At 55.4% G+C, this 54,483-nt stretch carries 49 protein-coding genes; 36 read left to right on the forward strand and 13 right to left on the reverse strand.

Translation table 11 applies throughout. The features are described 5' to 3' along the window. The 12 genes from HMCN_RS17350 to HMCN_RS18570 all read left to right on the forward strand — a co-directional run. Window positions 1–669: DUF4115 domain-containing protein (locus HMCN_RS17350; RefSeq protein WP_035625972.1), on the forward strand; the 669-nt coding region annotated here is incomplete at its 5' end. Window positions 670–675: 6 nt separating this feature from the next. Further along, a complete protein-coding gene (gene ispG, locus HMCN_RS0105500) occupies window positions 676–1,944 on the forward strand; it encodes a flavodoxin-dependent (E)-4-hydroxy-3-methylbut-2-enyl-diphosphate synthase (RefSeq protein ID WP_025916434.1) in 1,269 nt (422 codons plus the stop codon). A 48-nt stretch (window positions 1,945–1,992) separates the two neighbouring features. Then, complete coding sequence (gene hisS / locus HMCN_RS0105505; RefSeq protein ID WP_025916435.1) at window positions 1,993–3,333, forward strand: histidine--tRNA ligase; 1,341 nt, start codon at window positions 1,993–1,995, stop codon at window positions 3,331–3,333. 9 nt (window positions 3,334–3,342) lie between these two features. Then, window positions 3,343–3,993, forward strand: coding sequence for a tetratricopeptide repeat protein (locus tag HMCN_RS0105510; protein WP_025916436.1), 651 nt, complete (start codon window positions 3,343–3,345; stop codon window positions 3,991–3,993). A gap of 16 nt (window positions 3,994–4,009) precedes the next feature. Continuing rightward, the gene (bamB, locus tag HMCN_RS18565; protein ID WP_369792137.1) at window positions 4,010–5,161 is read left to right on the forward strand and encodes an outer membrane protein assembly factor BamB; all 1,152 of its coding nucleotides are present in this window, start codon (window positions 4,010–4,012) and stop codon (window positions 5,159–5,161) included. A gap of 7 nt (window positions 5,162–5,168) precedes the next feature. Next, a complete protein-coding gene (der, locus tag HMCN_RS0105515) occupies window positions 5,169–6,506 on the forward strand; it encodes a ribosome biogenesis GTPase Der (protein ID WP_025916437.1) in 1,338 nt (445 codons plus the stop codon). Between the two features lie 125 nt (window positions 6,507–6,631). Then, a complete protein-coding gene (gene hfq / locus HMCN_RS0105520; RefSeq protein ID WP_025916438.1) occupies window positions 6,632–6,868 on the forward strand; it encodes an RNA chaperone Hfq in 237 nt (78 codons plus the stop codon). A 38-nt stretch (window positions 6,869–6,906) separates the two neighbouring features. Further along, window positions 6,907–8,007 carry a GTPase HflX gene (gene hflX, locus HMCN_RS17355; RefSeq protein WP_035625976.1) on the forward strand — a complete coding sequence of 367 codons (1,101 nt, stop codon included), beginning with the start codon at window positions 6,907–6,909 and terminating at the stop codon, window positions 8,005–8,007. Window positions 8,008–8,077: 70 nt separating this feature from the next. Then, complete coding sequence (hflK, locus tag HMCN_RS0105530; RefSeq protein WP_025916439.1) at window positions 8,078–9,379, forward strand: FtsH protease activity modulator HflK; 1,302 nt, start codon at window positions 8,078–8,080, stop codon at window positions 9,377–9,379. After that, complete coding sequence (hflC, locus tag HMCN_RS0105535; RefSeq protein WP_025916440.1) at window positions 9,379–10,269, forward strand: protease modulator HflC; 891 nt, start codon at window positions 9,379–9,381, stop codon at window positions 10,267–10,269. Before hflK ends, hflC begins: the two co-directional genes overlap by 1 nt. Before the next feature lie 145 nt (window positions 10,270–10,414). Continuing rightward, entirely contained in the window at window positions 10,415–11,566 is a 1,152-nt protein-coding gene (locus HMCN_RS0105540; protein WP_025916441.1) for an ATP phosphoribosyltransferase regulatory subunit, read from the forward strand. Between the two features lie 3 nt (window positions 11,567–11,569). Then, window positions 11,570–12,886 (forward strand): adenylosuccinate synthase, encoded by a 1,317-nt coding sequence (locus HMCN_RS18570; protein ID WP_081801421.1) that lies wholly within the window; start codon window positions 11,570–11,572, stop codon window positions 12,884–12,886. A gap of 323 nt (window positions 12,887–13,209) precedes the next feature. Here the strand turns inward: HMCN_RS18570 and HMCN_RS0105560 are convergent, their stop codons facing one another. Then, window positions 13,210–14,103: a helix-turn-helix domain-containing protein gene (locus HMCN_RS0105560; protein WP_025916443.1), complete on the reverse strand. Its 894-nt coding sequence runs from the start codon at window positions 14,101–14,103 to the stop codon at window positions 13,210–13,212. Window positions 14,104–14,236: 133 nt separating this feature from the next. Between HMCN_RS0105560 and HMCN_RS0105565 the strand changes: the two genes are divergently transcribed. Both HMCN_RS0105565 and HMCN_RS19150 read left to right on the forward strand, forming a co-directional pair. Then, window positions 14,237–15,154, forward strand: a complete 918-nt coding sequence (locus HMCN_RS0105565) for a DMT family transporter (protein WP_025916444.1) — start codon at window positions 14,237–14,239, stop codon at window positions 15,152–15,154. A gap of 73 nt (window positions 15,155–15,227) precedes the next feature. Then, a complete protein-coding gene (locus HMCN_RS19150) occupies window positions 15,228–15,392 on the forward strand; it encodes a hypothetical protein (protein ID WP_155837419.1) in 165 nt (54 codons plus the stop codon). Window positions 15,393–15,416: 24 nt separating this feature from the next. Here the strand turns inward: HMCN_RS19150 and HMCN_RS0105570 are convergent, their stop codons facing one another. After that, entirely contained in the window at window positions 15,417–16,073 is a 657-nt protein-coding gene (locus HMCN_RS0105570) for a hypothetical protein (protein WP_025916445.1), read from the reverse strand. Between the two features lie 161 nt (window positions 16,074–16,234). On the opposite strand from HMCN_RS0105570, the gene HMCN_RS0105575 reads away from it, so the two are divergent. From HMCN_RS0105575 to HMCN_RS0105600, 6 genes are all read left to right on the forward strand, one after another. Then, window positions 16,235–16,873: a metalloregulator ArsR/SmtB family transcription factor gene (locus tag HMCN_RS0105575; protein WP_025916446.1), complete on the forward strand. Its 639-nt coding sequence runs from the start codon at window positions 16,235–16,237 to the stop codon at window positions 16,871–16,873. A 650-nt stretch (window positions 16,874–17,523) separates the two neighbouring features. Then, window positions 17,524–17,937, forward strand: a complete 414-nt coding sequence (rnk, locus tag HMCN_RS0105580; RefSeq protein WP_025916447.1) for a nucleoside diphosphate kinase regulator — start codon at window positions 17,524–17,526, stop codon at window positions 17,935–17,937. 134 nt (window positions 17,938–18,071) lie between these two features. Continuing rightward, window positions 18,072–18,860: an ABC transporter substrate-binding protein gene (locus tag HMCN_RS0105585; protein WP_025916448.1), complete on the forward strand. Its 789-nt coding sequence runs from the start codon at window positions 18,072–18,074 to the stop codon at window positions 18,858–18,860. A gap of 5 nt (window positions 18,861–18,865) precedes the next feature. After that, window positions 18,866–20,455 carry a CHASE domain-containing protein gene (locus HMCN_RS18225; RefSeq protein ID WP_081801422.1) on the forward strand — a complete coding sequence of 530 codons (1,590 nt, stop codon included), beginning with the start codon at window positions 18,866–18,868 and terminating at the stop codon, window positions 20,453–20,455. 142 nt (window positions 20,456–20,597) lie between these two features. After that, window positions 20,598–21,404, forward strand: a complete 807-nt coding sequence (locus HMCN_RS0105595) for a transporter substrate-binding domain-containing protein (protein WP_025916450.1) — start codon at window positions 20,598–20,600, stop codon at window positions 21,402–21,404. A gap of 60 nt (window positions 21,405–21,464) precedes the next feature. Further along, complete coding sequence (locus HMCN_RS0105600; protein WP_025916451.1) at window positions 21,465–22,127, forward strand: amino acid ABC transporter permease; 663 nt, start codon at window positions 21,465–21,467, stop codon at window positions 22,125–22,127. Between the two features lie 264 nt (window positions 22,128–22,391). Here the strand turns inward: HMCN_RS0105600 and HMCN_RS0105605 are convergent, their stop codons facing one another. Next, window positions 22,392–22,952, reverse strand: a complete 561-nt coding sequence (locus HMCN_RS0105605; RefSeq protein ID WP_025916452.1) for an NADPH-dependent FMN reductase — start codon at window positions 22,950–22,952, stop codon at window positions 22,392–22,394. Window positions 22,953–22,981: 29 nt separating this feature from the next. Here HMCN_RS0105605 and HMCN_RS19155 point away from each other — a divergent pair, with 29 nt between their 5' ends. Together HMCN_RS19155 and HMCN_RS0105610 are read left to right on the forward strand one after the other, a co-directional pair. Further along, a complete protein-coding gene (locus tag HMCN_RS19155) occupies window positions 22,982–23,239 on the forward strand; it encodes a hypothetical protein (protein ID WP_155837421.1) in 258 nt (85 codons plus the stop codon). 79 nt (window positions 23,240–23,318) lie between these two features. Continuing rightward, complete coding sequence (locus HMCN_RS0105610; protein ID WP_025916453.1) at window positions 23,319–23,693, forward strand: VOC family protein; 375 nt, start codon at window positions 23,319–23,321, stop codon at window positions 23,691–23,693. Window positions 23,694–23,700: 7 nt separating this feature from the next. Here HMCN_RS0105610 and HMCN_RS0105615 read toward each other — a convergent pair whose 3' ends face one another. The 7 genes from HMCN_RS0105615 to dapC form a co-directional block, all read right to left on the reverse strand. Continuing rightward, window positions 23,701–25,683 (reverse strand): ATP-binding cassette domain-containing protein, encoded by a 1,983-nt coding sequence (locus HMCN_RS0105615; protein WP_035625980.1) that lies wholly within the window; start codon window positions 25,681–25,683, stop codon window positions 23,701–23,703. A 131-nt stretch (window positions 25,684–25,814) separates the two neighbouring features. Next, window positions 25,815–26,726 (reverse strand): 50S ribosomal protein L3 N(5)-glutamine methyltransferase, encoded by a 912-nt coding sequence (gene prmB, locus HMCN_RS0105620; protein WP_025916455.1) that lies wholly within the window; start codon window positions 26,724–26,726, stop codon window positions 25,815–25,817. 13 nt (window positions 26,727–26,739) lie between these two features. After that, entirely contained in the window at window positions 26,740–27,867 is a 1,128-nt protein-coding gene (gene dapE / locus HMCN_RS0105625) for a succinyl-diaminopimelate desuccinylase (RefSeq protein WP_025916456.1), read from the reverse strand. Next, on the reverse strand, window positions 27,864–28,250 hold the full coding sequence (locus HMCN_RS0105630) for an ArsC family reductase (RefSeq protein ID WP_035625983.1): 387 nt from the start codon (window positions 28,248–28,250) through the stop codon (window positions 27,864–27,866). The genes dapE and HMCN_RS0105630 overlap by 4 nt, the downstream gene beginning before the upstream one ends. After that, the gene (locus HMCN_RS0105635; protein WP_025916458.1) at window positions 28,247–29,386 is read right to left on the reverse strand and encodes a PilT/PilU family type 4a pilus ATPase; all 1,140 of its coding nucleotides are present in this window, start codon (window positions 29,384–29,386) and stop codon (window positions 28,247–28,249) included. The genes HMCN_RS0105630 and HMCN_RS0105635 overlap by 4 nt, the downstream gene beginning before the upstream one ends. Before the next feature lie 269 nt (window positions 29,387–29,655). Further along, entirely contained in the window at window positions 29,656–30,483 is an 828-nt protein-coding gene (gene dapD, locus HMCN_RS0105640) for a 2,3,4,5-tetrahydropyridine-2,6-dicarboxylate N-succinyltransferase (RefSeq protein ID WP_025916459.1), read from the reverse strand. Window positions 30,484–30,500: 17 nt separating this feature from the next. Beyond that, on the reverse strand, window positions 30,501–31,733 hold the full coding sequence (gene dapC / locus HMCN_RS0105645; protein ID WP_025916460.1) for a succinyldiaminopimelate transaminase: 1,233 nt from the start codon (window positions 31,731–31,733) through the stop codon (window positions 30,501–30,503). Window positions 31,734–31,954: 221 nt separating this feature from the next. On the opposite strand from dapC, the gene smc reads away from it, so the two are divergent. Genes smc through def form a run of 5 tightly spaced genes read left to right on the forward strand, consistent with a single transcriptional unit; the run spans window position 31,955 to window position 40,063 of the window. Further along, window positions 31,955–35,485: a chromosome segregation protein SMC gene (gene smc, locus HMCN_RS0105650; protein ID WP_025916461.1), complete on the forward strand. Its 3,531-nt coding sequence runs from the start codon at window positions 31,955–31,957 to the stop codon at window positions 35,483–35,485. Beyond that, window positions 35,482–36,576: a cell division protein ZipA C-terminal FtsZ-binding domain-containing protein gene (locus HMCN_RS0105655; protein ID WP_025916462.1), complete on the forward strand. Its 1,095-nt coding sequence runs from the start codon at window positions 35,482–35,484 to the stop codon at window positions 36,574–36,576. The genes smc and HMCN_RS0105655 overlap by 4 nt, the downstream gene beginning before the upstream one ends. Further along, window positions 36,576–38,624: an NAD-dependent DNA ligase LigA gene (gene ligA / locus HMCN_RS0105660; RefSeq protein WP_025916463.1), complete on the forward strand. Its 2,049-nt coding sequence runs from the start codon at window positions 36,576–36,578 to the stop codon at window positions 38,622–38,624. The genes HMCN_RS0105655 and ligA overlap by 1 nt, the downstream gene beginning before the upstream one ends. Window positions 38,625–38,634: 10 nt before the next feature. Next, window positions 38,635–39,513 (forward strand): UTP--glucose-1-phosphate uridylyltransferase GalU, encoded by an 879-nt coding sequence (galU, locus tag HMCN_RS0105665; RefSeq protein WP_035625986.1) that lies wholly within the window; start codon window positions 38,635–38,637, stop codon window positions 39,511–39,513. Between the two features lie 16 nt (window positions 39,514–39,529). Further along, entirely contained in the window at window positions 39,530–40,063 is a 534-nt protein-coding gene (def, locus tag HMCN_RS0105670; RefSeq protein ID WP_025916465.1) for a peptide deformylase, read from the forward strand. A 166-nt stretch (window positions 40,064–40,229) separates the two neighbouring features. On the opposite strand, the gene HMCN_RS0105675 is transcribed toward def, so the two are convergent. The 3 genes from HMCN_RS0105675 to map form a co-directional block, all read right to left on the reverse strand. Then, window positions 40,230–40,976 carry a pseudouridine synthase gene (locus tag HMCN_RS0105675; RefSeq protein WP_025916466.1) on the reverse strand — a complete coding sequence of 249 codons (747 nt, stop codon included), beginning with the start codon at window positions 40,974–40,976 and terminating at the stop codon, window positions 40,230–40,232. A 72-nt stretch (window positions 40,977–41,048) separates the two neighbouring features. Then, window positions 41,049–43,601: a [protein-PII] uridylyltransferase gene (locus HMCN_RS0105680; RefSeq protein ID WP_025916467.1), complete on the reverse strand. Its 2,553-nt coding sequence runs from the start codon at window positions 43,599–43,601 to the stop codon at window positions 41,049–41,051. Between the two features lie 2 nt (window positions 43,602–43,603). Next, on the reverse strand, window positions 43,604–44,434 hold the full coding sequence (gene map, locus HMCN_RS0105685; RefSeq protein WP_025916468.1) for a type I methionyl aminopeptidase: 831 nt from the start codon (window positions 44,432–44,434) through the stop codon (window positions 43,604–43,606). 242 nt (window positions 44,435–44,676) lie between these two features. Between map and rpsB the strand changes: the two genes are divergently transcribed. The 9 genes from rpsB to bamA all read left to right on the forward strand — a co-directional run. Then, the gene (rpsB, locus tag HMCN_RS0105690; RefSeq protein ID WP_035625989.1) at window positions 44,677–45,429 is read left to right on the forward strand and encodes a 30S ribosomal protein S2; all 753 of its coding nucleotides are present in this window, start codon (window positions 44,677–44,679) and stop codon (window positions 45,427–45,429) included. A gap of 128 nt (window positions 45,430–45,557) precedes the next feature. Continuing rightward, a complete protein-coding gene (gene tsf / locus HMCN_RS0105695) occupies window positions 45,558–46,439 on the forward strand; it encodes a translation elongation factor Ts (RefSeq protein ID WP_025916470.1) in 882 nt (293 codons plus the stop codon). Between the two features lie 164 nt (window positions 46,440–46,603). After that, window positions 46,604–47,320: a UMP kinase gene (pyrH, locus tag HMCN_RS0105705; RefSeq protein ID WP_025916471.1), complete on the forward strand. Its 717-nt coding sequence runs from the start codon at window positions 46,604–46,606 to the stop codon at window positions 47,318–47,320. Between the two features lie 121 nt (window positions 47,321–47,441). Next, window positions 47,442–48,002, forward strand: coding sequence for a ribosome recycling factor (frr, locus tag HMCN_RS0105710; protein ID WP_025916472.1), 561 nt, complete (start codon window positions 47,442–47,444; stop codon window positions 48,000–48,002). A 52-nt stretch (window positions 48,003–48,054) separates the two neighbouring features. Next, a complete protein-coding gene (gene uppS / locus HMCN_RS0105715; RefSeq protein ID WP_025916473.1) occupies window positions 48,055–48,813 on the forward strand; it encodes a polyprenyl diphosphate synthase in 759 nt (252 codons plus the stop codon). A gap of 12 nt (window positions 48,814–48,825) precedes the next feature. Further along, the gene (locus HMCN_RS0105720; protein ID WP_025916474.1) at window positions 48,826–49,644 is read left to right on the forward strand and encodes a phosphatidate cytidylyltransferase; all 819 of its coding nucleotides are present in this window, start codon (window positions 48,826–48,828) and stop codon (window positions 49,642–49,644) included. 22 nt (window positions 49,645–49,666) lie between these two features. Beyond that, on the forward strand, window positions 49,667–50,839 hold the full coding sequence (gene ispC / locus HMCN_RS0105725) for a 1-deoxy-D-xylulose-5-phosphate reductoisomerase (protein ID WP_025916475.1): 1,173 nt from the start codon (window positions 49,667–49,669) through the stop codon (window positions 50,837–50,839). Further along, complete coding sequence (rseP, locus tag HMCN_RS0105730; RefSeq protein ID WP_025916476.1) at window positions 50,836–52,203, forward strand: RIP metalloprotease RseP; 1,368 nt, start codon at window positions 50,836–50,838, stop codon at window positions 52,201–52,203. The genes ispC and rseP overlap by 4 nt, the downstream gene beginning before the upstream one ends. Window positions 52,204–52,264: 61 nt before the next feature. Further along, the coding region (gene bamA, locus HMCN_RS0105735; protein ID WP_025916477.1) for an outer membrane protein assembly factor BamA at window positions 52,265–54,483 on the forward strand (2,219 nt) is incomplete at its 3' end.

A 54,483-nucleotide genomic window follows, 5' to 3' on the forward strand; every position in this document is an offset into this window, starting at 1 on the left:
GTTGCTGGCAATGCTCAGGTCAGAAGCTGCCCCCAAAAAATAAATGCCCTTCCTTTGCGTCGTGCTATTCCGGTGAATTTTTCCGAGGGCCGGTTCCCTTTGATGGGAAATAGAAATAGCGTTTTTTCCAAATGGAGCGTAGGTGTCATTTTTTTGATTCTGCTACTTTTTTCAGCTTTGTTGTCGCAAAGAATGGGATGGCTTCCGGATTTGTCTAAAGTGACAGTTGCTTCATCAATGAATAATCGGGATAAAACGATTCCGGGAGAGATTGCATTAGCCCCAGAGAAGGAGGTGAAGGCGCCGCGCCCGGAGGTTCGCAAAGAAGATGTCGCGATTCCACCTGTGGTGATGCCGGCATCAGCATCAGCACCTGAATCTGGGGATGCGCCAGTTGTTGCGGTTTCGGCGGCGCCTAACGATGTCGCAGAAAAAGATCAGCTAGTGCTGCAGGCGCATCAAGATTCCTGGATTGAGTTAAAGAGGGCTAATAAGAGCATTGCTTTCTCGCGTATTTTGAAGGCTGGCGAGGTTGAAAAATTTGAAATGAATGAGCCAGTCTTGTTGACAATCGGTAATGTCGCAGGAGTGAAGGTCACTTTGCGCGGCGAGTCATTAAATGCTAAGGCGGGCGTCAATGGCAATGTTGCCAGAATCAATTTGAAATAATCAGGCATGGTAAACAATACGCCCATAGCATCAGGCTCCGCTGCCCGACGTAACACTAGAACGACTGTCATCCGTCATGGCGTGCGTGAGGTTTTAGTCGGGGGAGGTGCTCCTGTAGTTGTCCAGTCGATGACTAATACTGATACGGCAGATGTAATCGGCACGGTAATTCAGATCAAGGATTTGGCTCGCGCGGGCTCCGAGATAGTACGCATTACCGTGAATAATCCAGAGGCAGCTGCTGCTGTGCCTGCGATTCGCGATCAGCTGGATAAGATGGGTATCGACGTGCCTTTGGTCGGCGATTTTCACTATAACGGTCATACGCTGTTAAACGATTACCCGGACTGCGCACGGGCACTTTCGAAATACCGTATCAATCCCGGAAACGTAGGGCAGGGCGCCAAGCGAGACACCCAGTTTGCGCAAATGATTGAAGTTGCCTGCAAATATGGCAAGCCGGTACGCATCGGGGTAAATTGGGGAAGTCTCGATCAGTCATTGTTGGCGCGGATCATGGATGAGAATGCCAAAAGATTAGCCCCTTGGCCTGCTAGCGCTGTCATGTATGAGGCTTTGGTTACTTCTGCCATAGAGAATGCGCAACGGGCAGAAACGTTGGGTATGCCGGGCAACCAGATTATCCTGTCGTGTAAAGTTTCAGGCGTGCAGGATTTGATTGCCGTTTATCGCGAACTTGCCCGCCGCTGCGATTACCCGCTGCATTTAGGTCTTACTGAAGCAGGTATGGGAAGTAAGGGTATTGTCGCTTCTACAGCGGCGTTATCTGTATTGCTGCAAGAGGGGATCGGCGACACTATTCGCATCTCTCTCACTCCTGAACCGGGTGGAGATCGCGCAAGAGAAGTAATTGTGGCGCAGGAGATTTTGCAGACAATGGGTATGCGAAAATTTGCCCCAATGGTAATTGCATGTCCCGGATGTGGTCGCACAACTTCAACTGTATTTCAGGATTTGGCCAACAGGATTCAAACGTATTTGCGCGATCAGATGCCGGTATGGAAGAAGGCGTATCCAGGGGTTGAAGGAATGAATGTCGCTGTTATGGGATGTATCGTAAATGGCCCTGGTGAATCCAGGCATGCAAATATCGGCATCAGCCTGCCGGGAACGGGGGAATCATCCGCCGCTCCTGTATTCGTAGATGGCGAAAAGAGTGTCACTCTGCGCGGTGATCGCATTGCAGAGGAATTTCAGGCAATCGTACTGGATTATGTCAAGACTCATTACGGCAACGCCACTATTGCCGTTTGAGTGTGTTCATTCAAATGCCTGTTCATCGTTGATAAGTGTGTAAATAGAATGTCGGAAAATAAAAAAATCGAAAAAATTGTTGGTGTGAAAGGAATGAATGACATTCTTCCGACTGACGCTCCGCTCTGGGAATTATTTGAAAATACCGTGCAGTCCGTATTGAAAAGCTATGGCTTCCAGCAGATTCGCACGCCAATCGTTGAGCCTACCGCCTTGTTTTCTCGAGGATTGGGCGATGTGACCGATATCGTCGAAAAAGAAATGTATTCCTTTACCGACTCGATGAATGGCGACCAACTGACGCTTCGCCCCGAATGTACGGCAAGTGTAGTTCGCGCGGCATTGGAGCATAACCTGACGTACGATGGCCCGAAACGACTATGGTATGCAGGTCCGATGTTCCGTCATGAGAAGCCGCAGCGCGGACGCTATCGCCAGTTTCATCAGATTGGCGCAGAAGCTCTCGGATTCGTCGGCCCCGATATCGATGCGGAACTGATTATGCTGTGTCAGCGTCTTTGGGACGATCTTGGACTGCAAGATGTAAGGCTGGAATTGAATTCGATCGGAAATGCGGATGAACGGAATAAGCATCGAGCCGACCTCGTAGCTTATTTCGAGAAGCATGCAGATTTGCTCGATGCCGATGCCCAACGACGCCTGTACTCAAATCCGCTAAGAATACTGGATACAAAAAATCCGGCGATGCAGACAATGGTGAATGCAGCCCCAAGATTGCTAGATTACTTGGGAGATGACTCGCGCGCGCACTTCGAAGGAGTGCAAAAGATACTGCGTCACAACAGTATTCCGTTCACTATTAACACGCGGTTAGTACGCGGCATGGACTATTACAATCGCACCGTGTTTGAGTGGGTCACCGATCAGCTTGGTGCGCAGGGCACTGTCTGTGGTGGCGGAAGGTATGATCCATTGGTTGAAATATTTGGCGGTAAACCAACGCCAGCCTGCGGCTTTGCCATAGGTGTAGAACGCATTCTGGAGCTTATGAAAGTAAGTGGAGATCTTTCGCCACCGAACCAGTGCGATGTCTATATCCTCCACCAAGGTGAAGATGCACAGTTACAGGCATTTGTTCTATCCGAGCGAATCCGCGATGCCGGCCTGGATGTTGTGCTACATTGCGCTTCCGCCAATTCCGCGAGCAGTTTTAAATCACAAATGAAGCGAGCTGATGCGAGCGGAGCGGCTTTCGCTGTCATTATTGGTAAAGATGAGATTGATGGCGGGGTTGCTGCCATTAAGGCTCTGCGTATCACTCAAACTGATCAGCAACAAGTTAGCATTGCGTTCGATGCTGTAGTGGATTATCTGGTTGACCAAGTAGTCGGCGAAGATGAGCACGAGCATATTCACTATCACCATTAACATTACAACATGGCATACGATCACGAAGAACAAGAGCAGTTAGCCTCAATCAAGGCTTGGTGGAATCAATATGGTAACCTGCTGACCTGGTTGCTCATTATTGTTATGGCAATTTATGCCGGCTGGTCGGGCTGGAATTATTATCAGCGCAAGCAGTCGGCACAAGCATCTTTACTCTATGAGGAGTTGGAGAAGTCGATTGTAGCCAAGGATAATGTAAAGACTCTGCGTGCTGCGACGGATTTGCAGACGAAATTCAGTAAGACTTCTTATGCGCAGATGAGTGCGCTTGTCGCGGCTAAAAGCGCATTTGACGCGAATGACCTGAAAGTTGCAACAAACCAGCTTTCATGGGCTATTGATCATGGCTCTGATGAGGAATACAAAGCTATCGCCAAACTTCGCCTTTCCGGTCTTCTGCTGGATGCCAAATCGTATGACGAGGCGTTGAAGCTGTTAGAAACAAAATTTCCTGCGCAGTTTGCCGGCTTGGTCGCTGACCGCAAGGGAGATATTTTCGTTTTGCAAAACAAAAACGATGTGGCGCGCTCTTCCTATGCATTAGCACTGGAGAAAATAGAGAAAAATAGTCCGATACGTCAGTTGATTCAAATGAAACTGGATGCATTGGGTAGTTCGCCAGTTAAGTCTGTAGGTTAACGAAAAATTAGGGGAAATGATGCGAATTGCAGTTAAGCTCGCGTATATAAGCGTAGTTGCGGTTTTGTCCGGATGCTCTTCGTTAAATCCGTTTGCCAGCAAGATGGAGCCTAAAAATCAACCTGCAATGTTAGTGGATTTTCAGCCAACGCTAGCGATTCATCAGGCATGGTCTACATCAATTGGCAATGCAGGGGCGTTCTCGTTCTCTCCGGCGGCTATCGGAGGTGATGTTTTTGTAGCGGCAAAAGATGGATCAATTGCGCGTTTGGATGCTATCTCAGGTAATCCTGTTTGGCGTATTAATGCCGGCATACCATTGACGGCCGGTGTGGGTAGCGACGGCAATACAGTCGTGGTAGCCGGCGAAAAAGGAACAATCCTGGCATTCGATGTCAATGGGAAGATGCTTTGGAAGGCACAAACTTCCAGTGAAGTACTGTCCGTTCCTGCGGTAGGCCAAGGAGTTGTAGTTGTTCGTAGTCACGATAATCGTATTATCGCGCTGGATGCAGGCACTGGATTGCGTCGTTGGGTTGCGCAACGAGCGGTTCCTTCTTTGACGTTACGCACAGTGCCGGGAATGACGATTGCAGGATCTAGTGTATTTGTTGGCTTGCCTGGTGGTAGGCTGTTGGCTCTGGCCTTGAATAACGGGGGAGCGCGTTGGGAGGCTGCAGTCGGAGATCCGCGCGGTACGACAGAGCTTGAGCGCATAGCCGATATTTCTGGTGCACCAGTGATTGCCGGCGAGGATATCTGCACAGTTGCGTATCAGGGTAAAGTGGCATGCTTTAATATGTCGACAGGTTCCGCGCGTTGGGCCAGGTCGTTATCTAGTGATGTTGGGATAGGAGTAGATGAGCGCTATGTTTTTGCTGCCGACGAACGTGGTGCGGTAACAGCGTTTACACGTGATGCAGGAATGAATGTGTGGCGTAACGATAAACTGATGAACCGCCGTCTATCCACCCCGACATCATTTGGGCGTGCCGTAGTTGTAGGAGATGGGCAAGGTTATATACATTTTCTTTCTCGTGAGACCGGCGCGTTTCTAGGTCGTACCAGCACAGGTGGGGGGGCGATACTGTCCGCTCCAGTTGTTGCGGGTACGAATTTGATTTTTCAAACCCAATCAGGGGCAGTGGTCGCTTTGACGACCGAGTAACAATTTGATGAAGCCGGTAATTGCATTAGTAGGCCGACCTAACGTCGGTAAGTCCACGTTGTTCAACCGCCTTACGCGATCGCGTGATGCACTGGTAGCTGATCTGCCTGGCCTTACCCGAGATCGTCATTATGGGGAAGGGCGCTTGGGAGAGCGACCCTTTCTAGTGATTGATACCGGAGGGTTCGAGCCTGTGGCCAAAGAGGGCATCATGCATCAGATGGCCAAACAGACGAAACAGGCAGTAGCGGAAGCCGATATCATCATTTTCATTGTTGATGGACGCCAGGGGTTGACTCCGCATGACAAGACAATAACGGATTTCTTGCGCAAATCTGGCAGGTCAGTCATGTTGGTTGTCAATAAATCCGAAGGCATGAAGTACACTTCAGTTGCCGCTGATTTTTACGAACTTGGGCTGGGCGATCCATATGTGATTTCAGCTGCGCACGGTGATGGCGTGATGGATCTGGTTGATGAGTCCTTGAACTTGGCATTTGCGCAGCGCCCTGACGAAACGGGAGAGCAGGACACATCTCATCAGGGAGTGAAAATTGCTATTGTCGGCCGCCCGAACGTGGGCAAGTCAACTTTGGTCAATACCGTGTTGGGTGAGGATCGTGTTATAGCTTTTGATATGCCCGGTACTACCCGGGATTCCATCGAAATTCCATTTGAGCGAGAGGGTAAACATTACACATTGATTGATACCGCTGGAATACGACGACGCGGAAAAGTTTTCGAGGCAATCGAAAAGTTTTCAGTTGTTAAAACATTGCAGTCAATTTCAGAGGCTAATGTGGTTCTGCTGTTGCTTGATGCTCAGCAGGATATATCCGAACAAGATGCACACATAGCTGGATTTGTATTGGAATCAGGTCGTGCGCTAGTTGTCGGTGTGAATAAATGGGACGGTTTGACATCGGAGAAACGCGATGAAATCAAGATGGATTTAGAGCGCAAATTGAGTTTTTTGTCTTTTGCGAAATTTCATTTTATCTCTGCTTTGAAATCAACCGGTATTGGCCCATTAATGAAGTCAATTGATGCGGCATATGTAGCAGCAATGGCTGATTTGACTACTCCTAAATTGACGCGAGCATTGATAGAGGCGGTAGAGCACCAGCAACCTCGTCGTAAAGGATCAATTCGCCCAAAATTGAGATATGCCCACCAAGGAGGACAAAACCCTCCCATAGTCATTATCCATGGAAACGCGCTCAATTCTATTGATGATAATTATAAACGTTATCTAGAAAAACATTTTAGAGAAACATTTTCACTCATCGGAACACCTTTACGCATTGAATTTCGCTCAAGTAAAAATCCGTTTGCCGGAAATTAAAATTTATGCTTCTGTAATACAGATATAAATATTAATGGATTTAAATTAATCATTTTTTACGAGTGTCGCTTGATAATTTTTAAGTCGCCACCAACTCTTAATTACAACAACAGAATGGAGCTGTCATGAGCAACAAAGGGCAACTGTTACAAGACCCCTTCCTCAATGCATTGCGAAAAGAGCATGTGCCCGTTTCGATATATCTCGTCAATGGCATTAAGTTGCAGGGGCACATTGAGTCTTTTGATCAATACGTTGTTTTGCTGCGTAATACTGTGACGCAAATGGTATATAAACACGCAATCTCTACTGTTGTGCCGGCGCGCGCAGTTAATTTAAATATAGAGCAAGAAGAGCAATGATTGATTCGTTCTTCGTAATCTAGTACGAGACGACCTTAATGCGTGCAGCCCTAGTTGGGATCGATTTCGGCAAAAATGATTTTGCTGCGAGTCTAGAAGAATTATCTTTGCTCTGCTCTTCGGCGGGAGCGGACCCTTTTGTTGTTATTACGGGCAGGCGTTCGCGCCCGGATGCGTCCCTATTCATAGGGTCAGGCAAAGCAGAGGAAATTGCATTTGCGGTGACTGAAAATCAGATTGATATCGTTATTTTCAATCATATTTTGACGCCGGCTCAGCAACGTAATCTTGAAAAATTATTAAAAGTTCGCGTGGTTGACAGAACCACTCTGATCCTTGATATTTTTGCGCAACGTGCCAAAAGTCATGAGGGAAAAGTGCAGGTTGAGCTTGCACAGTTGCAACATCTCTCTACTCGCTTAATTCGTGGCTGGACTCACCTGGAACGACAAAAAGGTGGCATAGGGTTGCGTGGACCAGGTGAGACACAGTTGGAAACTGATCGTCGTTTGTTGGGAGTGAGAGTTAAGGCTCTTGGCGTGCGGCTGGAAAAATTGCAGCGCCAACGCGAAACGCAACGTCGCGCCAGAGATAAAGGGAATGCATTCACAGTATCATTGGTCGGATATACAAATGCGGGGAAATCTACTTTATTCAACGCGCTGACAAATGCAGGCACCTATGCGGCAGATCAACTTTTCGCAACCTTAGACACGACATCGCGTCGTGTCTATCTTGGTGATGCGGGCAATGCGGTTCTTTCTGATACCGTTGGTTTCATTCGAGAATTACCCCACCAATTGGTTGCTGCGTTCAAGGCAACCTTGGAAGAGACCGTTAATGCAGATTTATTATTGCACGTCGTTGATGCGGCAAGTCCGGCGCGAATGGAGCAAATCGAGCAAGTCAACATGGTTCTGGCAGAAATCGGTGCGGATCATATTCCGCAGATGTTGGTCTGGAACAAGATTGATGTCATGGGCTTGCAGCAATCTGCGGAGTTGGATGAGTATGGTAGAATCCAAAGGGTTTTTGCTAGCGCTAAAACAGGCATTGGCCTTGATCTTTTGCGGCATGCGCTCGGTGAGTTTGCCAAGTCGCGTATGACCGTTTTGTCGGAATGTTCACCAGTAAATTGATCAAGCGGTATTCAACTCAAATAGAGTCGAATAAGCGTTTTCACTTATATTTAAGCTGGATTTGGAAACAATGCCTGTATCGATACTGAAAAAAATTAGGTTAATGTTCTCTCTCAATGATCCTCGGTGGGGCCGGGATTCTCGTGGCGATGAAAATAAAAATCATATGCAGAATGACAAAAATCCCAACAATGGACCGCCTGACTTGGATCAGTTGTGGCGTGATTTTAATCAACGGCTAAATCGTTTTTTTGGTGGGAAAAGTGGTGGAAGCAGTTCTGGTTCTAATGGCGACAGCTTTAAGCCTGATGCCAAAGGAGCAGGAATTGGAGTTGGGGTAATTGCAGCTATTGCAATTTCTTTGTGGCTGGTGAGTGGGTTTTTTATTGTTCAAGAGGGGCAAACCGGCATTGTAATGACTTTTGGTAAATACAAGAGCATGGCTCCTGCTGGCTTCAACTGGCGTTGGCCATCTCCGATTCAAAGCCATGAAATAGTGAACGTTTCTCAAGTGCGCACAGTTGAGGTGGGCTACAGATCGAGTGTTAAAAATAAACAGCCAAAAGAAGCTCTGATGTTGACTGACGATGAAAATATTATCGATATCCAGTTTGCAGTGCAGTATAAACTCAAGAATGCTTCCGATTGGATATTCAATAACCGCGATCAGGAAGAGTTAATCAGGCAAGTTGCTGAAACTTCTATTCGGGAGATTGTCGGTAAAAATAAGATGGACTTCGTACTTTACGAGGGGCGGGAAAAAGTTGCATTTGATGTTGCTCAATTAATGCAAAATATCGTTGATCGTTATAAGTCTGGTGCTCAAATTACCAATGTGACAATGCAGGGTGTGCAACCGCCAGAGCAAGTGCAGGCTTCATTTGATGATGCTGTTAAGGCAGGTCAGGACCTGGTACGTCAAAAGAATGAAGGACAAGCCTATGCAAATGATGTTATTCCAAAAGCACGCGGTGCTGTTTCACGTTTAATGCAAGAGGCTGAGGCATATCGATCAAGGGTAGAGGCAAATGCATTGGGTGATGCATCCCGTTTTAATCAGATTTATGCAGAATATCAAAAAGCACCAGCTGTTACGCGCGATCGTATTTATTTGGACACGATGCAGTATATTTTTACCAACACAACCAAGTTAATGGTGGATGTGAAAAATGGTAATTCCTTGCTTTATTTGCCATTGGATAAGCTAATGGCACAAACGAGTGCGAGTGGCATTCCTGCTGCCAATCAAAATAGTGCGTCTAATGCAGTGCCAGGTTCTGCACTGGATTCTTTGCCATCCAGTGGCAGTCTGCAACAGAAAGATTCCCGCAGTAGGGAGTCGCGTGATTCCCGTGGTCAGGAGACTCGATAATGAATCGCGTAATTTCTTATGTTTTTGTCGGCTTGATTGCTCTTTGGGTTTTTTCATCGACTCTGTTTGTCGTTGATCAGAGGCAGTTTGCAATTGTGTTTGCTCTGGGAGAGGTTAAGCAGGTTATTAAGGATCCGGGGTTGCATTTCAAATTGCCGCCGCCATTTCAAAATGTTTTATTTCTTGATAAAAGAATCCTAACACTTGATACACCTGATGCAGATCGTTTTATAACAGCAGAGAAAAAAAATATCTTGGTGGATGCATTCGTGAAGTGGCGAATTATAGATCCGAGACTATATTTTATTAGCTTTGGAGGCGATGAGCGCCGTTTGCAGGACCGGATGTCCCAGATTGTAAAAGCCGCACTAAATGAAGAAATCACCAAGCGTACTGTGCGTGAAGTCATATCTGGTGAGCGCGGCAAAGTAATGGAAGCTATTCAGAAAAAAGTTGGCAACGAAGCTAAAGAAATTGGAATCGAAGTTGTTGATGTGCGATTAAAAAGAGTCGATTATGTAGAGCAGATCAATAACTCAGTTTATGATCGAATGAAATCCGAGCGTGCGCGGGTAGCTAATCAGTTACGATCAACGGGTGCTGCTGAGTCGGAGAAAATTCGTGCCGATGCGGATAGGCAACGTACGGTTCTTTTGGCTGAGGCTTATCGTGATGCCGAAAATATCAAAGGGGCAGGTGATGCGAAGGCTTCACAAATTTATGCTCAGGCATTTGGTAAAAGCCCTGAATTTTATAAGTTCTATCGCAGCTTGGAGGCATATCGTGCCAGTTTTAAAAACCGTAGTGATGTGATGATTGTCGATCCTGGCTCCGAGTTTTTTAAGTATTTCAAAAATTCTGGCAACGCAAATTTTATCGGGAAAAAATAGAATCGCAATTACGATGCAGTTAATTTGATTGAATTGCACCGTGCTAATGTCGTTTCAAGCATACGATCCCATATATTATTAGTTGGTTATTTTTGTGCGAGATTTAAATGATCTCGCGCATTTTCTTTTTTAAGTATCCTTTTTTATGCCTAGTTGGCTTCTTCCCGAACACATTGCTGATGTTTTGCCATCAGAAGCACGCAAACTCGAAGAGTTAAGGCGTTCGCTGCTTGATAATTTTCGTCTATATGGTTACGAGCTCGTCATGCCGCCTTTATTGGAGTATCTCGAATCTCTTCTGACGGGAACTGGCCAGGCGATGAATTTGCGCACATTTAAGTTGGTCGATCAGTTATCTGGCCGAACAATGGGGCTGCGTGCCGATATGACCACACAGGTTGCACGAATAGATGCGCATTTGTTGAATCGTGTTTCTGTCACGCGGCTGTGTTATGCAGGAAGCGTCTTGCATACCCGCCCCTCTGGCTTGCATGCCACGCGTGAACCTCTGCAAATTGGCGCTGAAATATACGGGCATGCCGGACTTGAAGCCGATGCTGAAATCCAAAAATTAGTTTTGACATCTCTTAAGCTGGCGGGGATTACGCAAGTACGTCTGGATTTATGTCATGCGAACGTATTGCGAGCTCTTTTGAGAAATGATGAACGCGCGACCCAATATGAAGCGGAGCTGTTCGCGCTATTGGAGGCAAAGGATATACCCGGGTTGATGTCAATCTCGACAGAATTTTCTGCGGTGACACGAAATGCTTTGTTGGCACTGCCGGCTTTGTATGGAGATATTTCAGTAATTGAGCGTGCGCGTGCCGTTCTGCCTAACCTGCCGAATATATTGCAAGCGCTGGATGAACTTGATGCGTTAGCGACGCTTGTTGGTGCTGCAAATATTACAATTGATTTGGCGGACTTGCGTGGGTACCACTATCATAGCGGCGTGATGTTTGCTGCTTATGTTCCAGGGCTGCCGAATGCTGTAGCTAGGGGGGGGCGCTATGATCATGTTGGCGAAGCGTTCGGAAGAGCGCGGCCTGCCACGGGATTCTCAATGGATTTACGTGAATTGGCGCGGTTGTCGCCGATGGCTAAGCGAAAACAGGCAATCCTTGCACCTTGGAGCGGTGATTGTTTATTGCAGGAAAAAATTACTGAATTGCGAAAGGCGGGAGAAATTGTCATTCAGAGCTTGCCTGGCCATGAAAACGATCAAGACGAATTTGATTGCGATCAGGTGGTTGTATTCGAAAACGGAAACTGGATTCTCAAAAAATTAGGTTAAGTGATGTTACAAAATAACTGTGTTACCAAAAATGTGGTTGTGGTCGGCACCCAATGGGGTGATGAGGGCAAGGGCAAAATTGTTGATTGGTTAACAGACCACGCACAAGGTGTTGTGCGGTTTCAAGGCGGACATAATGCGGGCCATACGCTCGTCATTAACGGGAAAAAAACAGCTTTACAGCTTATTCCCTCAGGAATAATGCGAGCTGGTGTCGCTTGTTATATCGGTAATGGTGTGGTGCTTTCCGTTCCGGATCTATTGCGTGAAATTGATAAATTACAAGCAGTTGGAGTGGAAGTTGCATCGCGATTGAAGGTGTCTGAAGCTTGCCCGATTATTCTGCCTTATCACACTGCATTAGATGCGGCCCGTGAAATTGCTCGCGGAAATTCCAAAATTGGTACAACAGGCAAAGGCATCGGCCCGGCTTATGAAGATAAAGTGGCGCGCAGAGCGATCCGCGTAGCTGATCTCATGAGCGAAAGTCGTTTTGCTGAAAAATTGCGTGAAAATCTTGATTATCACAATTTTGTATTAACGCAATATTTGAAGGCTGACTCAGTCGATTACCAGAAGACATTAGATGATGCGCTCTCAACTGTGCCGCGTTTAGCTCCTATGGTTGCGGATGTATCAAGCGCACTGTATGCGGCGTATAAAGCAGGTGGGAATTTATTGTTCGAGGGGGCTCAAGGTAGTTTATTGGATGTTGATCATGGAACCTATCCCTTCGTGACATCAAGTAATTGTGTGGCCGGAAATGCAGCTGCGGGGGCAGGAGTGGGCCCCAACATGCTGCACTATGTTCTTGGTATAACCAAGGCTTATACTACGCGAGTCGGCTCAGGACCATTTCCCTCGGAGTTGCCGACCGATCAAGGTGTCGGAGAGCATTTGTCTCGCATAGGGCATGAATTTGGAACCGTCACTGGGCGTGCGCGCCGGTGTGGCTGGTTTGATGCGGCATTACTGCGTCGTTCAATGCAAATCAATGGTGTCTCTGGTATGTGTTTGACCAAGCTTGATGTGTTGGATGGTCTGGAATCTCTTAAGTTGTGTACCGGATACCAACTTGATGGCAAGGTCGTCGACATTTTTCCGGTCGGTGCGGAAGATGCTGCCCGTTGTGTGCCAATCTATGAAGAAATTTCGGGCTGGAGCGAGTCGACTGTGGGCGCTAAGTCTATAGACGCCCTGCCTGCCAATGCTCGTCGTTACATTAAAAGAATAGAAGAACTGGTGGATGTACCGATTGATATGATATCTACTGGGCCAGATCGTGAAGAAACTATCGTACTTCGACATCCATTTAAATAAGTAAAAGACCACGTTCGTAGAACGTGGTCTTGCCTATAGACGTTGCCCAGTTCGGTTAACATTCAGGCATGGATTTGCTCACCGAACTGACCCTCGCCCAACGCGATCCCACCGTGATCGGGCAGGTGCGGGCTTTGCTCGATCAAGCCGAGAAATCCAAACAATTGCTGGCGCAAAGCGCTGCCAAGCTTGCAAAGGACTTCAAGATTGCGGTGCTGACGCTGGAACTGGCACACTACCGCAGTGTGCCGCTTTGGCAGTTTCTTGTGATCATATTTTCAAGTACAGACCCAATAAATTTTTTGCGTTATGAATCTGCGTGCCTACCATTCGAGGCGAGTTTGTCGTCGGTTCAGCTCACGGTAACGGGAAGGCGTGATGCCCAGCGCTGCGCGAAAACGGTTGCTGAAATGGCTGGGCGAACTATAGCCGCAGGCCATCGCCACCTCGGTTAGCGACAATCGCTCCTGTACCAGCAACTGGCGTGCCTTGGATAGTCGGCGTGTTTGCAACCAGACATGCGGCGGCATCCCGAATGAGATGCGAAACATGTGCGCAAAATGGGTTTCCGACAGTGCCGCTTCGGCGGCCATCGCACCTAGCGTGAGCGGCTGGTCGATACGGTTATCAAGCCATTCGATCATACGTCGGCGTAGCGCTGCCGAGAGCCCACCCTTCAAGCGCGGATATTGGCGCGGCTCCAGTTGGGACTGAATCAGTTGTGCCACAGCCTGATGCGCCAGCGCGTTACCTTGCAGGCGCTGGCCCGGATCGCTCCAGTCCAGTCGGGGCAGCGCATGGCACAGTCTGGCCAGTTGAGGATTATCAAAAAAAGTTTGTTGCGGCAGACACATTTCTCGAGGTTCGCGATCCAGCAGGGTCAGAGTTTGGCTGGCGAACTGTTCCGGCGAAAAATACAAGTGCAAAAAACGCAGATGACCATTGACTACCCAGTCGGTCTCTTGCCGGTCCGGTAATACACACAGTCGCCCTGGTGCGCCGCGCTGTTCCGGCCTGCCGCGCAGGAAAGTGTCATAGCCGCCATCCAGATAGCAAGACAGCGTGTGATGTCCCTGCGGCGCATAACTGACCGCATCCAGCTGATTGCGCCAGATCGCCAGCGCCATGCCGTCGCCCAGCGTGACCGCACCTTCCAGTTGCGCGCTGGAATGGCTAAGCCGGTTGAATACATGGAGGCGGTTGAGCGCGTCGTTCATCTTCACATGATAGCGGTGGCCGGACGCGTCGGTATACCTAAGCGTAAAGCAAGCGCAAAAAAACGCAAGAGCGTGCAAGACATACTGCTGCCGTGGCCCGATACTCGGGCATAACTTAACCGGAGCACGCATTGTGAATACCTCTCTATATTTTCTGGTGGTGGTGATCTGGGGCACGACCTGGATCGCGATCAAGATGCAGCTGGGCAGCGTCGCGATTCCGCTCTCGATCGCTTACCGTTTCGGGCTGGCGGCGCTGGTGCTGTTCGGCTTGCTGGCTGCGACCGGGCGCTTGAAACGCCCTCCGGCCGGGGCCGGTAAGCTGCTGCTGGCGCAGGGCGTGACCCTGTTCTGCGTGAATTTTCTGTGTTTTTACTATGCCAGCCAATGGATTGCGAGCGGGCTGGTGGCGGTGGTGTTTTCCAGCGCGCCGTTGTGGAATGCGCTCAACGGCCGCTTGTTCCTGGGGCGCAAGATCACTCCGCAAGTGATGGGCGGCGCGGCGCTGGGGATGAGCGGCATCCTGGCGCTGTTCTGGCCCGAGATGCGCCATCACACTGCCAGCGCCCATACCTGGCTGGGTCTGGGTCTGGCGCTGCTCGGCACCCTGAGCTTTTCCGCCGGCAACCTGCTGTCGAGCGCGCTGCAGGCACGCGGCCTGACGCCGCTGTCGACCAATGCCTGGGCGATGCTGGTCGGCACCGCGATCCTGCTAGCCGGGGTGGCGGTCAGCGGCACGCCGTTGTCCATGGATTGGAGACCGACCTATCTGGGCGCCTTGCTGTATCTGGCGATTCCCGGTTCGGTGGTGGGCTTTACCGCCTACCTGATGCTGGTCGGGCGCATTGGCCCCGACCGCGCCGCGTACTCGACGGTACTGTTCCCGGTGGTGTCGCTGAACATATCGGCCTGGCTGGAAGGCTATCACTGGACCGCCGTCGGGCTGGGCGGCTTGCTGCTGGTTATAGCCGGAAATGTGCTGGTATTTTGCCAGCCGCGTCTGGCTCCGGCATTGCCGGTGCCGGTTCGGGCCGAAGGCAGCGGCGGCTAGGAGTCTGCGCGGCAGAAGCGCAATCCTGTCATTCAATGACCGATGGTACGCACATCCTTGATTGGTAATCGGCATGTTTCTGGTGTCTGCCTGCGATTGGATATCGGGCAGAGAAAATTTTTCTGGTGCATTCATCATGATCCTTCCTGCGCTGCCGGCAGGTATTCAATTTGCATTAAAACCGGCAACCGCGCTGTCTACTGCTATGCGTTCAGTTCCCGCTTTCCATGCAAATTGAAACCGCCTTCCGTACCTTACCGGGTTACTGGAATTTGGCGGGAAACTGCTTGGCCAACGCGCCTGTCAGAGCATCGGCGATTACATACATGTGATTCTTCATCGCTTCCCAGGTTTTTGCTTCCTCTGCATATTGCTTATTGTGCCATTGCTGGATCTCCAGCACATGATGGCCGACGTGCGCCAGCAGCAGGCTGCGCAGGGTGTCGAGCGGCAGATACGGATTGGCTCCGCTTAGAAATATGGCGATTTCGCCGGCGTTGTCGGTCAGCGCTTTCATTGCAAGCTCCTGCTTGGGCTTGCTGTCGGCGAGCGCAGCTTCCAGGTATTGCTTGACCGCGCCATAATGGCCGGCCAGTAAGCTGAACAATTTTTCGGATGCCGGCTTGCCATAAAACGGCTCGATCGCCGCGGCTATCTGCTTGGCATTGGCGACCACTTCGTTTTCTGCGGCACTGGCTTCGGCAGCGTTTCCGACACTGGTTGCCAGCACCACGTTTCTGACCCAAAACACATGCCCAACCCACAGGTCGCGCAGCGCCGCACCGGTTTGCTCTGTCTTGGTGGAGGTCGCGCCGTTTTTGGCATCCTTGTATTGATGCTGCGCTTGTGCCTGCATACCGGTGCTTAAGAGGGCGACAGCGGCGATGGAAGCCAGCATATTGCGTTTCGATAGGTTCATAACGGTCTCCAAAAATGTCTTAGTGTTTAACTAGAATAAATCACAATAGTGAGTTTGTACAGTTTTTTATGTTTAAACTGTTTTTCCTATTTTTAGTGGTATACAATGTGTTCTGAAGCAGGGTGGCCAGAGAACCGCTTGCAGAAATTGAAGGAGAGTAGATGCTTGAAACATTGGGAATTAGGCAAAAGGAATTGCTGAAGTTATTGCTTAAGAAAAAAGCAGGCATGACGGCGGATGAGCTGTCAGAGCAACTGGCAATCACGCGCAATGCGGTGCGGCAACATCTGGCCGCATTGGAAAACGATCGGTTGGTCAGAAAAAGCGCAACCCGTCCGTCGGGCGGGCGGCCGCAACAACTCTACGCGCTCACCGATAAGGGACATGAACTCTTTCCGCGCCATTACTCGTGGCTGGCGCAGTTGCTGCTTGAATCGATGCAGGACGAGGCCGGTGCGGATGCCGTTGGCGAGCGCTTGAGCATTCTCGGCGAACGGGTTGCCGCACAATTGCGCAGCCAGCATCCTGCATTGCAGCAACCGCAAGAGGCGGTGCAGGAGCTCGCCGCCATCATGGAACAGATGGGTTATGCTGCGTGCGGCACAGTGGATGCCAGCAATACCCCGGTGATCGAGGCGGATAACTGCGTTTTTCACAATCTCGCGATGCAAAACCCGGACGTCTGCAAATTCGATCTTGCACTACTATCGTCTTTCACCGGTAGTACGGTCGAGCACCATGAATGCATGGCCAAGGGCGGGAACGTCTGCCGCTTCAAGTTTCATCCAAAAAAGGGTTGAACTGAGCAGAACAGATGAGGTTCTTAAAGGTATTTTTCGCATATGAATTGATGTCATGCACTTGCCCGCAAAAGACACAAAAAAAGCACGAACCGGCTCACCTCATCACCCGGTGAGTTTTGTGCAAGTATGGGGTATTGTAATTTTTATCGTATTTTCCGCATATATTCATTGCGCATACTAAATATACTCAAGCCATAAATTAATTTTATCAGGGCTCTCCTTTGCTCAGTAAAACTGCACTGGCGCCGCTCGACATTCTATTTTTTGCGCTTTTCGTGGATATTGTTCCCTTCCATAATGAACATGCGTAATATCAGATCGGAATAAGTTTTGGATGTTTTGCCCCAGTGAGTAGTGACTGCGAGGATATCGTTGCTGTCGCGATGTGGATGGATGGCTTCGGGCGGGATTGCGTCTTACACTATGTCTGTACGCATCGATATCGAACCGAACGGGGCGGTAATCGGTATTTCGTTCAAACCGGCGGCAAACCTTTTTGAGGCAGAGTGACCGATCCGGTCAGTTCACAATTTTACGTATCTGCACGGCGCAAGGCCCGGCTTTGTGCCGTGTATTTGCGTTGACGCCAGGTTACATGGCCTTAGCGACCCTGAACGACGCTATTTAATTGATAAAAGAGGAAAACCATGAGCACACAACCCAATATAATTTTGTCATCGCAAGATCTGGATCGGCTGGAGACTTTGCTCGCTGCATTGCCGATGAATGCTTTTCCCGGCAAGGCCGCGTTGCAGGCCGAACTGGACCGCGCCGAGGTGGTGGAGCCGCAACAAATACCGCCCACGGTAGTGACGATGAACTCCACCGTGCGTTTCGCCATTGAGCCGTCGGAAGATGAGTTTTGCCTGACGCTGGTCTACCCGAAGGATATCGACGGCGCTGCCGACCGGATTTCGATACTGGCCCCAATCGGCAGCGCCCTGCTGGGACTTGCCACCGGCGACCATATCGAATGGACCAAGCCGGGCGGCGGCGTTTTGAAGGTGCGCATTGTGGAAATCGTCTATCAGCCGGAACGCGCCGGGGAGTTCCATCGCTAGCAATCGCGCAGGCCATTGCCTCCGGTCGGCCGGTAAATATCCATATCGGCCGACCGCTATTCAATATTGCTGCACATCAAAAGTAATCTTGATTCATATCATTTTTTTATTTGTTGCGTGTAGTATGTGAGCTTATGAAAGCGTACTTTCGCTCCTTGCTGCTTGCGTTGCTGTTCTGCTCGATACATGCCGCGCAAGCGGCGGGCGGGCCCGATTGCACGCGGCTGTTGACGCTCGCCTTGCACGATCACGGTTTGTTGTATTCGTCGCAGACCGATGCCGGAATCGACAAGGATTTCGCGGATGAATTGATGCGCCGCAGCGGCTGCACGATTACCGTCACCGTCATGCCGCGCGCCAGAATCTGGCAATTGATCGAGTCGGGGGCGCTGGATTTCAGCCTGTCGGGGATCACGAACGAGGGGCGCGATACCTTTGCCGGTTTTGCCTGGTATTTTTCCAACAAGTATTATTTGCTGGTGCGCAAGGATGCCAGGGTGCAGCAACTGGATGATTTTGAAAACAATCCGAAACTGATGTTGGGCGTCATCCGCAGCTTCCGTTACAGCGAGAACGCGAACCGCCTGGTGGACAATCTCAAATTGGAACGGCGCGTCGATTATGCTGCGCGCTTGGAACCGCTGTATCAGATTCTGGCGCTCAACCGTATCCAGGGAATGATTATCGAGCCTTTCGATTATCCGCAGGTGGAGAGCGGTTCGATCAGATCGCTGACGACCATTATCGATCTCAATGACGCCGCCATGCCGCATGGCCTGATCATGTCCAAGAAGACCATTTCGCCTGCGGAGCAGGAAAAATGGCGGACGCTGGTCAATCGGATGCGCGCCGATGGCACTGTGCTGCGTATTTTTGAAAAATACTTCAATCCTGACCTTGCCAGGTCGCTGGTTACTTTCTAACAAACATGAAGAGTCGGCTTCGCTATCAAATTCCGGCCTTGCTTATTCTCGCCGCTTCACTTGGCATTACCTATCTGCTTTGGCGGCATGAGCAATACAATGCCGCCCTCGATCAGGCAAAGAGTTTCGACTTCAATTTGCGCGAAGCTACCAGCAGTATCGAGCAGCGCATGGCGGCCTACGAACAGATATTGCGCGGCGCGCAAGGCTTGTACGCCGCTTCCGGAGAGGTGGATCGCAGGGAGTTCCAGACCTACATCAACGCCCTGCAACTGGGAGCGAATTATTCCGGCATCGAGGGCGTCGGCGTCATGCCTATCGTGCCGCATGCGCAAAAAGACGCCCACATTGCGGCCATGCGGCAACAAGGTTTTCCCAACTACACCATAACGCCTGAAGGCCAGCGGGAAATATACACGCCGGTGATTCAGCTCGAACCATTCGTCAACCGCAATCTGCGGGCGCTGGGCCATGATCCTTACGCGCTTCCATCGCGCCGCAGCGCGATGGAGCAGGCGCGCGATTCGGGTGCGCCCGCCATCACCGGCAAAGTCAGGCTGATACTGGAGACCGAAACCGACGTTCAGCCCGGTTTTGTGATGTTTCTGCCAATATACAAAAAGGGCGTGCGCAGCGACACCGTTGCCGCGCGCCGCGCCAATATCATCGGCTGGGTGGTCGCGCCTTTTCGCATGAACAACCTGATGGCAGGCCTGTACGGCAAGCGCGCCTCGATGGCCGACATCAAGATCTACGATGGTGTTGAAATGACGCCGCAGACCTTGCTGTACGACTCGCAGGCGGGTAGCGGCAAATCGCCCAATACCCGCAATACGCTGATCGAGGCGATCGAATACATCGAGGTTGGCGGCCGCACCTGGGCTCTGGCGATCCGCTCTGTGCCCGAGTTCGGCGCCCTGCCTGGCAAGGATGGTTCGCGCCCGATCGCGATTGCCGGCATCGGCCTGAGCCTGCTGCTGACCCTGCTCAGCTGGACGCTGTTGTCGGGGCGCGCGCGCGCCATGGCGCTGGCGCGGGAAATGACCCGGGAATTGCGCGACAGCGAAGCGCGCTTTCGCCACCAGGCGCAACACGATGGCCTGACCGGCTTGCCGAACCGGGCGCTGTTCGGCGACCGCCTGGAGCAGGCGCTAGCGCAGGCCAAGCGTCAGCGCAAGCGCTTGGCCCTGATGTTCGTCGATCTCGACGCGTTCAAGCCGATCAACGACAACCTGGGGCACCATGTCGGTGATTTCCTGTTAAAGGAGGTTGCCATCCGCATGCAGCAGCATGTGCGCGCATCGGACACGGTGGCGCGCATTGGCGGCGACGAATTCGTCGTGCTGCTGTCTTCGATCGAGGAGGAGCAGGATGCGTTGCTGCTGGCGGAAATGATCCGCGGTGCCATCAGCCAGCCGTTCAAGACGCCGGACGGGAAAGTCCTAAGCATTTCTTCCAGCATAGGGGTGGCGGTGTATCCGGAAAATGGCCAGGATGAAATCCAGTTATCCAGGAATGCCGACAGCGCGATGTACCGGGCCAAGCAGAACGGCCGCAATGCCGTGCATGTATTTGAGGCGAAAATCGCTTGCTGATGCCTGGATTTTTTTGCAACGAAGTCATTAAAATGGCTGTCGGAGCTTTGGCATAAAATTTCGGAGAATCAACAGAAATGTATTGTTTTACAGGGTATTTCTTAAAAATCGGCATCAAGCCTTGAGATTAAAGGATTCTGAAATGGCACAGACACTGTTATCCGGCATTGCCCGACTGACTGCAGCAACGCTGTTGGCCGCTGCCACCATGGGTGCTTCGGCAGCCGACCTGTTGGACACCGTGAAGGCGCGCGGCACGCTGAAGGTCGCGCTGGAAGGGACTTTCCCGCCGTTCAATTTCAAGGACAAGCAAACCAATGAATTGACCGGGTTTGATGTCGATGTGGCAAAACTGGTGGCGGCCAAGCTGGGCGTCAAGCCGGAATTCATCACCACCGAGTGGAGCGGCATCCTGGCAGGGCTGGCGAACGGCAAATACGACGTGATCGTCAATCAGGTCGGCGTGACCGCGCAACGGCAGCAGGCATTCGATTTTTCCGATCCGTATACGCTGTCGAGCGGGCAATTGATCGTGCAGAAAAACGAGAAACGGGTATTCAAGGGCTTCGATGACCTGAAAGGAAAGAAGCTGGGCGTCGGGCAGGGCACCAACTTCGAGCAGAAGGCCAAGAGCGTTGGCGGGATCGAAGTCAAGAGCTATCCGGGCGCGCCCGAGTATCTGCAGGATCTGGCCAGCGGCCGGATCGATGCGGCGCTCAACGACAGCCTGATGGTGTCGTACCTGCTGAAAACCTCAAATCTGTCGCTGAAAGCAGGGGCGCCGCTGGGCGACATGGATAAAATGGCGATCCCGTTCCAGAAAAACAATCCGAAGTTCAAGGCGGCGATCAACAAGGCGATTGCCGACATCATCAAGGACGGCAGCTTCAGCCAGGTGTCGAACAAATGGTTCGGCCGCGATGTCAGCAAGGCTCCGGCCGCCCAATAAATACGCATCAAGCTGGCCCGAGGCTATCCCCGCATGCGCTGCCGGGATATAAGGATCAACATGGAACTTTGGGAGTTGCTGCGGCAGGCTGCACCGGTCTTGTTCAAGGGCGCCGGCTACACGCTGCTGTTTGCGCTGGCCTCGATGGGCGGCGGGCTGGCGCTCGGCTTCGTGCTGGCGGTGGCGCGCATCGCGCGCTGGAAGGCAGTGCAGGCGCCGGCCGCGCTTTACGTCAGCGTGATGCGCGGCACCCCGTTGCTGGTGCAGGTATTCGTGATTTATTACGGCTTGCCCAGCATCGGCGTCGAGTTTTCGCCGGTTGCGGCCGGGGTGCTGGCCCTGAGCCTGAATGCCGGCGCGTATCTGTCGGAAAGCATCCGCGGTGCGATTCTCGGCGTCGGCAAAGGCCAGTGGGCTGCCAGTTACAGCCTCGGGCTCGGCTATCTGCAAACCCTGCGCCATGTCGTCATGCCGCAAGCGCTGCGCATCGCGGTGCCGTCGATGAGCAATACCCTGATCAGCCTGATCAAGGATACCTCGCTGGTGTCCGTCATCACCGTCACCGAGCTGATGCTGGCGACCAAGGAGGTGATCGCGGTCACCTTCCGCCCCTTGCCTTTATATTTGGCGGCAGCGGCGATCTACTGGTGCCTGTGCCTGTGCTTTGAAATGCTGCAGCGCCGTCTGGAGCGCCGGTTGGAGCGGGCGCACAGCCAGGATTAGGATGGTTTTAATTTTTTAAAATAGGAGTAGGGTGCGCCATGCGCACCGCTGCAGCGATTGTCGTGCTGCGACGATGAATGGTGCGCATGGCGCACCCTACAATGCATTTAACGCAAATCCTGACAATTAAAAATCAGGAGTATATGCATAAAGCATGCAATTTCAGTATTATTTTACGTGGATGTGAAAAATACCAGGTCGTGTATATATTTGTGCGGGAGCCGCGCAAAACGCGCGCGGTGCCCCGATTTACGAGCAGGAATCTTAACGCGCGCTATGGCGCTCGATCCATTGTTCGAATGCTAGCAGGAATTTCTGCATGAAGTCGCGCGTGGCGTCGCTGGCAATCGCCCCGTTGTCGTCGAACAGGCTGCCGGCGTTGCCGATGTAGGCTTCGGGCTGGGTCATCGCCGGCACGTTCAGGAATACCAGCGACTGCCGCAAATGGTGATTGGCGCCGAAGCCGCCGATGGCGCCCGGTGAGACGCTGATGACCGCGCCCGGTTTGCCGTTCCATGCGCTCTGGCCATACGGACGCGAACCGACGTCGATCGCATTTTTCAGCACGCCGGGCACCGAGCGGTTGTATTCCGGCGTGATGAACAATACCGCGTCGGCTGCCTCTACCTGCTGCTTGAATGTGCTCACCGTTGCTGGCGGCGCGGCCTCGAAATCCTGGCTGAACAGGGGCAGATTGCCGATTTCGACTATTTCCAGCTTGAGCGAGGGCGGCGCCAGCGCAATCAGCGCATGTGCCATTTTCCGATTCAACGACTCCTTGCGCAGGCTGCCGACCAGAATTGCTACATTTTTGGTGGTAATCATGATGATCCTTTGGTGAAGAAACAAAATTTTTGTTCAAACACAAAAAACCTGCCATCTCCCAAGAAAACGAGAAAGGCCGGATCAATAATACGGCACAAATCGGGTGTGCGGAAATGCCGGAATGTTGCTGCAACTCACAGGGCGGTTCCCGCTGTGCCGGCACGCCGGCCTGGCCGGATTGCGCCGGATTAAATCTTGGCTACCACGCCGGCCTGGCCGGATTGCGCCGGATTAAATCTTGGCTACTTTGGATCGCACATCCTACACTGGACAATGCCGCCGCCTGATGACGATTTTGCCGGGCGGCGCATGACGCCATTTATTGGCGTTGTATCGATACGGGTCATTGAGAAGGAGACAAAAATCATGGCAAATCCATTCGTGCATATCGAATTGCACACCGGCGACCTGGAGCGCGCCAAGGCGTTTTACACCCAGTTGTTCGACTGGAAGCTGGAAGATGTCGCGGCGCCCGCCGGCGGCGTGCCCTACACCATGATCAAGGTGGGCGAGGGCACCGGCGGCGGCATGATGATCAATCCGGCGCCGCACGCGCCGCCGCACTGGCAAGCCTATGTCGGGGTGGCCGACATCAAGGCCAGCACCGAAAAGGCCAGGTCGCTGGGCGCAACCATACTCCAGGACGTGATGGAGATAGGAGAATACGGCTGGATCAGCGTGATTGCCGACCCGACCGGCGCCAGTTTTGCATTGTGGCAAGGAAAGGAGGGCTGCGCCTGAGTTGTCTTTACAGTTTTTCCAATTCTTCCTGCTGTTCCAGCCATTCCGCTTCCAGTTGCGCCAGGTCCTTGGTGTAGAAGGTCTGGTCGGTAAGCAGGGTTTTCAGGCGGGCCTTGTTGGCGGCGTCGTAGATGCCGGGCTCGGCCAGCTGGGCGTCGATCTGTGCTTTTTGTTCGTTACGCTTGGCGATTTGCTCTTCCAGGCGCTTGATCTTGCCTTCGAGCGGCTTCCTGAGCGCAGCGGTTTTCTGGCGCTGTTCGGCTTCCTGCCGTTTCTGGTCGCGTTTGTCGACGACCGGCGCGGCGGCTACCGGAGCCACCTTCGGCAGGTCTTCGGATTTATCCTTGTGCACCGGCAACACGTCGGTGCCCTTGCCGAGCTTGGTCTGGAACAGCCAATCCTTGTAGTCGTCCAGATCGCCGTCGAACGGCTGCAGCTTGCCGTTGGCGACGATGATGAACTGGTCGGTGGTGGCGCGCAGCAGGTGGCGGTCATGCGAAACCACCACCAGCGTACCTTCGAACTGCGCCAGCGCGTCGGTCAGCGCTTCGCGGGTTTCCAGGTCCAGATGGTTGGTCGGCTCATCCAGCAGCAGCAGGTTGGGGCGCTGCCAGACGATCAGCGCCAGCGCCAGGCGCGCCTTTTCGCCGCCGGAAAACGGCGCGATCGAACTGGTGACCATCTGGCCGGGGAAGTTGAAGCTGCCGAGGAAGTTGCGCAACTCCTGCTCGCGCACGGTCGGCGCGATCTTGGCCAGATGCCATAGCGGCGATTCGTCGTGGCGCAGCATTTCGACCTGGTGCTGGGCGAAGTAGCCGATGGTCAGGCCCTTGCCGGTGGTGAAGGTGCCGGTGACCGGATCGATGTCGCCGGCGATGGTCTTGATCAGCGTCGATTTGCCGGCGCCGTTGACGCCCAAGAGGCCGATGCGCTGGCCGATCTGCAGCGAGAAGTTGATGTTGTTGACGATGACCTTTTCGCCGACCTGGTCGCCGTACTCGTCCTTCAGCTTGTAACCGGCATTCACGTCTTCCATCACCAACAGCGGATTCGGCGCATTCAAGGGTTCGCGGAATTCGAACGAGAATTCGGCGGCGGCGCGGATCGGCGCCAGTTCCGCCATCTTTTCCAGCGCCTTCATCCGGCTCTGGGCCTGGCGCGCCTTGCTGGCCTGCGCCTTGAAGCGGTTGACGAAGGATTCCAGATGGGCGCGCTGGCGGTTCTGCTTTTCCATCGCGCCTTGGGCCAGGATCATCTGCGCGGCGCGCTGGCGCTCGAAGCCGGAGTAGTTGCCGGAATAGCGTTTCAGCTTGCGCTCGTCGATGTGGACGATCACGTTCACCACTTCATCCAGGAAGTCGCGGTCATGCGAGATGATCAGGAGCGTGCCGGTGTAGCGTTTCAGCCAGTCTTCCAGCCAGATGATGGCGTCCAGATCCAGATGGTTGGTCGGTTCATCCAGCAGCAGCAGGTCGGACGGGCACATCAGCGCCTGCGCCAGGTTCAGCCGCATGCGCCAGCCGCCGGAGAAGCTGGCCACCGGCTGCTGCATCTGCTCCAGCGTGAAGCCCAGGCCCAGCAGCAGTTGCTCGCCGCGCGAATTGACGGTGTAGGCGTCGGCGTCGGCCAGCGCGCCGTACAGGTTGCCGATCGCGATGCCGTTCTCAATGCTGTCCGGCTGCGCTTCCAGCGCCGCCAAGTCCGCTTCCAGGCGGCGCAATGTGATGTCGCCGTCGATCGCGTAATCGAGCGCCGCGCGGACCAAAGGCGGGGTTTCCTGCGCGACGTAGGCGACCCGCCATTTGGCGGGATAGTCGATTTCGCCCTGGTCGGCGTGCAGTTCGCCGCGCAACAGGCCGAACAGGCTGGATTTGCCGGCGCCGTTGGCGCCGATCAGGCCGATCTTGTCGCCGGGGTTGAGGGTGACGTCGACGCTCTCGAGGAGGGGCTTGATGCCGCGCATCAGGCTGACTTGCTGGAACCGAATCATAATTAATTTCTAAGGAGTATGCAGTAAAATAATATCATTGCCGCATATATTTAAAGTGCTTATTAAAAATACAAATGGGAGTATGACCGTGAGATCAGACTCCCGCATTGCGTATGCAGCGTTTTGAAAACTTATTGTTTCAATTGCTGCTTCAATTGCTGGGCGGTGATCAAAAATACCATGTCGTCGCCGGCGCTGGTGGTAACCCAGGTCAATTCCAGCTCGGGAAACGCGGCTTCGGCGAACGCGCGCTCATTGCCGATTTCGACCATCAGTACGCCGTTATCGTTCAGGCGCTGGGCCGCGCCGGCGACGATTTTGCGCACCAGATCCATGCCGTCGCCGCCGCCGGCCAGGGCAATTTGCGGCTCATGCAGGTATTCCTGCGGCAGTTGCCCCATCGAGCCGCTGTTCACATATGGCGGATTGCTGACGATCAGGTCGTATTTTTTGTCCGGCACGTTAGTGTACAGGTCGGACTCGATCAGGGTGATGCGTTCCTCCAGGTCATAATCGGCAACATTAATGAATGCGACATCCAGTGCATCGCGGGAGATGTCGGCGGTATCGACATGGGCGTTCGGGAACGCATCGGCCAGCATGATCGGCAGGCAGCCGGAGCCGGTGCACAGCTCCAGGATGTCGGTCACGCTTTCCGGGTCGGCGACCCAGGGCGAGAAAAACGTCGGGATCAGTTCGGCGATGAAGGAGCGCGGCACGATCACGCGCTCGTCGACGTAGAAGCGGTAGCTGCCGAGCCAGGCTTCATGGGTGATGTAGGCGGCCGGCACCCGGTCGGCGGCGCGCCGTTCGATGACTTTCAGCACGGTTGCAACTTCTTCCGGCAGCAGGCGCGCATCCAGAAACGGGTCGAGCGTTTCCAGCGGCAGCTGCAGCGTGTGCAGGATCAGGTAGGCGGCTTCGTCCAGCGCATTGCTGCTGCCGTGGCCGAAGAACAGCTTTTCGGTGTTGAAGCGCGTGATCGCGTAACGGAACAGGTCGCGCGGGGTGGAGAACGGGTGGGTTGGCGTCGGATGTGTCATTGGTATGTCGGTATCAGGTCAGCAGGTTTTCCAGCGTGCGGCGATAGATGTTCTTCAGCGGCTCGATGCAGCGCAGCTCGACATATTCGTCGATCTTGTGGATGCTGCCGTTAGGCGGGCCGAATTCGATCACTTGCGGGCAGATTTGCGCGATGAAGCGGCCGTCCGAGGTGCCGCCGGTGGTCGACAGGTCGGCGTCGATCCCGGTCTCGGTCTTGATCGCGTCGCACAGCGCGTCGCTCAGTGTGCCGCGCGGCGTCAGGAACGGGTAGCCGCTGATGGTCCAGCGCAGGTCGTATTCCAGGCCGTGCTGGTTGAGAATTTCGTGTACCCGCTGCTGCAAGCCCTCGGCAGTGCTGGCAGTCGAGAAGCGGAAGTTGAAGTCGATCACGATTTCGCCCGGGATCACGTTCGAGGCGCCGGTGCCGCTGTGGATGTTCGACATCTGGAACGAGGTCGGCGAATAGTATTCGTTGCCTTGGTCCCAGACCTCGGCCGCCAGTTCGGTCAGCGCCGGCGCGGCCAGGTGGATCGGGTTCTTCGCCAGTTGCGGATAGGCGATGTGGCCCTGGATGCCCTTGATGGTCAGCTTGCCGGCCATTGAGCCGCGGCGGCCGTTCTTGATGGTGTCGCCCAGATCAAAGGACGAAGTCGGCTCGCCGACGATGCAGTAGTCGAGCTGTTCGCCGCGCTCGCTGAGCCGGTTGCAGACCACCACGGTGCCGTCGGTGGCCGGGCCTTCCTCGTCGCTGGTGATCAGGAAACCGATCGAGCCCTGGTGGTCGGGATGGGCGGCGATGAATTCTTCGGTGGCGACCACGAAGGCGGCAATCGAGGTCTTCATGTCGGCGGCGCCGCGGCCGAACAGCTTGCCGTCGCGCTGCGTCGGTGTAAACGGCGCCGACTGCCATTGCTCGACCGGGCCGGTCGGCACCACGTCGGTATGGCCGGCAAACACCACCAGCGGCTGCGTTGTGCCCTTGCGCGCCCACAGGTTGGTGACCTCGCCGGACTGGATGGTCTCGCACGCGAAGCCGAGCGGGGACAGCAGCTCGATCAGGCGCTGCTGGCAGCCCTGGTCGTGCGGCGTGACGGAGGTGAGCGCGATCAGTTCTTCAGTCAGCGCGAGGGTTTTGCTCATGGTTTTGGCGTAAAAATCTGTTGGTAAAGGGCATCGGCAAAGCCGACATAAGAGTGTTGTGCAGCCGCGTTGGCAATGGTCAATACCGGCCGCTTGATGACGGACGGCGCTGCGCACATCAGCGCCATCGCGCTGGCGGCATCGGTCACGCCGGCTTTGCGCGCATCGTCCAGCGCGCGCCAGGTGGTGCCCTTGCGGTTAAGCAAGACTTCCCAGCCGTTATCCTGCAGCCACGCTTCGATCAGGGCCGGCGTTACGCCATCCTTCTTGAAATTGTGAAAGGTGTGGGGCAGCGCATGGGCATCGAGCCAGCTGCGGGCTTTTTTGACGGTAGCGCAGTTGGGGATGCCGTACAGCGTGATGTTCGGGTTGGAGTCATTCATGGGTTGAAGGTGAATTCGGTAAACGAAGGCTCGTCCGTCCGGCCGGCCGGGGCTTCCGGCGGCGCCAGTTTGCTCGATTGCTCGTTATTGTTGAGCTGCCACAGCAGGTTGGTGGGCGAATCGGCATTGGCCAGGCCTTCTTCCTGCGAGATCGCGCCGTTCTTGATCATCTGCAGCAGGGTTTGCTCGAAAGTCTGCGAACCGGGCGACAGGCTTTTTTCGATGGCTTCCTTGATCTGGGTGATTTCGCCTTTTTCGATCAGTTCCGATACATGGCGGGTGTTGAGCATGACTTCGGACGCCGCCAGACGCTTGCCTTCGGGCGAACGCACCAGTCGTTGCGAAATGATGGCGCGCAGCGTCGACGCAATGTCGAGCAGCAGCGCCGGCCGGTTTTCGATCGGGTAAAAGCTGATGATGCGGTTCAATGCGTTGTAACTGTTGTTCGCATGCAGGGTGGCCAGGACCAGATGGCCGGACTGCGCATAGGCGAGCGCGGCCGACATGGTTTCCTTGTCGCGGATTTCACCGATCAGGATGCAGTCGGGCGCCTGCCGCAGCGAGTTCTTCAGCGCGATCTCCAGGCTGGCGGAATCGGTGCCGATTTCGCGCTGATTGACGATCGAGCGCTTGTTGTTGAACAAAAACTCGATCGGATCTTCCAGCGTCAGGATATGGCCGGTGCGCAGCTCGTTGCGGTAATCGAGCATCGAGGCAATCGTGGTCGATTTGCCGGAGCCGGTGGCGCCGACCAGCAGGATCAGCCCGCGCTTGTCCATGATCAGTTCCGACAGTACGCCCGGCAGGCCCAGCGTGGCGAGCTCCGGAATGATGTGCGGGATGAAGCGCAACACCGCCGAAATGGTGCCGCGCTGGCGGAATGCGGAGAGACGGAAGCGGCCGACATCGCGTACCGGAATGCCGATATTGAGTTCGTTTTCCTGTTCCAGCTTGGTCAGGTCGGCTGCGGACAGCACTTCGGACAGCAGCGCCCGGATGTGCTGCATGTCCATCTTCTGCTGATTGATCGGTATCAGATTGCCCTGGATTTTCAGGTGGATCGGCGAATTGATGGTCAGAAACATGTCCGACGCACCTTTTTCCTTCATCAGGGAAAACAAACGATCCATGCTCATCCTGCGCTCCCGACTGGTCTGTTGTGTAAATGATGGATGCTGCGCATGTTCATCATGGAGAAAATGGTGCCCACGGAAGACACGAAAAAGGGCGCCGGACGCGCCGGCGCAAGAAAAATATACTGTTGCTGGTATATTTCATAACCGCAATAAAACTGTGCGGAGGGCACTGTAAAATAACGATACCCCTTGTTTTTCCGCGTTCTGTTATTCTGTTCGTGGGGTGCGCCACGCGTGGGTGGTGCGCATGGCGCGCCCTACATAACGTTTCAGGCGTCGCGCAGCAATTCGTTGATGCCGGTCTTGGAGCGCGTTTGGGCATCGACGCGCTTGACGATCACCGCGCAGTACAGGCTGTACTTGCCGTCGGCCGACGGTAGGTTGCCTGACACCACGACCGAGCCGGACGGGATGCGGCCGTACGTGACTTCGCCGGTGGTGCGGTCGTAGATCTTGGTCGACTGGCCGATATACACGCCCATAGAAATCACCGAGTTCTCCTCGACGATCACGCCTTCGACGATCTCGGAGCGGGCGCCGATGAAGCAGTTGTCCTCGATGATGGTCGGGTTGGCCTGCATCGGTTCCAGCACGCCGCCGATGCCGACGCCACCCGACAGGTGGACGTTCTTGCCGATCTGCGCGCAGGAGCCGACGGTGGCCCAGGCATCGACCATCGTGCCTTCATCGACATACGCGCCGATGTTGACGAACGACGGCATCAGGATCACGTTCTTGCCCAGGAAGCTGCCGCGGCGGGCAACTGCCGGCGGCACCACGCGAAAGCCGCCTTTTTCGAAGTCGGCTGCGGTGTAATTGGCGAACTTGGTCGGCACCTTGTCGTAAAACTGCATGTGCTCGCCGGACGGCATGACGATGTTGTCTTCCAGCCGGAACGACAGCAGGACCGCTTTCTTGACCCACTGGTTGACGACCCAGTCGCCGCTGTCCTTCTGCGCCACGCGCAGGCTGCCGTCGTTGAGTTGTTCCAGCACGTGGGCAACGGCGTCGCGCACTTCGGCGGGGGCGGATTTCGGTGAGTAATTGGCGCGGTCTTCCCACGCGGCATCGATGATTTGCTGGAGTTGCTGGGTCATTGGAGTGCTCTTGTACGTTAATGGTTGATTGGTGCGTGGTTAATTGTTGTTGCGTGCTTTTGGGCGAATGCGACGATGCGGCGCGCCGCTTCCAGGCATTCGTCGACCTCGGCCACCAGGGCCATGCGGATGCGGTTGCTGCCCGGATTGACGCCGTGCGCTTCGCGCGCCAGGTAACTGCCCGGCAAAACCGTCACATTATATTCGGCATACAGTTGCCGCGCGAATTCGACATCGGACAGCCCGCTGCGGCTGACATCGGCCCACAGGTAGAAGCCGGCATCGGGCAAATCGACCTCCAGCACCGTTTGCAGCAGCGGCGTGACCTGGCTGAATTTCCGCTGGTACTGGGCGCGGTTTTCCACTACATGGGCTTCGTCGTTCCAGGCGGCGATCGAGGCGGCCTGCACCGGCGGGCTCATCGCGCCGCCCTGATAGGTGCGGTACAGCAGGAATTTGCCCATCAGCTCGGCGTTTCCGGCCACAAAGCCGGAACGGATGCCGGGCACGTTCGAGCGTTTCGACAGGCTGGAAAACACGATCAGGCGCGGATAGTCGCCGCGTCCCAGTTTGTGCGCGGCTTCCAGCGCGCCCAGCGGCGCTTCCGGCTTGAAATAGATTTCGGAATAGCATTCGTCGGAGGCAATCACGAAGCCGTAGCGGTCGGACAGCGCGAACAATTCTTGCCAGTCATCCAGCGTCAGCACCGCGCCGGTCGGGTTGCCCGGCGAGCAGACATACAGCAATTGCACGCGCGGCCAGACGGCTGCCGCAACGCCGGCATAATCCGGCGCAAAGTTGCGCGCCGGATCGGAATTGACGAAATACGGTTCGGCGCCGGACAGGTAGGCGGCGCCTTCGTAAATCTGATAAAACGGATTCGGGCACATCACCAGCGCGTCGCCCCGGGAGCGATCGACCACGGTCTGCGCCAGCGCAAACAGGGCTTCGCGCGAACCGTTGACCGGCAGGATCTGGCTGGCCGCGTCGAGTTTGGGCAAGTTGTAGCGCCGTTCCAGCCAGCCGGCGATCGCGCCGCGCAGCGCATCGCTGCCGGCGGTGCTGGGGTAGCTGGCCAGGCCGGCCAGATTATCCGTCAGCGCCTGTTTTATGAAGGCCGGCGTCGCGTGTTTCGGTTCTCCAATGCCGAGGCTGATCGGGCTGAACGCAGGATTCGGCGTGACGCCTGTAAAGAGCTGCCGCAGTTTCTCGAAAGGGTAGGACTGGAGCTTTTGTAGGAGTGGATTCACGGGGCAAGGGACGAGTGATTGACGAAAATGAAGCGATTTATGCTTGGAGCCAAACCGGGATCGCGCCATTATACCGATGTGCGCTTGGTGTGCACTGCAGCAAGCGAGGCTCAAAATGGCTCGGTAAAGTGTATCATTGCGGCTTTTTACGACAGGTTTTCCCTTATTATTAGGCGATAATCGTCAGCCTGTAATTTTTCAAGAGAAGAACTGCCTCCAACGTGCGCCTATCGTCCATTAAATTATCGGGATTCAAGTCCTTCGTTGAACCGGCGCATTTCCAGGTGCCGGGGCAACTGGTCGGGGTGGTGGGGCCGAACGGCTGCGGCAAGTCGAATATCATCGATGCGGTGCGCTGGGTTCTGGGCGAATCCAAGGCTTCCGAGTTGCGCGGCGAATCGATGCAGGACGTTATTTTCAACGGTTCGACGCACCGCAAGCCGGCTGGTCGCGCATCGGTCGAGCTGATTTTCGACAATGCCGACGGCCGCGCGTCCGGCGCCTGGGGGCAATACGCGGAAATCGCGGTCAAGCGCACCCTCACGCGCGACGGCACTTCCAGCTATTACATCAATAACCAAGTGGTGCGGCGGCGCGATATTCAGGATATCTTCATGGGCACGGGGCTCGGGCCGCGCGCCTACGCGATCATCGGCCAGGGCATGATTTCCCGCATCATCGAGGCGCGCCCGGAAGAGTTGCGGGTTTTCCTGGAAGAGGCCGCCGGCGTCTCCAAATACAAGGAGCGCCGCCGCGAAACCGAAAACCGGCTGCACGACACGCGCGAGAATCTGCTCCGGGTCGAAGACATCCTGCGCGAACTCACGGTCAACCTCGAAAAGCTGGAAGCGCAGGCGGCGGTAGCGCAAAAATTTCGCCAGATGCAGGCCGAGCAGGACGAAAAGCAGAAGTTGCTGTGGCTGTTGCGCAAGAATGAAGCGCTCATCGAGCAGCAAAAATATTTCCGCGAGATCGAACAGGCGCAAACCGACCTGGAGCAGCACACCGCCCAGTTGCGCCATGTCGAGCTGGAACTGGAGCAGATGCGCCAGAGCCATTACGCGACGGGCGACCGCATGCATCAGGCGCAGGGCGAGCTGTACCAGACCAATGCCGAGATCGGCAGCCTGGAAGCGCAGATCAAGTTTGTCATCGAGTCGCGCAACCGGCTGCAAAACCAGCTGGCCGCATTGACCGCCCAGCGCGACCAATGGCAGCGTCAAAGCCAGCAGAACCAGGATCAGTTGGCTGAGGCCGAATTCAGCCTGGAAGAACAGGCCGCGCTGGTCGAGCATGCGCAGCAAGTGCTGCAGCAGGCCAGCGACAAGCTGCCGCAGCTGGAACAGGACTGGCGCACCGCGCAAGCCAGCACCACCGAATCGCGCGCCAGGATCATGCAGGCGCAGCAGCAGATCGAGCTCGAATCGGCGCATCAGCGCAATGCGTCGAACATCCTGAACGGCCTGAGCGCGCGGCGCGAACGGCTGGCGCAAGAGAAAAGCGGGTTGCAGATGCCGGACAGCACGCATCTGGCCGATCTGAAAATGCAGCTGGAAGAGAAGCAGGCGGCGCTGGAAGAAGCGGCGCAGCAACTGGAGATCGCCCAGGAGCAGCAACCGCTGCTGGAGCAGGAGCGCAACGAGGCGCAGGCGCAGGTCAATCAGGAGGCGGCCGCCAACGCGCAGCTGGAGGCACGCTTGCAGGCGCTCAGGCAGTTGCAGGAAAACGTTCAGACCCAGGGCAAGGTGCAACCCTGGCTCGACAAGCACGGCTTGGGCGAATTGCCGCGCCTGTGGCAGAAGATGCAGATCGAGCAGGGCTGGGAAACCGCGCTGGAGTCGGTGCTGCGCGAGCGCACCGCAGCGCTGGAAGTCTCGAATCTGGACTGGGCCAAGGCCTTTTTCAGCGATGCGCCGCCGGCCAAGCTGGCGCTGTTCTCGCCGAATGTCGTGATGGCGCCGCCGGGCGACGATGCGCCGGCCGGATGCAAGCCGCTGCTGAGCCTGTTGAAACTGAACGACCCCGGCTTGCGCGCTTTGCTGCAGGACTGGCTGCAGGGATTTTTTGTGGCGGAGGACGCTGCCAGCGCCTTCGCGCAGCGCAATGATTTGCCCCTGGGCGGCTGTTTCGTGACCCGCCAAGGGCATCTGATCGGCCGCGCCAGCGTGCGTTTTTACGCCGCCGACTCCGAGCAGGACGGCATGCTGGCGCGCCAGCAGGAGATCGAAAACCTCGGCAAGCAGCTGCGCGCCCAGCAATTGCCGGCCGAGCAAGCCCGGTCGCGTGCGGTGCGGGCCGAGGCGGCGCTGTCGCAGGCGGCGCGGCAATTGCAGGACAGCCGCCAGAGCGTCGCCAGCCTGACGCAAGCGGTGCACGGCCTGCAGATGGAAGTCGTCAAATTATCCGAAGTGCAGGAACGCTTCAACCAGCGCAGCGGCCAGATTGCCGGCGATTTGGCTGAAATCGCCGGGCAGGAAGCCGAGCAGCAACAGGCCAGGGTCGAATCCGAAGCCCGTTTCGAAGAACTGGATGCCGCGCTGGCCGAGTTGCAGGGCGCGCACGAGGATGGCCAGACCGCCTACCTGGAAAAAGAGTTGCAGTTGGCCGACGCCAGGCAGCGCCTGCGCGAGCTGGAACGGGCCGCACAGGATGCGGTATTTGCCGAAAAGTCGCAGCGCAGCAAGATGGATGAGCTCAAGCGCAATATCGCCACCGCGCTGGAACAGTCGTCGCAGCTGGCGGTGACGATGCAACAGGGGACGCTGGAGCTGGAAGGCCTGAACGACCAGACCACCGACGCCGGCCTGCAATCGCTACTGGAAAAGCGCAGCGAGCAGGAGCGCGCGCTATCGGACGCGCGCCATGAGCTCGACCAGATCACCCAAAAGCTGCGCCATCTAGAAGACGGGCGCGCGCAAACCGAGCGCAATCTGCAGCCGCAGCGCGACAAGATCATGGAGTTGCAGTTGAAGGAGCAGGCCGCGCGCCTGAATCAGGAGCAATTTTCCCAGCAATTGCGCGACGCCGAGGCCGACGAGCCCGCCCTGAGTGCCAAACTGGGGCCGGATCTGCGGCCGTCCTATCTGCAGGGCGAAGTCACGCGGCTGACCAATGCCATCGCCGCGCTGGGTGCAGTCAATCTGGCTGCGCTGGACGAACTGGCGCAGGCAGCCGAGCGCAAGAACTTCCTGGATGCGCAGAATGCCGACCTGACCGAAGCCATCAATACGCTGGAAGATGCGATTCGCCGCATCGACAAGGAAACCCGCGAGCTATTGCAGGAAACCTTCAACCAGGTCAATGGCCATTTTGCCGAACTGTTCCCGATCCTGTTCGGCGGCGGCCAGGCCAGGCTGATGATGACCGGCGATGAAATCCTCGATTCCGGGGTGCAGGTGATGGCGCAACCGCCCGGCAAAAAAAATGCAACAATTCACCTTCTTTCCGGCGGAGAGAAGGCCTTGACAGCCACTGCGCTGGTGTTTTCCATGTTCCAGCTCAATCCCGCCCCGTTTTGCCTGCTCGACGAAGTCGATGCGCCGCTGGACGATTCGAATACCGAGCGTTTTTGCAATATGGTCAAACGCATGTCTTCGAAAACCCAGTTCCTGTTCATCTCGCATAACAAGATCGCGATGGAAATGGCGCAACAATTGATCGGCGTAACGATGCAGGAACAAGGGGTATCCCGTATTGTGGCGGTGGACATGCAGTCCGCCGCCAATTTCGCTTTAGAGGGCCAAGCCGCATGACAGACCTACAAATCAGCTTAATCGCCATCGGCGGCACCATCGTTGTCGGTGTCATCTCCTACAACAAATGGCAGGAACACAAGTCCAGGAAAAGCGTTCAACGCGCTTTTTCAAACGATCATGACGACGTCCTGATGCAGCCTGCGGCAGCCGCCGACGGCGCTCCCGATACCCGGCACGAACCCAGCTTTGCTGCGCCCGACACCAGCGCTGCTGACGCCGACGAAACTGCCGACGCGGTTCCTGCGGATGCTGCCGCCAGGGACGCTGCGGATGCGCAGATGCCGTTGCCGGCGCAGGATCTGCCGCTCGACCCGCTGATCGACTGCAACATCCCGCTAATGCTGGAAGGCACAGTGCATGGCGCACAGATATTGCCGGCGCTGCAAACCCTGGGCCAGATCGGCGGCAAACCGATTCATTTCATCGGCCTGCGCGAGGATCAGGTGTGGGAAGCGGTGCGCAGCGGCGGCACCTACAGCGCGCTGCAGGCAGGCGTGCAACTTGCCAACCGCAGCAGCGCATTGAACGAGCTGGAGTATTCCGAGCTGGTGATGCGGCTGCGCGAGGTGGCCGATCAGCTGGGCGCCGAACCCGATGTGCCCGATATGGCCGAAGTGGTCGATGTTGCGCGCGAACTGCATAGCTTCATCACCGAACATGACGCGCAATTAGGCATCAATATCCGCAGCAACGGTGCGCCGTGGGCGCTGGACAGCTTGCGCACGATGCTGGAAAAACAGGGCTTCGAGCAGCGCCCGGACGGCCGCTTCAGTATGCCCGACGGCGACGGCGGCAATCTGTTTCTGCTGTCGGCCAACGCGCCTGCCGGCGCCGCCACCACGGCCCGGCTCACCCTGTTGCTGGAGGTGCCTTGCGTGGCGCCGCTGCGCGACGGTTTCGGTGCGATGACCGCTTGCGCCCGGGTGATGGCCGGCAAACTGGACGGATCGGTGGTCGACGATGGCGACCAGATTCTGTCGGGGGAAGCACTGGCCGAAATCGCCGCCCAGGTCGCCGCGTTCTACGATGACATGGAGGCCGCGGAAATCCCGGCCGGCTCGAATCGGGCGCAGCGCCTGTTCCGCTGATGCCGGCCGCATCCTTTCCGGCCCCCGACCCGGCCGACTGGCAGGCGCGCGCAACCTGGCTGCGCGCCGAGCTGGGCCGGCACAACATCGCCTATTACGTATTTGACCAGCCGACCATCCCGGACGCCGAATACGACAAGTTGTTCCGCGAACTGCAGGCGCTCGAAGCCGCGCATCCCGAGTTGATATGCGCCGATTCGCCGACCCAGCGCATCGGCGCGGCTCCGCTCGGCCAGTTTTCGCAGGTCACGCATTCGATGCCGATGCTGTCGCTCAACAACGGCTTCGAGGAAGCCGACATCGTCGCCTTCGACCGTCGCGCCCGGGAAGCGCTGGGTTATCACCGGCAGGAAGTCGAATACGCGGCCGAGCTGAAATTCGACGGCCTGGCGATCAATCTGCGCTATGAACATGGGATCTTCGTTCAGGCGGCCACCCGCGGCGACGGCGCCACCGGCGAGGACGTGACCGAAAACATCCGCACCGTGCGCGCGATCCCGCTGCGGCTGAATACCGCCACGCCGCCGGCGCTGCTCGACATCCGCGGCGAAGTCCTGATGTACAAGGCCGATTTCGCCCGCCTGAATGCACGCCAGCGGGCCGCCGGACAAAAGGAATTCGCCAATCCGCGCAATGCCGCCGCCGGCAGCCTGCGCCAGCTCGATTCGCGCATCACGGCCCAGCGCGCACTGCGTTTTTTCGCCTACGGCATCGGCGCGCTGGAGGGCGCGGAACTGCCGCCGTCCCATTCAGCACTCCTCGACTGGTATGTCAGCATGGGAGTACCTGTCTGTAACGAACGCAATACATGCGGTGGCGCGGCTGGCCTGCTGGAGTATTTTAATGCTATCGGGCAAAAGCGTGCCCAATTGCCGTATGACATCGACGGCGTGGTGTACAAGGTGAACTCCGTTGCCGAGCAGCAAAAACTGGGCTATGTGTCGCGCGCGCCGCGCTTTGCGCTGGCGCACAAGTTTCCTGCCGAGGAGGCGCTGACGCTGGTGGAGGATATCGAGGTCCAGGTCGGGCGCACCGGCGCGATCACGCCGGTGGCGCGGCTGGCGCCGGTGTTCGTCGGCGGCGTCACGGTGACCAATGCGACGCTGCATAACGAGGACGAGGTCAACCGCAAGGACATCCGCATCGGCGACACCGTCATCGTGCGCCGCGCCGGCGACGTGATACCGGAAGTGGTGGCCCATGTGCCCGAACTGCGGCCGCAGGATGCGCGCCGTTTCGTCATGCCGCGCCACTGTCCGGTGTGCGGCTCGGCCATCGTGCGGCTGGAAGACGAGGCGATCGCGCGCTGCTGCGGCGGCTGGATCAAGTGTGCGGCCCAGCGCAAGGGCGGTCTGCAGCATTTCGCCTCGCGCAAGGCGATGGATATCGAAGGCCTGGGCGAGCAACTGATCGACCAGTTGGTCGACCGCCAGGTCGTCACCACCGCCGCCGACCTGTACCAGCTCGGCCTGACCGGGTTGGCCGAACTTGAGCGCATGGCCGACAAATCAGCCCGGAACGTGCTGGATGCGCTGGAAAAATCGAAGTCGACCACGCTGGCGCGCTTCATCTACGCGCTGGGCATCCGGCATGTCGGCGAGGCCACCGCCAAGGCGCTGGCCAGCCATTTCGGCACGCTGGACGCCTTGCTGCAGGCGTCCGATGCGCAATTGCTGGAAGTGGCCGACGTCGGCCCGGTGGTGGCCGGCTCGATCATCGCGTTCTTTGCCGACCCGCTGAATCTCGAACTGATCGCGCAATTGCGCGCGGCCGGTGTCCGCTGGGAAGAAAGCAGTACCGCCGAAGCCAGGCCGCGCCCTCTGCTCGGCCAGACCTTCGTGCTCACCGGCAGCATGCCGACCCTGACCCGCGACGTGGCTGCTGCGATGATCGAGGCGGCGGGCGGCAAGGTCGCCGGTTCGGTCTCCAAAAAAACCAGCGTGGTGGTGGCCGGGGAGGACGCCGGCAGCAAGCTGGCCCGTGCGCAGGAATTGGGCATTGCCATCATCGATGAAGCAGGTCTGCTGCGCCTGTTGCAGGAACATTGAAAAAGAAATCATGAAAAAAATCACAAAAGCTGTTTTTCCGGTAGCCGGCCTCGGCAGCCGTTTCTTGCCGGCCACCAAGGCGCAACCGAAAGAGATGCTGCCGATTGTCGACAAGCCGCTGATCCAGTACGCGGTCGAGGAAGCGGTGGCGGCCGGCATCACCGACATGGTATTCATCACCGGGCGCAACAAGCGCGCGATCGAAGACCATTTCGACAAGGCCTATGAAATGGAGGCCGAGCTGGAAGCGGCCGGCAAGGAAGACTTGCTGGCGCTGGTGCGCAGCGTGATCCCGCCGCACATCAATTGCATCTTCATCCGTCAGCCGGCGCCGCTGGGGCTGGGGCACGCGGTGCTGTGCGCGCGCCCGGTGATCGGCGACGCACCGTTTGCGGTGCTGCTGGCCGACGACCTGATGGATGCCGATTGCGGCCAGCCGTCGGTGATGGCGCAAATGACCCGGTTGTATGAAGCAGAGCAGGCCAGCATCGTCGCAGTGCAGGATGTGCCGCGCGCATTGACGCGGCAATACGGCATCGTCAGCAGCACGCCGCACGGCGAGCGGCTGGAGCGGATGCACGGCATCGTTGAAAAACCGGCGCCGGAAGATGCGCCGTCGACGCTGGCCGTCAGCGGCCGCTATGTCCTGTCGAACCGGATTTTCGATTACCTGGAACACCAGGGCAAAGGCATGGGCGGCGAGATCCAGCTGACCGATGCGATTGCCCAACTGCTGCAAAGCGAGGCGGTGTATGCGTACCGCTATCGCGGCACCCGCTACGACTGCGGCTCCAAGCTCGGCTACCTGCAAGCCAGCGTCGCATTGGGCCTGAAACATCCGGAAACCGGCGCGGCGTTCGCCGACTATTTGCGCACTCTTTCATTCTGATGGGGAGCAGATCAGCATGATTCGGCCAATTCTGAAAATGGGCGACCCGAGGTTGTTGCGCCAGGCGCAGCCGGTGACGCAGTTTGCCAACTTCGCACTGGACGAACTGATCCAGGACATGTTCGAGACCATGCACGCGGTCCAAGGCGCCGGACTGGCCGCGCCGCAGATCGGGGTCGATCTGCAGCTGGTGATTTTCGGCTTCGGCAAAAATTCCCGCTATCCGGAGGCGCCGGCGGTGCCGGAAACGGTGTTGATCAACCCGCAACTGACGCCGCTGTCGGAGGAAACCGAGGACGGCTGGGAAGGATGCCTGTCGGTGCCCGGCCTGCGCGGCATGGTGCCGCGCTGGAAAATGCTGCATTACGAAGGCCGCGACCAGTTCGGCCACCGCATCAGCCGCGATGTGGACGGCTTTCATGCGCGCGTGGTGCAGCACGAATGCGATCATCTGGAGGGCATCCTGTACCCGATGCGGATCCGCGACATGCGGCAGTTCGGTTATGCGGACGTGCTGTTTCCGGAGCTGAGCGCGGATCATGACGAATGAGGATGGTGAAAGCCGGCTGCAGCGGCTTTCATGACCGGCTTTGGCCATGATTTATACTGTAGTAGGTAATTTTATATGCCGCATACAAAACATGCGGAAAATTAGCTATTTATAGCTATACCCCTGCATTATTGTAATTTTTGTGGTGTTCTCGGCGCTTCTTGAATCAGAAGCGCTCATCGGCGCGCAGGTAACGCCATTCCCCGGTCGGCAAGTCGCCCAGCGTGACGTTGCCGATCCGCACCCGCTTCAGGCCGAGCACTTTCAGGCCCACCATGTCGCACATGCGGCGGATCTGCCTTTTCTTGCCTTCGCGCAGGATGAAGCTGAGCTGATCCTCGTTTTGCCATTTGACCCGGGCCGGCAGCAGCGGCTTGCCGTCCAGTATCAGGCCGTGATTCAGGCGTTTTAGCTGGCTGTCGGGCAGCTTGCCCGGTTTGGTGTGCTCCACCCTGACCAGATATTCCTTTTCGACGCTGGTGTCGGCGCCGATCAAATGCTTGGCGATGCGGCCGTCCTGGGTCAGAACCAGCAGGCCGACCGAATCGATATCGAGCCGCCCGGCCGGCACCAGGCTGCGCAACTGGGTTGGATGGAATTTTTCCGGCGCGGCATCTTCCTTCCAGCGCGTTTCCGCCTTTACCAGTGCGACCGCCGGCGTGTAGCCATCCTCGGCCTGACCGCTGACATAGCCCATCGGCTTGTTGATTAGGATCGTGACGCGCTTGGATTGCTCGGCGCTGGCCTGGCGTTCGACCGTGACTTTCTGGTGCGGCAAGACCTTGCTGCCCAGGGTCGATACCACCACGCCGTCGACGCGGACCCAGCCGCGCTCGATCCACGCGTCGGCTTCGCGCCGTGAGCAAAGACCCAGTTCAGACATGCGTTTGGATAGGCGGAGAGGTTCAGACATGGCGGCAAGTGTAAATTCAAGATGATGTGGGGGAAGTTGCGGAAGACGAAATCTGCGCTCGAAGGCGCACGATTATACGCGCAGCGCTTCCAGTAAATCGGTTTCGAGCTGGATTTGGGTTTTGGCATGATTCAGCAGCGGGCCGTCGATCAGGAAAACGTCTTCGACACGCTCGCCCAGCGTCATGATTTTTGCCATGTGCAGGTTCACCTTGTACTTCGTCAGCACGTTCGCAATCGCATACAGCAAACCGTTGCGGTCGTTGGCGAAAACCGACAGCAGATAATACTGGCCGCGCTCGTCCGGGCGCAAATTGACCGTCGGCTTGATCGGGAAGGTGCGCGACATGCGCGACAGCCGGCCCTTGCACGGCGCCGGCAGCGGCGCAGCGCTTTGCAGCAGTTCGGTCAGTTCGTGTTCTATCAGGTTGATGATGTCGCGGTAGTTATTGGCGAAAGTCGGTTCCGTCACGAGAAAGGTGTCGAGCGCATAGCCGTGCCGGGTGGTGTGGATCTTGGCGTCGAGAATGCTGAAATTCTTGCGGTCGAAGTAACTGCAGATGCGGGCAAACAGATCGGGCTGGTCCCTGATGTAGACCGTTACCTGCAAGCCTTCGCCGATCGGCGCCAGCCGGCTCTTGACGATCGGCACCTTGCTGTCGATCTTGTCGTACAGCGAGCGGGTTTGCCAGGCGATATCGGCGGCGTCGCTGCGCAGGAAATAGGCGACGTCGAGCTGTTTCCAGAGCGCTTCGTGGGCGTTGGCCGGCAAACCGTACAGGCGCAGCGTTTTCAGCGCCTTTTCCTGGCGGTTTCTGAATTCACGGTCGGTCGAGGGCGTTTCGCCGCCCAGTACCCGCAATGTCAGTTGGTACAGGTCTTCCAGCAGCTTCCCTTTCCAGGCATTCCAGACTTTGGGGCTGGTGCCCCGGATGTCGGCCACGGTCAGCAAATACAGTGCGGTCAGGTGGCGCTCGTCCTTTACCGTTTGGGCAAAGTCGCGGATTACATCGGGGTCCGACAAATCCTTCTTTTGTGCGACTTGCGACATGGTCAGATGGTTTTCAACCAGAAAAACGATCAACTCGGTGTCAATGGCGCTCAAGCCATGATCCTTGCAGAATTTCGCAGCGTCGACCATGCCCAGCTTCGAATGGTCGCCGCCACGGCCTTTTGCAATGTCGTGGAACAAGGCTGCGATATACAGCAGCCAGGGCTGGGCGAAGTTGCCCATCAACTGGCTGCAGAACGGGTATTCGTGCGCATGTTCTGTCATCGTGAAGCGGCGCACGTTGCGCACCACCATCAAAATGTGCTGGTCTACCGTGTACACATGGAACAGATCGTGCTGCATCCGGCCGACGATGCGGCTGAAGTTGGGCAGGTAGCGGCCCAGAATGCCGGTCTGGTTCATCCGCCGCAGCGCATGCGTGATTCCTTCCGGTGCTTTCAGGATGGCAAGAAACAAGGCCCGGTTGGCCGGTTCGCGCCGGAACGCCTCGTCGATGCCGAAGCGGGCATGCCACAGCGCGCGCAAGGTGCGCGCCGTCATCCCTTCCAGATCCGAATGCTGCGCCAGCAACAGGAATATTTCCAGCATTGCACAAGGATGGGTTTCGAAAGTGTCGTCTTGGACGATGTCAATGAAGCCATTGACTTCATTGAAGCGTTCATTGATCGAGCGTGCCGTGATCGGTTGCGGGAACAGCCGTACTTCGATGTTTTGCAGCAAGATGGTATTTAGCTGGGTGACAGCTTTGGCCGCCCGGTAATAGCGCTGCATCAGAAGTTCGCTGGCCCTGCTGGCGTCGGTGGTGGCTAAGCCGAAGCTGTGGGCAATCGGCGTTTGCACATCGAACAGCAAGCGGTCTTCGCGCCGGCCTGCATGGATATGCAGGCGGATGCGGATATCCTTGAAGGCGCGTTCTTTCTGCATCAACTGGCGCGCTTCGGTAGCCGTGATCAAGTCCCTCTCGGCCAGTTCACGCCAGGAATTGCCTAAACCCGCTGCTTTTGCGACCCACAGGATGACCTGCAAATCCCGTAATCCGCCCGGGCTTTCCTTGCAGTTCGGCTCCAGGCTGTACGGCGTGTCTTCATATTTAGCATGACGCTGATGCAATTCCAGCATTTTGGCCTGAAAGAACGCCTGCGGATTCATCGCCGCGACATACCGGGCCTGGAAAAACTGAAACAACTTCCGGTTGCCGGTTACCAGTCGCGCTTCCAGCAGGCTGGTCTTGACCGTGATGTCGGCATCGGACTCGCTCAGGCATTCGTCGATGGTGCGGATGCTATGGCCGATCTCCAGTCCGATATCCCACAGCAGCTGTACCATTTGTTCCAGTGTCGACTGCAGCGCGGCATCGGGCTTGGATGGCAGCAATATGAGCAAATCGACGTCCGAACAGGGGAATAGCTCGCCCCGGCCATAGCCGCCTACGCCCACCAGCGCCACCGAAGACGGCAGCGCAAGCGCCTGCCAGGCGTGCATCAGCGCGACATCGACGTTTTTGCACAAGGTCTTCAGGAGCTTGTCGGGTTTGCCATCCGACTGGAATGCCAGGATCGCGGCTTGCCGTTCCGACTTCAGCTGCTGCTTTAGCGTCATCGCAAGCGATGCCATGCTCAGATAGTGACTAGGCTGGCTGGCGTATTGGCAATGAATGCCGGCGGCGGCGGCATTCCGGCAGATACGGTGAGTACTTCATAGCCTGTTTCGGTCACCAGAATCATATGTTCCCATTGCGCGGAAAGGCTGCGATCCTTGGTTTTGATGGTCCAGCCATCGCCCATTTCGCGAATTTCGCGCCGGCCGGCATTGATCATTGGCTCCACGGTAAAAACCATGCCCGGTGCGAGCTCTTCCAGCGTGCCGGGGTGGCCATAGTGGAGCACTTGCGGCTCTTCGTGGAACACCTTGCCGATGCCGTGGCCGCAGAATTCGCGCACCACGCTATAGCCGGATTTCTCCGCGTGCTGCTGGATTGCAAAGCCGATATCGCCCAGGTGCGCACCAGGCTTGATTTTCGAAATGCCCAGCCACATGCATTCATAGGTAATCAGACTCAAGCGCCGTGCCAGGATCGACGGTTCGCCCACTAGGAACATACGGCTGGTATCGCCGTGATAGCCATCCTTGATGATCGTGATGTCAAGATTGATGGCATCGCCACTCTTGAGCACCTTGTCGCCCGGGATACCATGGCATATGACGTCGTTAATCGAGGTGCAGATAGCTTTCGGATAAGGGGTGTAGCCCGGCGGGCAATAATTCAGCGGGGCTGGAATGCTGCCTTGCACATTGATCATGTATTCATGGCAAAGGCGGTCGAGTTCACCTGTGGTGACGCCTACCTTGACATGAGGCGCAATGAAATCCAGGACTTCGGCGGCAAGTTTGCCGGCGATGCGCATGCCAGTGATATCGTCGGGGGTTTTAATTGAAATAGAAGACATGATGGGGCGCTATAAGCGTGGATAGCTTGGAGGTCGGTTAAAACACGATTATAGACGAGCCGACATTTATTTACCGGCGCGCCGCCATTGCAGCGCTTGAAACAAAGCCTGAAATTAGGTTAGAATCTCGGGCTAGCTTGTTTCACAAAAAGCTAAATTTTGAAAAATCGCGAATCCGCTCGAGAAAGGGTGCCTCTAAATGAGGTGGCTGACCGGATTCCAGACCTAACCCTGGAGATATTATGTCCGTTACTATGCGTGAGATGTTGGAAGCCGGTGTCCATTTTGGCCACCAAACCCGATTCTGGAACCCAAAGATGGCACCGTACATCTTCGGCCACCGCAACAAAATCCACATCATCAACCTGGAAAAAACTCTTGGCATGTACCAGGAGGCAATGAAGCACATCCGTCAACTGTCGGCGAACCGCGGCACCATTCTGATGGTCGGCACCAAGCGCCAGGCGCGCGACATCATCGCCGCTGAAGCGCAGCGCGCCGGCGTTCCGTTTGTGGATCAGCGCTGGTTGGGCGGCATGCTGACCAACTTCAAGACAATCAAGACATCGATCAAGCGCCTGAAAGACATGGAAGCATCGATTGCCGATGGTTCCGTCGAGAAATTGAGCAAGAAAGAAGCGCTGATGTTTGATCGCGAGATGATCAAGCTGCAAAAATCGATTGGCGGCATCAAGGATATGGGCGGCGTTCCGGATGCGATTTTCATCGTTGACGTCGGCTACCACAAAGGCACAATCACCGAGGCTGCAAAGCTTGGCATTCCTGTCATCGGCGTGGTTGATACCAACCATTCGCCTGAAGGTGTGACTTATGTCATTCCTGGCAATGACGATTCTTCCAAGGCAATCATGCTGTATGCCCGCGGAGTCGCGGATGCAATTCTGGAAGGCCGTGCCAATGCGGTCAACGATGTGGTCGAGGCGATCAAGGCCGGTAGTGGCGATGAGTTCGTCGAGGTCAGCGAGCAGGCATAAGTCCTTCTTCTGATTTTCCGGTCGTCAGGAAAGGGGCAACAATGTTCGCCCCTTTTTTTGAGCAATTTTTTTGAACGTATTATGAATATCGGCGTCCGACTGGGCGTGGATTGAGTTAGGAGATGAATATGGCGGCAATTACCGCAGCGATGGTAGGCGAACTACGTGCAAAAACCGATGCTCCGATGATGGAGTGCAAGAAGGCGCTGACAGAAGCCGATGGCGATATGGCAAAAGCGGAAGATATTCTGCGCGTCAAACTGGGAAGCAAGGCATCCAAGGCTGCTTCGCGCATTACGGCTGAAGGTGTGATTGCCACGCACATTGCAGGTAACGTGGGCGCCATGATCGAAGTCAACTGCGAAACCGACTTCGTTACCAAAAATGATGATTTCATTGCTTTTGCCAACGCCTGCGTCAAGCTGGTTGCCGAGCGCAACCCTGCGGATGTGGCTGCGTTGTCAGCGTTGCCGATGGGCGAGCAAACAGTTGAGGAGTTTCGTTCGGCTTTGATCGGGCGTGTCGGCGAAAACATGTCGATTCGCCGTTTTGCACGCTTTGAAGCACCGGCCAAGCTGACATCGTACCTGCATGGCACGCGCATCGGCGTCATGGTCGAATTCGATGGCGCGGATGAGCAGGTCGGCAAGGACGTTGCGATGCATATTGCAGCGATGAAGCCGGTATCACTGTCGTCGGATCAGGTGCCGGCGGAGTTGATTGAAAAGGAGCGTTCGATTGCATCTCAGAAGGCGCTTGAATCCGGCAAGCCAGCTGATATTGTTGCCAAAATGGTTGAGGGTTCGGTGCAAAAGTATCTGAAGGAAGTGTCATTGTTCAATCAGCCTTTTGTGAAAAACGACAAGCAAACCGTTGAGCAGATGTTGAAGGCGGCAAATACAAGCGTGAAATCATTCGTCATGTATGTAGTCGGTGAAGGCATTGAGAAAAAACAAGATGACTTTGCGGCAGAAGTTGCTGCCCAGGTCGCAGCAGCCAAACAGGCTTAAGCGAGAATAAGCGGGCCGAAAGGCCCGTTTTTTAGGCTGGCCGAAAGCAGTCGGCAGTTGCACATGTTGCGAGCTTCATTCGATGCGCTGCTTGTCGGGCGTTATCAAATGGAGTTCGGCGGCGCGATAGATAATCATCCGGACAACCAAAAGGAAATCAGCCCATGACAAAACCTGCCTACAAGCGTGTCCTCCTCAAGCTATCCGGAGAAGCCCTGATGGGCGATGATGCCTATGGTATTAATCGTGCGACGATTGATCGCATGGTGGCTGATGTCGCCGAGGTGGCCAGCATGGGGGTCGAACTCGCGATTGTCATTGGTGGCGGCAACATCTTCCGTGGTGTGGCGCCAGGTGCGCAGGGGATGGACCGCGCCACTGCCGATTACATGGGCATGCTGGCTACGGTCATGAATGCTCTGGCTCTGGCCGATGCGATGCGCCAGGTTGGAATTACCGCCCGCGTCATGTCGGCCATCAGTATTGAGCAGGTGGTTGAGCCATATGTTCGTCCTAAGGCACTGCAATATCTGGAAGAGGGGAAAATTGTCGTATTTGCCGCCGGCACCGGTAATCCATTTTTCACTACCGATACCGCCGCTGCTTTGCGCGGATCTGAAATCAGTGCTGACATTGTCCTCAAGGCAACCAAGGTTGATGGCGTTTATTCTGCCGATCCCAAAAAAGATCCGAATGCAGTGCGATATTCCACAATCACCTTTGATGAAGCAATTGCAAAACATCTTCAGGTGATGGATGCAACCGCCTTTGCCTTGTGTCGGGATCAAAAATTACCGATAAAAGTGTTTTCGATAGTCAAGCCCGGCGCATTGATGCGCGCAATCATGGGCGAAGATGAAGGCACGCTGGTTCACGTTTAATTCATTATCAACCCCACTGCGTCCGTGCCGACACGCTTGTGCGTTGTTGTCAGCGGGCGCTCGTCTTCACGATTGTGGTGGAAATAGAATAAGATTTAACCTTTGAAAAAGAGGAATGCAGATGACCATACCTGACATCAAGAAAAATACCGATCAGAAAATGCAAAAATCGATTGAGGCCTTGAGGTCTGATCTGGCTAAAGTGCGCACCGGTCGCGCGCATCCCGGGCTTCTTGATCACATCCAGGTCGATTACTATGGCAATCCGACCATGTTGACGCAGGTCGCGAATGTGACCTTGATCGATGCGCGCACCATCGGCGTTCAGCCTTGGGAAAAAAAGATGGTGGCGGTGATTGAAAAGGCGATCCGTGAATCCGATCTCGGACTGAATCCAGCGACGCAGGGCGACATGATTCGCGTACCGACACCGGCCTTGACGGAGGAGCGCCGCAAGGAAATGGTCAAGCTGGTAAAAAATGAAGCGGAAGATGCGAAAATCGCAATCCGCAATATACGACGCGATGCCAACGAGGCGTTGAAGAAACTGCTGAAGGACAAAGCGTGTTCGGAAGACGATGAACGCCGTGCCCAGGATGAAATACAGAAGCTGACGGACAAATTTGTTGCGGATGTCGATAAATTGGTAGTCGAAAAGGAAAAGGAAGTCTTAACCGTATAACTGCAAACGGTATTTTCGACACGGCAAGACCATCTCCCTTTTCAAAAGAGCCATGACGCAATCGAGTTCGACCCAACAAGTGCCGGTAGTGTCTGCGGTGCCCAATCACATAGCCATCATCATGGATGGCAATGGTCGTTGGGCAACCAAACGTTTCCTGCCGCGCGTGGCGGGGCACGCCAAAGGCGTCGAAGCAGTGCGAAATATCGTGGAGGCCTGCATTGAGCGCGGGGTGGAATTCTTGACCCTGTTTGCCTTCAGTTCCGAAAATTGGCGACGTCCGGCGGATGAAGTGTCACTTCTGATGCGCTTGTTCATTACGGCCCTCGACCGTGAGGTTTCCCGTATGCATGCGAATGGCATTCGGCTCAAGGTAGTAGGTGATCTGAGTCGCTTTGATGCCAAGTTGCAGAGCATGATCGCTCAGGCTGAAAGAAAAACGGCCGCAAACAAGCGTCTGACGGTGACAATCTGTGCAAATTACGGGGGGCGCTGGGATGTGATGCAAGGCGTCAATAAAATGGTCGCGCTTCATCCCGATGCAACCGCGTTCAGCGAAGATCAGTTGACGCCACATCTGTCCATGGCTTATGCACCGGAGCCGGACCTGTTCATCCGGACTGGCGGCGAGCAGCGTATTTCGAATTTTCTCTTGTGGCAACTTGCGTACACAGAACTGTATTTTACCGAGACTTTCTGGCCTGATTTCGATTTGAATAAACTGGATGATGCGATCGCCTCCTATCAGCAGCGTGAGCGCCGCTTCGGGCGCACAAGCGAGCAATTGCTTGAACCCAAAATTCAAACCTAAAAAGGCTTCCTGATGCTTAAAATGCGGGTGCTTACGGCACTGGTATTGCTGGCAGTGTTGCTGCCGGTGTTGTTTCTAAATAATTTTCCTGCATTTGCTGTAATTTCCACGATTTTTTTTGCCGCAGCTTCCTGGGAAAGTTTGCGTCTGTCCGGCAATGCTTATCCCAAGATAATTGCGGCATTTTGGACTGCCATATTCGGATTTTTCCTGGCCAGTGGCGATGCAAGCAAAGCGACAGTATTGTTCGCATCCTGTGCTGCTATCTGGCTGCTTGTTTTTGTGCCTTTGCTTGCCAAGGGCCTACCGTCTTTGCAAGGTATTCGCAGCCGACTCCTGGCAGGTTTTTATAGCATTGCCATTCTTGGCTGTTTCGTTGCGATTATTGCCGCATTTCAACGCTCACCGCTTTTTCTGCTTTCCATCATGGCGATCGTCTGGGTTGCGGATATCGGCGCCTATTTTTCCGGCAAGGCGTTTGGTCGGCACAAATTGGCGCCGTCGATTTCTCCGGGGAAATCTTGGGAAGGCGCTATCGGTGGCTGGTTTGCAGTCATGCTGACGGCGGTCATTTCGAACCGCTTCCCGGCATTGCATGCTACGTTTGCCGCAAGGTTGGATGACCATTGGGGGCTTTTCGGCTTCCTGGCATGCATGACATTTGTGGTTGCAGCCAGTGTGGTCGGCGACCTGTTTGAATCTCAGCTTAAAAGACGTGCCGGCATCAAAGATAGTAGCAATCTGCTGCCAGGTCATGGCGGCGTACTGGACCGGATTGATGCCTTGATCCCTGTTTTACCGCTGGCCCTGCTTATAGATGCATGGTTATAGCATTGGTGTTGGAATAGAAATCATGCAAAGAATTACAATTTTGGGTTCTACCGGTTCCATTGGCGTATCAACGCTGGATGTGATTGCCCGGCATCCTGATCGTTACTCCATTCATGCGTTGACCGCGCATACCAGTGTCGATGAACTGTGTCGCCAGTGCGAGCAATTCAAGCCGCGCATTGCGGTGGTCGGGTCGGAGCCGGCGGCACGGTTATTGTCGCAGCAGTTGCGACAAAAGGATCTGAAAACTCGAGTTGAGTTTGGACCCGCTGCGCTGGCAGCGGTATCTTCCGATCCGGATTGTGATGTTGTCATGGCGGCGATTGTGGGCGCTGCCGGTTTGGTGCCGACACTGGCAGCAGCCCGGGCCGGCAAGAAGATACTGCTGGCAAACAAGGAGGCGCTGGTAATGGCGGGCCAACTTTTCATGGATGCGGTGCAGACGAATGGTGCAACGCTGCTGCCAATTGACAGCGAACATAACGCGATTTTCCAGTGCCTGCCGAAAAATTACCGCCGGACGCCATCCGAGCAGGGTGTCGCCAAGGTATTGTTGACTGCGTCCGGCGGTCCGTTTTTGAATCGCCCGGTCGAAACATTGGAGTCCGTAACGCCGGCAGAAGCGGTTGCGCATCCGAATTGGATCATGGGCAGGAAAATTTCGGTTGATTCGGCTACGATGATGAACAAAGGGCTTGAAGTCATCGAGGCGCATTGGCTGTTTGGCGCCTCGGCCGACCAGATCGAGGTGGTAATTCACCCGCAAAGCGTGATTCATTCAATGGTTTCGTATATTGACGGTTCTGTTCTCGCGCAGTTGGGCAATCCGGACATGCGCACTCCCATTGCCCATGCGCTTGCCTACCCGGAGCGTATTGCGTCCGGCGTGGCACATCTCGATTTGACCAGTATCGGTCAACTGGATTTCAAAAAACCGGATTTCAACCGGTTTCCCTGCCTTAAGCTGGCGTTTGATGCGTTGCGCGCCGGTGGCTCGGCGCCGGCAATCCTGAACGCAGCCAATGAAATTGCAGTTCAGGGTTTTTTGGATGGACGTACCGGATTTCGCATGATCGACCAACTGATTGCGCGCGTAATGGACGACTTGCCGCATATTCAGGTTGACAGTATCGAAGGCTTGATGGAGCAGGACCTGGAGGCGCGCAGCATTGCCTCTGCCTACATGAACTCATGAACTTACTGCAAACGCTGATTGCTTTTGTTTTTGCCCTGGGAACACTGGTCATCGTCCATGAGCTAGGGCATTTTTTGGTCGCCCGCCTGTGCGGGGTAAAGGTGCTGCGTTTTTCGGTTGGTATGGGCAAGGTGGTTTTTTCCCGTCGTTTCGGCATCGATCAAACCGAATGGGTGATTTCAGCACTGCCGCTAGGCGGCTACGTGAAAATGCTGGATGCCCGGGAGCAGAATCTGGAGGAGGTGCCCCCGCAGGACAGGCAGCGCGAATTCACCTGTCAGAATGTCTGGAAGCGCATTGCCATCGTCGCCGCCGGCCCGGTTGCCAATTTCATTCTCGCGATACTGCTATTCGCCACACTATATATGCATGGCATTCCAGAACCGGTTGCCAAAATCCGGATCGTTCCGGAGCAATCGGCGGCATACAAGGCTGGCTTGCGCGGCGGCGAACGTGTTACGGCAGTCAATGGCGAGGCAATAGAATTATGGTCTGACTTGCGTTGGAAACTGGTGCAGTTGGCGGTCGAAAAAAGTTCTGCCAGACTGGATGTCAGCCGGCCTGATCCGGCGCATTCCACTGGGGCGCTGTTAGATACCGTTACCGTGCCACTGGATGGCCTGGCGCCCGAAGATCTGGAGGGCGATTTTTTAGGCCAGCTAGGGATTTCACTTGCAAGGCCGCCCGCTGTTTTGGGGAAAATTGTGCCTGACGGCCCGGCCATGCAAGGTGGATTGCAGGAAGGGGACTTGATCCTGGCGGTTGATGGCAAGCCAGTAGTCGATGGCTTGGCTTTCATAGATATGCTGCGGAGTTCCGCCAATAAACCATTGCAGATCACAGGGCGAAGGGCTGGGCGCGAGTTTACTGCAAGCGTAACACCGGAAGGGCAGATGCAAGGCGACCGGATTGTTGGCAGGATCAAGGCTGAAGTTGCCATGATTCCAGCCATGGTAAGCGTGAGTGCTGCGCCTGTTGAGGCAATTGCCAAGGGGGCCGGACGAACCTGGGACACTAGCGTGCTATCGTTTAAAATGCTCGGAAAAATGTTGGTGGGCGAGGTTTCACTGAAAAATATTACCGGCCCCATTACCATTGCCGACTATGCAGGTCAGACGGCACGCATCGGAATTGTCAGCTATATCAGTTTTATTGCGTTCATCAGCATCAGTTTGGGCGTGATGAATTTGCTCCCGATCCCGGTGTTGGATGGCGGGCTTTTGCTGTATTATTTCGTGGAAGTTTTGACCGGACGCCCTGTTTCTGCGCGTTTTGGTGAAATTGCCCAGCGGGCCGGGATGGGTATTTTGATGGCATTGATGTTGGTAGCGGTCTTCAATGATATCGTGCGCCTTATTTCCTGAGTTGATGATGACCGCCCCCAAGGGCACTCGCAAAAACAAAAATATTCATAATCGGTTACCAATGAAATTATATTCTGAGCGTTTTTCCATTCCAGTTTTCCGTCGTAACTTATTTGCTGTTGCTGCTTTTTCCCTGTGTGCCGGACAGGCGCTGGCGATGGAGCCATTCAAGGTAAAAGATATTCGTGTGGAAGGAATACAGCGTACTGAAGCCGGCACTGTGTTTAGTTATCTTCCGGTGCGTGTTGGTGAAACTTTCACCGATGAGAAGAGCGTAGCAGCGATCAAGTCTCTTTATGCAACCGGTTTTTTCAAGGATGTGCGTATTGAAGTCGATGGCGACGTGCTGGTCGTCCTGGTTGAGGAGCGCCCTGCGATTGCCAGCGTGGAGTTCTCCGGCATCAAGGAATTCGATAAGGAAATGCTGACCAAGGCGTTGAAGGAAATTGGCTTGGGCGAATCGCGGATTTTCGATAAGGCTTTAGTGGACCGTGCTGAGCAGGAGCTAAAACGCCAATATCTTTCGAGAGGTTTGTATGGAGTCCAGATCACCTCTACCGTCACGCCGATCGAGCGGAACCGGGTAACGGTCAATTTCGCAGTGGAGGAGGGCGATATTGCGCATATTAAACAGATTAATTTTGTTGGCAACAAGGCATTTAGCGACGGCGAATTATTCGATCAGTTAAACCTGACAACGCCGGGCTGGTTTACCTGGTACACCAAAGCCGACCAATACTCGAAACAAAAACTCGCTGGCGACATTGAAACGCTGAAATCCTTTTATCTGAATCGGGGTTATATCGAGGCACAGATCGAGTCGACGCAAGTTTCGATTACACATGATAAAAAAGATATCTTCATCACCATCAATATCAACGAAGGGGAAAAATACACCGTTTCCGACATCAAGATCGAGGGCCAGATGTTTGGCCGCGAAGCGGAGTTCAATTCCCTGCTGACTTTGAAAAAGGGCGATGTCTATTCAGGTGAAAAATTGACCGCAAGCACTGCCAAGATATCGGAACGGATGGGTAACTTTGGTTATGCTTTCGCTAACGTTAATGCCAATCCGCAAATTAATCGCGAGAAAAAGGAAGTGGCGCTGACAATTCTTCTGGATCCAGGCAAACGCGTTTATGTTCGGCGCATTAATCTTGCCGGTAACACAAAGACGCGCGATGAAGTGATACGCCGCGAATTCCGGCAATTCGAGGATTCCTGGTATGACGGCACCAAAATTCGGCTTTCGCGTGACCGGGTGGATCGCCTCGGCTACTTCAAGGAAGTGAATATTGAAACCCCGGAAGTGCCCGGCAGTACCGACCAGGTGGACGTCAACATGTCGGTAGTCGAAAAGCCCACTGGCAACCTGATGCTGGGTGCAGGCTTTTCCAGCAGCGAGAAACTGACGTTGACAGGCTCGATCCAGCAGGCCAACGCCTTTGGCACCGGCAATACGATAGGATTGGACGTCAACACCAGCAAACGCAATCGCACGATAGCACTGTCACAAACCGATCCGTATTTCACCACTGATGGCGTCAGCCGCAGCTATGAGCTGTTTTACCGCACGACTCGCCCGGCTGAAACCTATACCTATGACTACAGAGTGCTGACATCCGGCGGCAGTGTAAAATTTGGCGTGCCATTCTCGGAACTGGATACCGTATTTTTCGGTATCGGTGCCGAACATACGTCGGTCCAGACTTTTGCTCCTCCGATCATCAGTCCGCAAAAGTGGATTGATTTCGTGAGGGACAACGGTACTGCCGATGCGGGTGGTGCGGGAGAAGCCGCTGTCACTTCGTTTCCGCTAACGGCAGCATGGCAGCGTGATGGGCGCGATAGCGCGATTGCGCCCAACAAGGGCCGCTATCAACGCACCAACCTGGAATTGTCTGCAGTCGGCACCTTGCGCTATTATCGTGCGGTGTATCAGGATCAATACTTCCTGCCGATCACACGCACCATGACGCTGGCATTGAATGGCGAAGCGGATTATGGTCGCGGATATGGCGGCAAGAAATATCCGATATTCAAGAACTTCTACGCCGGCGGCATCGGTTCGGTGCGCGGCTATGAGGGTTCGTCGCTGGGCGTTGGAACCAGTGTGGATTCAGTAACAGGAGAATCGCTGGGCGGTTCGACTCGTTTGATTGCAAATGCCGAGTTGCAGTTTCCGTTTCCCGGTTCCGGCAATGATCGAACCTTGCGTTGGTTCACTTTTTTTGACGCGGGTAACGTGTTTGCGGAAGGACAAAAAATACGCGCTACGGA

It is taken from the genome of Herminiimonas sp. CN, assembly GCF_000622895.1.
Classification (GTDB): domain Bacteria; phylum Pseudomonadota; class Gammaproteobacteria; order Burkholderiales; family Burkholderiaceae_D; genus AVCC01.

Bases quoted from the DNA above. Each gene is read 5' to 3' on its own strand.
- hflC (WP_025916440.1), top strand. From the start codon at position 9,379: ATGAATCGCGTAATTTCTTATGTTTTTGTCGGCTTGATTGCTCTTTGG.
- HMCN_RS0105675 (WP_025916466.1), bottom strand. From the start codon at position 40,976: ATGTCTGAACCTCTCCGCCTATCCAAACGCATGTCTGAACTGGGTCTT.
- HMCN_RS0105585 (WP_025916448.1), top strand. From the start codon at position 18,072: ATGAAAGCGTACTTTCGCTCCTTGCTGCTTGCGTTGCTGTTCTGCTCG.
- tsf (WP_025916470.1), top strand. From the start codon at position 45,558: ATGGCGGCAATTACCGCAGCGATGGTAGGCGAACTACGTGCAAAAACC.
- HMCN_RS0105720 (WP_025916474.1), top strand. From the start codon at position 48,826: ATGCTTAAAATGCGGGTGCTTACGGCACTGGTATTGCTGGCAGTGTTG.
- galU (WP_035625986.1), top strand. From the start codon at position 38,635: ATGAAAAAAATCACAAAAGCTGTTTTTCCGGTAGCCGGCCTCGGCAGC.
- HMCN_RS0105560 (WP_025916443.1), bottom strand. From the start codon at position 14,103: ATGAACGACGCGCTCAACCGCCTCCATGTATTCAACCGGCTTAGCCAT.
- hisS (WP_025916435.1), top strand. From the start codon at position 1,993: ATGTCGGAAAATAAAAAAATCGAAAAAATTGTTGGTGTGAAAGGAATG.
- dapD (WP_025916459.1), bottom strand. From the start codon at position 30,483: ATGACCCAGCAACTCCAGCAAATCATCGATGCCGCGTGGGAAGACCGC.
- HMCN_RS0105575 (WP_025916446.1), top strand. From the start codon at position 16,235: ATGCTTGAAACATTGGGAATTAGGCAAAAGGAATTGCTGAAGTTATTG.
- HMCN_RS0105610 (WP_025916453.1), top strand. From the start codon at position 23,319: ATGGCAAATCCATTCGTGCATATCGAATTGCACACCGGCGACCTGGAG.
- HMCN_RS0105635 (WP_025916458.1), bottom strand. From the start codon at position 29,386: ATGAGCATGGATCGTTTGTTTTCCCTGATGAAGGAAAAAGGTGCGTCG.
- der (WP_025916437.1), top strand. From the start codon at position 5,169: ATGAAGCCGGTAATTGCATTAGTAGGCCGACCTAACGTCGGTAAGTCC.
- HMCN_RS19150 (WP_155837419.1), top strand. From the start codon at position 15,228: ATGTTTCTGGTGTCTGCCTGCGATTGGATATCGGGCAGAGAAAATTTT.
- HMCN_RS0105595 (WP_025916450.1), top strand. From the start codon at position 20,598: ATGGCACAGACACTGTTATCCGGCATTGCCCGACTGACTGCAGCAACG.
- rpsB (WP_035625989.1), top strand. From the start codon at position 44,677: ATGTCCGTTACTATGCGTGAGATGTTGGAAGCCGGTGTCCATTTTGGC.
- dapE (WP_025916456.1), bottom strand. From the start codon at position 27,867: ATGAGCAAAACCCTCGCGCTGACTGAAGAACTGATCGCGCTCACCTCC.
- rnk (WP_025916447.1), top strand. From the start codon at position 17,524: ATGAGCACACAACCCAATATAATTTTGTCATCGCAAGATCTGGATCGG.
- HMCN_RS0105655 (WP_025916462.1), top strand. From the start codon at position 35,482: ATGACAGACCTACAAATCAGCTTAATCGCCATCGGCGGCACCATCGTT.
- HMCN_RS18225 (WP_081801422.1), top strand. From the start codon at position 18,866: ATGAAGAGTCGGCTTCGCTATCAAATTCCGGCCTTGCTTATTCTCGCC.
- HMCN_RS0105615 (WP_035625980.1), bottom strand. From the start codon at position 25,683: ATGATTCGGTTCCAGCAAGTCAGCCTGATGCGCGGCATCAAGCCCCTC.
- pyrH (WP_025916471.1), top strand. From the start codon at position 46,604: ATGACAAAACCTGCCTACAAGCGTGTCCTCCTCAAGCTATCCGGAGAA.
- HMCN_RS0105510 (WP_025916436.1), top strand. From the start codon at position 3,343: ATGGCATACGATCACGAAGAACAAGAGCAGTTAGCCTCAATCAAGGCT.
- ispG (WP_025916434.1), top strand. From the start codon at position 676: ATGGTAAACAATACGCCCATAGCATCAGGCTCCGCTGCCCGACGTAAC.
- HMCN_RS18570 (WP_081801421.1), top strand. From the start codon at position 11,570: ATGTTACAAAATAACTGTGTTACCAAAAATGTGGTTGTGGTCGGCACC.
- map (WP_025916468.1), bottom strand. From the start codon at position 44,434: ATGTCTTCTATTTCAATTAAAACCCCCGACGATATCACTGGCATGCGC.
- HMCN_RS0105605 (WP_025916452.1), bottom strand. From the start codon at position 22,952: ATGATTACCACCAAAAATGTAGCAATTCTGGTCGGCAGCCTGCGCAAG.
- HMCN_RS0105540 (WP_025916441.1), top strand. From the start codon at position 10,415: ATGCCTAGTTGGCTTCTTCCCGAACACATTGCTGATGTTTTGCCATCA.
- frr (WP_025916472.1), top strand. From the start codon at position 47,442: ATGACCATACCTGACATCAAGAAAAATACCGATCAGAAAATGCAAAAA.
- bamB (WP_369792137.1), top strand. From the start codon at position 4,010: ATGATGCGAATTGCAGTTAAGCTCGCGTATATAAGCGTAGTTGCGGTT.
- HMCN_RS0105600 (WP_025916451.1), top strand. From the start codon at position 21,465: ATGGAACTTTGGGAGTTGCTGCGGCAGGCTGCACCGGTCTTGTTCAAG.
- hfq (WP_025916438.1), top strand. From the start codon at position 6,632: ATGAGCAACAAAGGGCAACTGTTACAAGACCCCTTCCTCAATGCATTG.
- uppS (WP_025916473.1), top strand. From the start codon at position 48,055: ATGACGCAATCGAGTTCGACCCAACAAGTGCCGGTAGTGTCTGCGGTG.
- hflX (WP_035625976.1), top strand. From the start codon at position 6,907: ATGCGTGCAGCCCTAGTTGGGATCGATTTCGGCAAAAATGATTTTGCT.
- ispC (WP_025916475.1), top strand. From the start codon at position 49,667: ATGCAAAGAATTACAATTTTGGGTTCTACCGGTTCCATTGGCGTATCA.
- HMCN_RS0105630 (WP_035625983.1), bottom strand. From the start codon at position 28,250: ATGAATGACTCCAACCCGAACATCACGCTGTACGGCATCCCCAACTGC.
- def (WP_025916465.1), top strand. From the start codon at position 39,530: ATGATTCGGCCAATTCTGAAAATGGGCGACCCGAGGTTGTTGCGCCAG.
- HMCN_RS0105680 (WP_025916467.1), bottom strand. From the start codon at position 43,601: ATGGCATCGCTTGCGATGACGCTAAAGCAGCAGCTGAAGTCGGAACGG.
- hflK (WP_025916439.1), top strand. From the start codon at position 8,078: ATGCCTGTATCGATACTGAAAAAAATTAGGTTAATGTTCTCTCTCAAT.
- prmB (WP_025916455.1), bottom strand. From the start codon at position 26,726: ATGACACATCCGACGCCAACCCACCCGTTCTCCACCCCGCGCGACCTG.
- rseP (WP_025916476.1), top strand. From the start codon at position 50,836: ATGAACTTACTGCAAACGCTGATTGCTTTTGTTTTTGCCCTGGGAACA.
- HMCN_RS0105570 (WP_025916445.1), bottom strand. From the start codon at position 16,073: ATGAACCTATCGAAACGCAATATGCTGGCTTCCATCGCCGCTGTCGCC.
- ligA (WP_025916463.1), top strand. From the start codon at position 36,576: ATGCCGGCCGCATCCTTTCCGGCCCCCGACCCGGCCGACTGGCAGGCG.